42 protein-coding genes and 2 tRNA genes (1 of these 44 cut by a window edge) are annotated in these 44755 nt (G+C 61.9%); 24 read left to right on the forward strand and 20 right to left on the reverse strand.

The window, feature by feature from the left end; all coding sequences use genetic code 11:
- Nucleotides 1-3, forward strand: partial view of a LysR family transcriptional regulator gene (locus tag NKH04_RS16290; protein ID WP_353044563.1) — the 3' end only. It extends 906 nt beyond the left edge of the window; the window shows 3 of its 909 coding nt (coding positions 907-909); the start codon falls outside the window, past its left edge; the stop codon is at nucleotides 1-3.
- 87 nt (nucleotides 4-90) lie between these two features.
- On the opposite strand, the gene NKH04_RS16295 is transcribed toward NKH04_RS16290, so the two are convergent.
- From NKH04_RS16295 to NKH04_RS16310, 4 genes are all read right to left on the reverse strand, one after another.
- Nucleotides 91-621: a hypothetical protein gene (locus tag NKH04_RS16295; RefSeq protein WP_352817620.1), complete on the reverse strand. Its 531-nt coding sequence runs from the start codon at nucleotides 619-621 to the stop codon at nucleotides 91-93.
- Nucleotides 622-845: 224 nt separating this feature from the next.
- On the reverse strand, nucleotides 846-1328 hold the full coding sequence (rpsI, locus tag NKH04_RS16300) for a 30S ribosomal protein S9 (RefSeq protein WP_023674644.1): 483 nt from the start codon (nucleotides 1326-1328) through the stop codon (nucleotides 846-848).
- A 1-nt stretch (nucleotide 1329) separates the two neighbouring features.
- Nucleotides 1330-1794 (reverse strand): 50S ribosomal protein L13, encoded by a 465-nt coding sequence (gene rplM / locus NKH04_RS16305; protein WP_023674645.1) that lies wholly within the window; start codon nucleotides 1792-1794, stop codon nucleotides 1330-1332.
- 214 nt (nucleotides 1795-2008) lie between these two features.
- The gene (locus tag NKH04_RS16310) at nucleotides 2009-2473 is read right to left on the reverse strand and encodes a PaaI family thioesterase (protein ID WP_353044564.1); all 465 of its coding nucleotides are present in this window, start codon (nucleotides 2471-2473) and stop codon (nucleotides 2009-2011) included.
- A gap of 156 nt (nucleotides 2474-2629) precedes the next feature.
- Between NKH04_RS16310 and NKH04_RS16315 the strand changes: the two genes are divergently transcribed.
- The 5 genes from NKH04_RS16315 to NKH04_RS16335 all read left to right on the forward strand — a co-directional run bounded on the left by NKH04_RS16315 (nucleotide 2630) and on the right by NKH04_RS16335 (nucleotide 6284).
- Entirely contained in the window at nucleotides 2630-3451 is an 822-nt protein-coding gene (locus NKH04_RS16315) for an enoyl-CoA hydratase (RefSeq protein ID WP_353044584.1), read from the forward strand.
- A gap of 9 nt (nucleotides 3452-3460) precedes the next feature.
- The gene (locus tag NKH04_RS16320; RefSeq protein WP_353044565.1) at nucleotides 3461-3883 is read left to right on the forward strand and encodes a VOC family protein; all 423 of its coding nucleotides are present in this window, start codon (nucleotides 3461-3463) and stop codon (nucleotides 3881-3883) included.
- Nucleotides 3884-3959: 76 nt separating this feature from the next.
- Nucleotides 3960-4481: a CoA-binding protein gene (locus tag NKH04_RS16325; RefSeq protein WP_353044566.1), complete on the forward strand. Its 522-nt coding sequence runs from the start codon at nucleotides 3960-3962 to the stop codon at nucleotides 4479-4481.
- Nucleotides 4482-4647: 166 nt separating this feature from the next.
- A complete protein-coding gene (locus NKH04_RS16330; RefSeq protein WP_023674650.1) occupies nucleotides 4648-5928 on the forward strand; it encodes an O-acetylhomoserine aminocarboxypropyltransferase in 1281 nt (426 codons plus the stop codon).
- 5 nt (nucleotides 5929-5933) lie between these two features.
- Nucleotides 5934-6284, forward strand: coding sequence for a cupin domain-containing protein (locus tag NKH04_RS16335; RefSeq protein WP_352769997.1), 351 nt, complete (start codon nucleotides 5934-5936; stop codon nucleotides 6282-6284).
- A gap of 106 nt (nucleotides 6285-6390) precedes the next feature.
- Here NKH04_RS16335 and NKH04_RS16340 read toward each other — a convergent pair whose 3' ends face one another.
- Nucleotides 6391-7818, reverse strand: a complete 1428-nt coding sequence (locus NKH04_RS16340; RefSeq protein ID WP_353044567.1) for an LVIVD repeat-containing protein — start codon at nucleotides 7816-7818, stop codon at nucleotides 6391-6393.
- A gap of 139 nt (nucleotides 7819-7957) precedes the next feature.
- On the opposite strand from NKH04_RS16340, the gene NKH04_RS16345 reads away from it, so the two are divergent.
- A complete protein-coding gene (locus NKH04_RS16345; RefSeq protein WP_352682001.1) occupies nucleotides 7958-8872 on the forward strand; it encodes a LysR family transcriptional regulator in 915 nt (304 codons plus the stop codon).
- 160 nt (nucleotides 8873-9032) lie between these two features.
- Here the strand turns inward: NKH04_RS16345 and NKH04_RS16350 are convergent, their stop codons facing one another.
- A complete protein-coding gene (locus NKH04_RS16350) occupies nucleotides 9033-10280 on the reverse strand; it encodes a cytochrome P450 (protein ID WP_352614131.1) in 1248 nt (415 codons plus the stop codon).
- A gap of 97 nt (nucleotides 10281-10377) precedes the next feature.
- On the opposite strand from NKH04_RS16350, the gene NKH04_RS16355 reads away from it, so the two are divergent.
- Nucleotides 10378-11481 (forward strand): NAD(P)/FAD-dependent oxidoreductase, encoded by a 1104-nt coding sequence (locus NKH04_RS16355; RefSeq protein WP_353044568.1) that lies wholly within the window; start codon nucleotides 10378-10380, stop codon nucleotides 11479-11481.
- A 7-nt stretch (nucleotides 11482-11488) separates the two neighbouring features.
- Here NKH04_RS16355 and NKH04_RS16360 read toward each other — a convergent pair whose 3' ends face one another.
- On the reverse strand, nucleotides 11489-12079 hold the full coding sequence (locus NKH04_RS16360; protein ID WP_353044569.1) for a hypothetical protein: 591 nt from the start codon (nucleotides 12077-12079) through the stop codon (nucleotides 11489-11491).
- Nucleotides 12080-12465: 386 nt separating this feature from the next.
- On the opposite strand from NKH04_RS16360, the gene NKH04_RS16365 reads away from it, so the two are divergent.
- From NKH04_RS16365 to NKH04_RS16395, 7 genes are all read left to right on the forward strand, one after another.
- Entirely contained in the window at nucleotides 12466-13848 is a 1383-nt protein-coding gene (locus NKH04_RS16365) for a TackOD1 domain-containing metal-binding protein (RefSeq protein WP_353044570.1), read from the forward strand.
- On the forward strand, nucleotides 13845-15119 hold the full coding sequence (locus NKH04_RS16370; protein WP_353044571.1) for a glycosyltransferase family 2 protein: 1275 nt from the start codon (nucleotides 13845-13847) through the stop codon (nucleotides 15117-15119). The genes NKH04_RS16365 and NKH04_RS16370 overlap by 4 nt, the downstream gene beginning before the upstream one ends.
- A complete protein-coding gene (locus tag NKH04_RS16375; protein WP_353044572.1) occupies nucleotides 15050-16144 on the forward strand; it encodes an HlyD family secretion protein in 1095 nt (364 codons plus the stop codon). The genes NKH04_RS16370 and NKH04_RS16375 overlap by 70 nt, the downstream gene beginning before the upstream one ends.
- 345 nt (nucleotides 16145-16489) lie before the next feature.
- Complete coding sequence (locus tag NKH04_RS16380) at nucleotides 16490-17119, forward strand: ATP-dependent Clp protease proteolytic subunit (RefSeq protein WP_023674655.1); 630 nt, start codon at nucleotides 16490-16492, stop codon at nucleotides 17117-17119.
- Nucleotides 17120-17423: 304 nt separating this feature from the next.
- Nucleotides 17424-18698 carry an ATP-dependent Clp protease ATP-binding subunit ClpX gene (clpX, locus tag NKH04_RS16385; RefSeq protein ID WP_006332719.1) on the forward strand — a complete coding sequence of 425 codons (1275 nt, stop codon included), beginning with the start codon at nucleotides 17424-17426 and terminating at the stop codon, nucleotides 18696-18698.
- 280 nt (nucleotides 18699-18978) lie between these two features.
- Nucleotides 18979-21390 carry an endopeptidase La gene (lon, locus tag NKH04_RS16390; RefSeq protein ID WP_352501552.1) on the forward strand — a complete coding sequence of 804 codons (2412 nt, stop codon included), beginning with the start codon at nucleotides 18979-18981 and terminating at the stop codon, nucleotides 21388-21390.
- 196 nt (nucleotides 21391-21586) lie between these two features.
- Nucleotides 21587-21859, forward strand: a complete 273-nt coding sequence (locus tag NKH04_RS16395; RefSeq protein WP_006201846.1) for an HU family DNA-binding protein — start codon at nucleotides 21587-21589, stop codon at nucleotides 21857-21859.
- Between the two features lie 74 nt (nucleotides 21860-21933).
- Here the strand turns inward: NKH04_RS16395 and NKH04_RS16400 are convergent, their stop codons facing one another.
- Nucleotides 21934-22956, reverse strand: a complete 1023-nt coding sequence (locus NKH04_RS16400) for an aldo/keto reductase (protein ID WP_353044573.1) — start codon at nucleotides 22954-22956, stop codon at nucleotides 21934-21936.
- Nucleotides 22957-23140: 184 nt separating this feature from the next.
- Between NKH04_RS16400 and hxlB the strand changes: the two genes are divergently transcribed.
- Both hxlB and NKH04_RS16410 read left to right on the forward strand, forming a co-directional pair.
- Nucleotides 23141-23707, forward strand: coding sequence for a 6-phospho-3-hexuloisomerase (gene hxlB / locus NKH04_RS16405; protein WP_353044574.1), 567 nt, complete (start codon nucleotides 23141-23143; stop codon nucleotides 23705-23707).
- 5 nt (nucleotides 23708-23712) lie between these two features.
- Nucleotides 23713-24456: a creatininase family protein gene (locus NKH04_RS16410; RefSeq protein ID WP_353044575.1), complete on the forward strand. Its 744-nt coding sequence runs from the start codon at nucleotides 23713-23715 to the stop codon at nucleotides 24454-24456.
- A gap of 44 nt (nucleotides 24457-24500) precedes the next feature.
- Here the strand turns inward: NKH04_RS16410 and NKH04_RS16415 are convergent, their stop codons facing one another.
- The 3 genes from NKH04_RS16415 to NKH04_RS16425 form a co-directional block, all read right to left on the reverse strand.
- A complete protein-coding gene (locus NKH04_RS16415) occupies nucleotides 24501-25418 on the reverse strand; it encodes a carbohydrate ABC transporter permease (RefSeq protein WP_352575954.1) in 918 nt (305 codons plus the stop codon).
- A gap of 13 nt (nucleotides 25419-25431) precedes the next feature.
- A complete protein-coding gene (locus NKH04_RS16420) occupies nucleotides 25432-26553 on the reverse strand; it encodes a carbohydrate ABC transporter permease (RefSeq protein WP_352456633.1) in 1122 nt (373 codons plus the stop codon).
- A gap of 128 nt (nucleotides 26554-26681) precedes the next feature.
- A complete protein-coding gene (locus tag NKH04_RS16425) occupies nucleotides 26682-28346 on the reverse strand; it encodes an ABC transporter substrate-binding protein (RefSeq protein ID WP_023674663.1) in 1665 nt (554 codons plus the stop codon).
- A gap of 293 nt (nucleotides 28347-28639) precedes the next feature.
- On the opposite strand from NKH04_RS16425, the gene NKH04_RS16430 reads away from it, so the two are divergent.
- From NKH04_RS16430 to rbsK, 3 genes are read left to right on the forward strand one after another with little or no spacing between them, the layout of a single operon-like run.
- Complete coding sequence (locus tag NKH04_RS16430; RefSeq protein ID WP_352449436.1) at nucleotides 28640-29698, forward strand: ABC transporter ATP-binding protein; 1059 nt, start codon at nucleotides 28640-28642, stop codon at nucleotides 29696-29698.
- A gap of 31 nt (nucleotides 29699-29729) precedes the next feature.
- A complete protein-coding gene (locus tag NKH04_RS16435; protein WP_352471958.1) occupies nucleotides 29730-30182 on the forward strand; it encodes an RbsD/FucU family protein in 453 nt (150 codons plus the stop codon).
- A 4-nt stretch (nucleotides 30183-30186) separates the two neighbouring features.
- Complete coding sequence (gene rbsK, locus NKH04_RS16440) at nucleotides 30187-31128, forward strand: ribokinase (RefSeq protein ID WP_352501556.1); 942 nt, start codon at nucleotides 30187-30189, stop codon at nucleotides 31126-31128.
- 93 nt (nucleotides 31129-31221) lie between these two features.
- Here rbsK and NKH04_RS16445 read toward each other — a convergent pair.
- Nucleotides 31222-31298, reverse strand: a tRNA-Asp gene (locus NKH04_RS16445).
- 217 nt (nucleotides 31299-31515) lie between these two features.
- On the opposite strand from NKH04_RS16445, the gene NKH04_RS16450 reads away from it, so the two are divergent.
- A tRNA-Val gene (locus NKH04_RS16450) sits at nucleotides 31516-31591 on the forward strand.
- Between the two features lie 20 nt (nucleotides 31592-31611).
- Nucleotides 31612-32115, forward strand: coding sequence for a hypothetical protein (locus tag NKH04_RS16455; protein ID WP_353044576.1), 504 nt, complete (start codon nucleotides 31612-31614; stop codon nucleotides 32113-32115).
- Between the two features lie 201 nt (nucleotides 32116-32316).
- Here NKH04_RS16455 and NKH04_RS16460 read toward each other — a convergent pair whose 3' ends face one another.
- The 6 genes from NKH04_RS16460 to NKH04_RS16485 form a co-directional block, all read right to left on the reverse strand.
- Nucleotides 32317-32973 (reverse strand): GNAT family N-acetyltransferase, encoded by a 657-nt coding sequence (locus NKH04_RS16460; RefSeq protein WP_353044577.1) that lies wholly within the window; start codon nucleotides 32971-32973, stop codon nucleotides 32317-32319.
- On the reverse strand, nucleotides 32970-33740 hold the full coding sequence (locus tag NKH04_RS16465) for an SDR family oxidoreductase (RefSeq protein WP_352471953.1): 771 nt from the start codon (nucleotides 33738-33740) through the stop codon (nucleotides 32970-32972). The genes NKH04_RS16460 and NKH04_RS16465 overlap by 4 nt, the downstream gene beginning before the upstream one ends.
- Nucleotides 33737-34732, reverse strand: a complete 996-nt coding sequence (locus NKH04_RS16470) for an ABC transporter permease (RefSeq protein ID WP_352471952.1) — start codon at nucleotides 34730-34732, stop codon at nucleotides 33737-33739. Before NKH04_RS16470 ends, NKH04_RS16465 begins: the two co-directional genes overlap by 4 nt.
- Before the next feature lie 165 nt (nucleotides 34733-34897).
- The gene (locus NKH04_RS16475) at nucleotides 34898-35938 is read right to left on the reverse strand and encodes a sugar ABC transporter substrate-binding protein (protein WP_353044578.1); all 1041 of its coding nucleotides are present in this window, start codon (nucleotides 35936-35938) and stop codon (nucleotides 34898-34900) included.
- A 39-nt stretch (nucleotides 35939-35977) separates the two neighbouring features.
- A complete protein-coding gene (locus NKH04_RS16480; RefSeq protein WP_352471950.1) occupies nucleotides 35978-36742 on the reverse strand; it encodes an ATP-binding cassette domain-containing protein in 765 nt (254 codons plus the stop codon).
- Nucleotides 36739-37905 (reverse strand): ROK family transcriptional regulator, encoded by a 1167-nt coding sequence (locus tag NKH04_RS16485; RefSeq protein ID WP_352471948.1) that lies wholly within the window; start codon nucleotides 37903-37905, stop codon nucleotides 36739-36741. The genes NKH04_RS16480 and NKH04_RS16485 overlap by 4 nt, the downstream gene beginning before the upstream one ends.
- A 317-nt stretch (nucleotides 37906-38222) precedes the next feature.
- On the opposite strand from NKH04_RS16485, the gene NKH04_RS16490 reads away from it, so the two are divergent.
- Complete coding sequence (locus tag NKH04_RS16490) at nucleotides 38223-39014, forward strand: alpha/beta fold hydrolase (protein WP_353044579.1); 792 nt, start codon at nucleotides 38223-38225, stop codon at nucleotides 39012-39014.
- Between the two features lie 74 nt (nucleotides 39015-39088).
- Here the strand turns inward: NKH04_RS16490 and NKH04_RS16495 are convergent, their stop codons facing one another.
- On the reverse strand, nucleotides 39089-40381 hold the full coding sequence (locus NKH04_RS16495; RefSeq protein WP_353044580.1) for a M23 family metallopeptidase: 1293 nt from the start codon (nucleotides 40379-40381) through the stop codon (nucleotides 39089-39091).
- Nucleotides 40382-40519: 138 nt separating this feature from the next.
- Nucleotides 40520-40987 carry a peroxiredoxin gene (locus NKH04_RS16500; protein WP_353044581.1) on the reverse strand — a complete coding sequence of 156 codons (468 nt, stop codon included), beginning with the start codon at nucleotides 40985-40987 and terminating at the stop codon, nucleotides 40520-40522.
- A 96-nt stretch (nucleotides 40988-41083) separates the two neighbouring features.
- Here NKH04_RS16500 and NKH04_RS16505 point away from each other — a divergent pair, with 96 nt between their 5' ends.
- A complete protein-coding gene (locus tag NKH04_RS16505) occupies nucleotides 41084-44461 on the forward strand; it encodes a hypothetical protein (RefSeq protein WP_353044582.1) in 3378 nt (1125 codons plus the stop codon).
- The last annotated feature ends 294 nt before the right edge of the window (nucleotides 44462-44755 follow it).

The raw sequence follows: 44755 nt of genomic DNA on the forward strand, positions 1-44755 counted from the left end.
TGACACCCGGGAGAGCCGCGCCCGAAAATAAGCGCGGCTCCCTTCCCTCAGGTGACCCGCCACTACGCTTCGCGGCAGGTCTTGCTTGATCTATTTGACTGGAATCATCAGGTGCGCGTAGGGCGTGTCGGGGAACATGACGTATGGTTGTGTGGGGTTCGGCTCGTGGGGATACAAGGCCATCATGTCTGGTGCGTTCATGACCATCACGTGCGGACCATCATGCAGCCATTCGGCCCCCTCCGGCGGCTTGGTTGCAAAGGGGTCGGTATTGCTGGCCGCATCGCCTCCTTTTAGCATGTAGGCGAAAGCAACTTTCCCTGCAGGCGGCTCCTTCTTGGACATGATCGCGTGCATCCACGCCATCCCGTTCTCATCCGTGCACATTGGGTCGTCGGCGGGAGTGCTCGGGTCGTCCGGGATGCAAGTGAAACCGTTGGTGCCCTTCCTCAACGTTTTCATCTCCCAATTCACGACGGCGGCGTTTTTGCCGACAGCCGCCGGTGCCGCTGTAATCGCATTCTCGATCAGCTGCTCGTCGCTTTTGTCGGCCGCAGGCGCGGCGAATGCCCAAGTGGCGGCGACAGCTGCCAGAAACGCACTGCTGGAATGGATGCGCATTGCCTCCTCCTTCGCGAGCGTCGGGTTACCGGCGCGTCGCAACGTGCACAGCTCCCGCTCTGTGGAGTTGGCTGCTGCCCTGGGATCTGGAACGCGCCTGTAATTAAGATACTACTAATATTACGTTTGGTCACCTGAAGATGCGGGATTGCTATGTCGACAAAGAAAAGGGGGCTGCGAATACGCAGCCCCTCTGAAAAAATCGATAGAAAACAGGTCTCTGTTTAACGCTTCGAGAACTGGAAGGAGCGGCGGGCCTTCGCCTTGCCGTACTTCTTGCGCTCGACGACGCGGCTGTCGCGGGTCAGGAAGCCACCCTTCTTGAGCACGGCGCGCAGCGCCGGCTCGTAATAGGTCAGCGCCTTGGAGATGCCGTGGCGCACGGCACCGGCCTGGCCGGAAAGGCCGCCGCCGATGACGGTGGCAACGATGTCGTACTGGCCGGCGCGATTGGCGGCGATGATCGGCTGGTTGAGGATCATCTGCAGCACCGGACGCGCGAAATATTCGGCGAACACCTTGTCGTTGACGACGATCTTGCCGGAGCCGGGCTTCACCCAGACGCGGGCGATGGCGTTCTTGCGCTTGCCGGTGGCGTAGGCGCGGCCCGACTTATCGAGTTTCTGGACGTGGACGGGTGCGGCCGGCTGGGTGTTGGTATTGCCGGTGGCAGCTCCGAGTTCTGCGAGCGAGGAAAGCTCAGCCATCTTACGAAACCTTCTTGTTCTTGGCGTTCAGCTTGGCCACGTCGAGGACGACGGGCTGCTGGGCGACATGCGGATGTTCCGTGCCTGCATAGACGCGGAGGTTCTTCATCTGGCGACGGCCGAGCGGGCCACGCGGGATCATGCGTTCGACGGCCTTCTCGACGACACGTTCGGGAAAGCGGCCCTCGAGCAGCTGGCGCGCGGTGCGCTCCTTGACGCCGCCGGGGTGGCCGGTGTGCCAGTAATAGACCTTGTCGGTGAACTTCTTGCCGGTGAACACCACTTTGTCGGCATTGATGACGATGACGTTGTCGCCGTCGTCGACGTGCGGGGTGAAGGTGGGCTTGTGTTTGCCGCGAAGATGATTGGCGATGACAGTGGCGAGACGGCCGACGACGAGACCCTCGGCGTCGATCAGCACCCACTTCTTCACCACATCCGCAGGCTTCTGCGAAAAGGTTGCCATGGATTGTTGCTTTCGGTTAGGACCTTCAAAAGAAGGCGTTTCTTGTTGCTTGGATTGGCGAAAGGCGCTTGCCCGCCGCCAATAACAAAACGGCGGCCTTTGCGGGCCGCTGTTCCGTGAGGGCTTATAGGAGAGGACGGCGACTGCGTCAAGGCGCGTGAAATGTCGGCGAGCTATCAAAATCCAGCAAAAACAATGCCTTGGATGAAAGGTATTATTTTACCACACCGTCCATCCGCTTTGGCGGGATCGAATAGGTGCCCGTTGCGTGCGCTACCGTGTGTCCCTCCGGGCCGGCGACGATGTCGATATCGAACACCATCAGGCTCTTGCCGAGCTTGAGGATGCGGCAATGGCCGTCGATCGGCCCGGCCTCGGCCTTGCGGACGAAATTGATGTTGAGACTGGTGGTGACCGAAAGCGCATCCGGTCCGGCATGCGAGAGCACGCAGACATAGCCGCCTATGTCGGCCAGCGTGAACAGCGCCGAACCCGACACGGTGCCGCCGGGACGCAAATGGCGCTCGTCGGCGTTGAGCCGCACGACACAGCCGCCTGGAAACACCTCCAACGCCTCGTAGAAGGTGAACTGGTCGTTGAGCTGCGGGAAAATGGTCGCCATCAGCGCGTTGATTTCGGCAGCCGCCAGCACCGGCTTGAGATTGCTGTGGGCGGGCATTTCAGTCTCCCGGTTTGCGCCCTGCATGTATGAACGCGACGTGGCGTTTCTGGCAACACCCCATTCATTATGGCAGAAGCGGACGAGGGAGTTGGACGAAGCGAGGCGGCATACTAGATTAGTCCATCATCGATCCGGAATCGCAGAGGAATGATCATGGCCGAAATCGTCGCCATCAAGCCTGCCGTTGCCGAAGGGCCGGTCGTCTCCAGGCTGGACAAGGGCGTGCTGCGCCTGACGCTCGCCAATCCGCCGGCCAATGCTCTTTCGCTTGCAGTGATGGCGGCGCTGACGGCGGAACTCGACCGCGCCAAGGCCGACAAATCCGTCCGCGTCATCATCCTTGGGGCGGCCGGCAAAGTGTTCTGCGCCGGGCACGACCTCAAGGAGTTGAGCACGCACCGCGCCGATGCCGATCGCGGCAGGGCCTTCTTCGAAAAGACGTTTTCTGCCTGCGCTTCACTGATGCAGGCGATCGTTCGCCATCCTAAGCCGGTGATCGCCGAAGTCGACGGCCTGGCGACGGCGGCCGGATTGCAGCTGGTTGCCAGCTGCGATCTCGCCATCGCCTCGCATGAGGCGACCTTCTGCACGCCTGGCGTCAATATCGGACTGTTCTGCTCGACGCCGATGGTGGCGCTGTCGCGCAACGTCTCGCGCAAGCACGCCATGGAGATGCTTTTGACCGGCGAGACGATCGATGCGGCAACCGCCAAGGAATTCGGCTTGGTCAACCGCGTCGTGCCGCGCGAATATCTGAATCAGATCGTCACCAAATACGCGCAAACCATTGCGTCCAAATCCTCCCTGGTCGTCAAGATCGGCAAGGAAGCCTTCTACGAACAGGCAGAAATGGGGCTGGCCGAGGCCTATGATTACACCGGTCGCGTCATGGTCGAGAATATGCTGGCGCGCGATGCGGAAGAGGGCATTGGCGCCTTCATCGGCAAGCGCAAGCCGGAATGGCCGGAGGAATAGGAGGCGGATATGGAACCGCGCATCTCCATCATCACCATCGCCACCGACGATCTCGACCGTGCGACGCGCTTCTATGAGGCGATGGGCCTGAAGCGCCATGCCGGGATCACCGAGGGCGTTGCCTTCTTCCAGATGGGCGGCGCCATTCTTGGCTTGTTTCCGCGCCCAAGCGCCGAAGAGGATTCGGGCGTCAGCTTCTCGAAGGCGCCGTCGGCCGTCTACCTCGCCTACAACACCCGCTCTGACGCCGAGGTCGACGAAGTGCTTGCGGCGGCTGAGAAGGCCGGCGGCAAGATCGTCAAGCCGGCCGGGCGCGCCTTCTGGGGCGGCTGGTACGGCTATTTCGCCGATGCCGACGGGCATGTCTGGGAAGTCGCCCACAATCCGGCTTTTCCGATCGCGGAAGACGGATCGATTTCGCTGCCGGGCTGACGACGTTCTCCCTGGCCCATTGCAAGCCACTTGCTCGGCTGTTGGCACCTCACTCCGAAGCGCTGTATGACGAGGCATGAACCACGACGCCTACGACAACGCCTATATCGCCGGCATCCTCAATTCGGTGAAGACCATCGCCATGGTCGGCGCATCGGCCAATGACGTGCGGCCGAGCTATTTCGTGCTGAAATATCTGCTCGGCAAAGGGTTTTCGGTGTTCCCGATCAATCCCGGCCAGGCTGGCAAGGAAATCCTCGGGCGGATGACCTATGCCAGGCTGGCCGATGTTCCAAAGCCAATCGACATGGTCGACGTCTTTCGCGGCTCCGTGGCAGTGCCGGGCATCGTCGACGAGGTCTTGCGGCTCGATCCGCTGCCGAAGGTCATCTGGATGCAGCTTGGTGTGCGCAATGACGAGGCCGCCGCACGCGCCGAAGCCGCCGGCATCAAGGTGGTGATGAACCGTTGCCCCAAGATCGAATATGGCAAGCTGTCCGGCGAGATCGGCTGGACCGGCGTCAATTCAGGCGTGCTGTCGTCGAAGAAGCCGCTGATGCGGCCGGGATTCCAGAGTTTCGGCGTTCGCCAGAAGTAGGTAGTGAATAGTGAATGGTGAATAGAAAGATTTTTCTGGAAGGCGGGCAAGGCGGCATATGAGCCGCTTGCAATCAGGGTGGGGCTGGCCGACTTTGCCATTCACCATTCACCATTCACCATTCACCATTCACCATTCACCATTCACCATTGAGGGAGGTTTTTCGATGGCCCGCACGCCCGGTTTCAATACGCTCGCCGTCCATGCCGGCGCCAAGCCGGATCCGGCGACCGGCGCGCGAGCGACGCCGATCTACCAGACCACCTCCTTCGTCTTCGACGATGCCGATCATGCCGCCTCGCTGTTCGGGCTGAAGGCGTTCGGCAACATCTACACCCGCATCATGAATCCGACTCAGGCAGTGCTGGAAGAGCGCATCGCGGCACTCGAAGGCGGCACGGCAGGCCTTGCGGTCGCCTCCGGCCATGCCGCGCAGGTGCTGGTCTTCCACAATCTGATGCAGCCCGGCGACAATTTCGTTTCCGCGACAAAGCTTTACGGCGGCTCGATCAACCAATTCGGCCACGCCTTCAAGAATTTCGGTTGGCAGGTGCGCTGGGCCGACACCAATGATATCTCGACCTTCGAGAGCCAGATCGACGACAGGACCAAGGCAATCTTCATCGAGAGCCTGGCCAATCCCGGCGGCGTCTTCGTCGACATCGAGAAGATCGGCGACATCGCCCGCAAGCACGGCCTGCCGCTGATCGTCGACAACACGCTGGCCTCGCCCTATCTGCTGCGGCCGATCGAGCATGGCGCCGACATCGTCGTGCATTCGCTGACCAAGTTCATCGGCGGTCACGGCAATTCGATCGGCGGCGCCATTGTCGACGGCGGCACGTTCGATTGGTCGAAGTCGGGCAAGTATCCGATGCTGTCGGAGCCGCGCCCCGAATATGGCGGCCTCGTCCTGCACGAGACCTTCGGCAATTTCGCCTTCGCCATCGCTGCTCGCGTGCTCGGCCTGCGCGACATCGGCGCGGCGATTTCGCCGTTCAACGCATTCCTTATCCTGACCGGTCTGGAAACCTTGCCGCTCAGGATGCAGCGCCACTGCGACAATGCGGCGGCGGTCGCCGGATGGCTTTCCAACCATCCCAAGGTCGCCTGGGTTTCCTATCCCGGCCTGCCCAGCGACAAGAACAACGCGTTGCAGAAGAAGTACTCGCCGCTTGGCGCCGGCGCGGTGTTCACATTCGGGCTGAAGGGCGGCTATGCGGCGGGCATCAAGTTCGTCGAGGCGCTCGAACTGTTCTCGCATCTGGCCAATGTCGGCGACACCAAGTCGCTGGTCATCCACCCGGCATCGACCACGCATCGCCAGCTTTCCGACGAGCAGAAGATCAACGCCGGGGCAGGGCCTGACACGGTCAGGCTTTCGGTCGGCATCGAGGACGTCAACGACATCGTCGCCGATCTGGAACAGGCTCTCGCCAAGGTTTGATCGCCATGGCCACACCGAAATTTCTTTCCGTCGGCGTCGACGCCGTCGAACCGGAACTTGGCGCACCAGCGCCGGATCGCCTGATGTCGGGCGATCCGAAATTCCGCACCTGGAATGTCGAGGAACAGCACGGCGGCCTCTATGCCGGCGTCTGGGAAGCGACGCCAGGCAAATGGCGCATCGAATATGATGAGTGGGAGTTCTGCCACATCCTGTCAGGGGTTTCGGTGATCGCCGAAGACGGCGGCGACGCGCGCACCGTCAGGGCAGGCGACAGTTTCGTGCTGAGGCCGGGCTTTAGAGGAAGCTGGGAAGTGCTTGAAACGACGCGCAAGGAGTATGTAATCAAGCTTTGATCTCGCATCGCGCCGGATTTTACAAAAGCGATCGATTTCCGTGTCGGGAAATCCGTATCGGCTGATCATGTCGCGGTGCCATGAAACGTCAGGGTGAATGTGACCGTCACGTTCGATCCGTTTCCGGCCGCGGGCCGGTGTAGCGGAGAATCCAGAGCCCCTGGTTCTTGTCAGTTATGTAAATGAAGCCGCGCCGGTCCACGACCACGTCCTCGGTCTGAACAACCAGCTTGTCTTCCGGCATAGGGCCGTAGCGTCGGACTGGCTCCGGCGGGATGAAGTAGCCGACCTCGCGCGGAAGCCGAGTATTCGAGACGTCATAGACCCTGAGCCCAGCGTTGAAGTGCGCGATATAGAACAGATCACCTTGTTTCTGGACATCGGGATGATGCTGGTGGTGGTTGATGTTGTGCGGTCCGCGCCAGCCGCCACGAGTTGTGAAATCCGAATAGGGAGCGCCTTCGGGTGGCACTGGTTCGGGCAACAACGACAGCAGAAAGGGTTCACTGGAATCGGAAATATCGACGATCGAAGCGTGATGCATCGGACCAAGTCCATAGGTGACGTTCTCCGAATTGGCGAAGACAATGCCGCGCTCTGGAATCGGCAGCACGCTATGCACACCGAAGCGCGAGTGAAACGGAGGGCTGAAGCTCAGGCCGCCGACCTGCCTCGGCTGGGAGACGTCGCTAATATCGAGCACAACGATTCCCGCCGCACCATAAGGCAAATAGACAAGATCGCCAGTGACATAAGGCGGGCCGTGCAGCGAGACATCCTCGCCCGTGCTGGCGCAGAAGGCGCCGCACATGCATTGCGGCTTCAGTCGCAACCGGTAGCGATCGGCAGTCTCCTGGTCGGCGGCGGGCTTCGCAGCCGCAAAGCTCTCGCCGCCGGCCTCGTGCTGGCCCGGCACCCACCAGCGTCCGGCTTCGCGCGGATTCGAGCGATCCGAAATATCGAGGATGACGTAGATGTTGCCCCTGTAACCCGGCATGCCGGCGGCAAGGTGGACATAACGTCCACCGGGATAGAGGTTGCGATGCGTGCCGTTTCCGCCGGTGCGGTAGTGACTGAGTTGTTTCGGATTGATGGGGTCCGCGATATCCCAGATCAGAACGCCTTCGCCGAACGGTGCGTCGGGGTCACCGCCGAAATTAGCAAAGGGCTTTTCGAGGGCGGTCACCATCGTGTCGCCGGACAAATCTATTTGTAGAGTCCAAGTATTCGTGCCGAGATAGGGCACGAACTTGACCGTCTCGGGCTTGGCCGGGTCGGTCACGTCCACGATGCTCCAGCCGGAGTGCCAGAAGTGCCCAGTGTAGAGATACCAACGTTCGCCAACCTGCCTGATCGCCATTTTGAAGGCTGGGCGATGATCGAGATCGGTATAGCCCACAGCTTCGACATTGTGGGCGAAAGCGCCAGGGGGCGCTGGCGACGAAGCTGGAACGGGTTGGGCAAGGGCCTCGCAGACAAGACCGGATTGAGATGTCGCGGCGATCGTCGCGCCGATGAGCGGCACTTTCAGCATCTGGCGGCGTGAAATCTCGGAATTTTTCAAAGCGCGTCTCCCGGATTTTGCAGCTTTCCGGATTTTGCAGATTCCGATACTTTCCGTCCAATATCGTTTGAGCCATGGGTAATTCTATTTGGGAAATTAAAGGCTGAAGATGAACCACAAGCTGATGCAGTCCTTCATGGCCGTCGCCGAAGAGCTGCATTTCGGGCGCGCGGCAGCGCGCTTGCATATCTCACAGCCGCCCCTGACAAAGCAGATCCAGCAACTGGAACAGGCGATGGGTGTGCGCTTGCTGGAGCGCACCAAGCGCAAGGTCGAACTGACTGCGGCGGGGCGTGTGTTCCTTGATGAGGTTAGGGCCGTGCTTCAGCAGACAGAGCAGGCGGTGGAGCTTGCTCGCAAAGCCGATCGTGGCGAAACCGGCCATCTTGCTGTCGGATTCATCGACGCGGCTATCTACAGCGTGGTGCCTTCTGTCGTCCAACGCTTCACCAAGCGCTATCCCGAGGTCGAGTTGAGCCTGACCGACCTGCGCATTCCCAATCAAGTCAGGGCTGTGGCCGAACGCCAGCTCGATATCGGTTTTGTTCATCCTCCCGTCGTTCACAACGCATTGAAGGTCGAAAGCATACTGGTCGAACCCCTGATCGTGGCCTTGCCGGAAACGCATCGGCTGGCCTCGGAAGCAGAGGTCGCGCTAGCCGACTTGGCCTCCGAAGCGTTGATTCAGTTCCCGCGCAGCATCAATCCATCCCTCTATGACGAGATCGTCGGGTTGTGCCGTTCATCCGGGTTCAGCCCGAGGATCGTTCGAGAAGCAACGCCGAAGCAGACAATCATCGGACTTGTATCCGTCGGGCTGGGCGTCTCGCTGCTGCCCGCCTGTCTGCAAAATTTGCGCCGGAGCGGCGTCGTTTATCGCCCTATCCAGGGACGAACCTTGTCTATCGACACTTCAATCATCTACCGGCATGAACAACCCTCGCCGGTGCTGAAGGCCTTCCTCGACATCGTCCGCGAGACGACGCAAAAAGATTCAAATCCCGTCTCTCTTCAAGCTTCATGACCGAATTTCTATAGGCATCCGGGATTGTTAGTGTGAGGTCCTGCTTCCGGTAGCTTCATCGTTCGATCAGCGATTATTTGGCACTCGCGGCCTTGAGATGTTACCTATTTGACCGGAATTCGCCGGAGCCGGCTTCGAAGCCTGTCGTCGGAAGCCGTCCTCAGATTCTGACGGCAAGCGTTTCCAACCCGTGGAAATGATACGTGTCACGGAAGCGCGGCTGTTCGGCCATTTGGAGCCGCGGCAGGCGTTCGAACAAGGTTTTCAGCGACACCTGCAGTTCGAGCCGGGCGAGCGGCGCGCCGATGCAGAAATGGATGCCGGCGCCGAACGACACGTTCTTCTGGTCGGCACGGTCCGGCCTGAAGGCGAGGGGCTCGGCAAACGCAGTAGGGTCGCGATTAGCCATGCCGAGCAGCAGACCGATCGTCTCGCCCGGCTGGACGATGATCCCCGGCCCGGCCTCGGCCTCCTGATAGGCGTAGCGCGTGAACATGTGTAGCGGCGCGTCGAAGCGCAGGCACTCTTCGACCGTCGCGGCTGTTGCTTCCGGTGAGGCGAAGAAGCGGCGCGGGTCGCCGCCTTGCGCAAGGATCGAGCGCACCGCATTGCCGGTCTGGTGGACAGTTGCTTCATGGCCGGCATTGAGCAAAAGGATGGCCGAGGATACCAGCTCGTTCTCCGACAGTTTCTGGCCGTCCTCCTGTGCCGCAATCAGCAGCGACAGAAGATCCTCGCCCGGCCTCTTTCGCCGCTCGGCGACGTAGCCGCGCAGAAAATCGGAAAAGTCGCGCGCGGCGCGATTGGCCGTGTCCTCCGTCTCGCGGGTGCGGCCATGCATGTACATGGCGACCATCCGATGCGACCAGTCGAGCAGCTGCGGCCCCATGTCGACCGGCACGCCGAGCATTTCCGCAATGATGGTGATCGGCAAGGGAGCTGCGAATGCCGGCAGCAGGTCGACTCCTCCTGGTTCGAAACGGTCGATCAGTTCGTTGGCCAGCGCCTCGACACGTGGCCTGAGCCGCTCGACCTGGCGCGAGACGAAGGCGCGGTTGACCAGCGTTCTGAGCCGTGTGTGGACAGGCGGCTCCAGCTCCAGCATCGAATTGGCCTCGATGCCGTCGAACGCGCTGAGGTGCGTGCGGTCCTGACCGATGCCTCGGCTGTCCGGAATGCCCGCCGGGTTCTGCCGGCCGAAGCGGCGATCGCGCAGCAGCCGGTTGACGTCGTCGAAGCCGCCAAAGCACCAGAAACCAAACTCCTCCCAGAAGAAGGCGTTCGATGCGCCATGCAGGAAGGCGTAGGCTTCGTAAGGGTTCTGGAAAAAAGCCGGCTCGTGCGGATCGAGCCGCAGGCGACGCGTGGCTGGATCAAAAGCAAGGTAGGGCGGCTTCAATTCGGTCATGCCAGATCATTAGCGCGGCTTGCCAGTCTGGTGCCAGACCGTATGTTGGCCCTCCAGTGAGGTGAGCCGCCGAAGCGGTTGCGGAAGGACGGTTTTCATGAATGTGATCGTGGTCGGTGCAGGCATTGCCGGGCTATCCACGGCGTGGTCACTGGTCAGGGCCGGGCACCTCGTCTCGATCGTCGAGCAGGGACCGATCCCCAATCCGCTTGCCGCGTCGGGCGACCATCATCGCATCATCCGCCGCGCCTACCGGGCCGGAACGGGCTACGGCCGGCTGATCACCGAAGCCTATGAAGCCTGGGATGAGATGTGGGCCGATCTCGGCGAAAGCCATCTCGATCCGCGCGGCTTCATCTGCATTTCGCGCCAGCCGGGAGATGAGGCCGAGGAATACCGAGAAGGCATGGAAGCCGGGAACTACCCGTTCGAATTGTTCGAGCCGGATGCCGCGGTCGAACGCTGGCCGTTCCTGCAGCCTGGTTCATTCCGCTATGCGTATTTTTCGCCGGACGGCGGCGCGCTGCACTGCCGCAAGATCGCCGCCGGCCTCGCCAGGTGGCTGCGCGCGAACGGCGCCAATGTCTACGAGAACAGCAAGGTGGTCGAGATCGACGCCGAGGCCGGGCATATCGTGCTGGCAGGCGGCGAAACGATGCAGGCCGACCGGATCGTCGTCGCTGCCGGCGCCTGGGTGCTGAAACTGTTCCCGGAGCTGGACGGCGAGCTGAAAACCTGGCGCACCGCGCTCGCCTATGTCGAACCGCCGGCGGATCTGCAGGCAGCCTGGCAGGCAGCGCCGGTTGTCCTCGACATTGGCGGCACTGTCGACGGCTACGCAATCCCGCCGACAGGCGGCGCCGGCATGAAATTCGGCTCGGGCCTGCACAGGGTGCCGACCAGCGATGCCGACTGGAACCGTCAGCCGGTACCGGGCGAGGGTGAGGCGATCCGCAACCTGTTTTCGCCGCCGATCGCTCGTATCGAGGAGTACAAGGTCACCGAAGTGGTCACCTGCGCCTACACATTCACCGCCGACGAGAAGTTCCTGGCCCACCGGAAAGGCAGATGCCTGATCGTCTCGGCCTGCTCCGGCCACGGCTACAAGTTCGGCGCGGCGGTCGGCAGAAGGGTTGCGGCCTGCGTCGGCAATGGCGATGTCGACGGCCTGAAGAAATGGCTCAGGGCAGAGGTGGCCTGAGCGGCTGCTAGTACCGGCAGTGGCGTGGGATGTGCACGCGCCGCCAGCTGGATGAGCCCTCCCTGACCACCACGCGGCGAGCCACTGTCTGATAAGACGCCGGAATGTCGACGATGCGCCGTTGCTCCGGCCGCACGAGAACCTCTTCGGCGACGCTCTCGTATTCGGCGGGCAGGACAACGCGCCGCCGGCGTTCCGGCTCAATCACGACGATCTCGGCCACGCGTTCATAGCGCGCCTTGTGCCTGACCTTGCACAGCACCTTGCGGCCATTGATGATGCGCCATTCCCAGGAATAGCCGTCGTCATCGACCCTCACGGACCGGTAGATGGTGCGGGTGATGGCGGGCACGATCTCGTAGCTGACGCGCGCCGGCGCGATCTGCACCACGCGCTCGCGCGTCCCGTAGATCGGCGCTTCATACTGCACCTGCTGGCCGGCTGGGCTGACGAGCACATCCTCGTAGACGGTGTCGTAGACGGCCGGCCGATTGACCTGCTCGTAGCATTCGACCGCGCGTCCGCCGGCCGCCGTTTCCGACATTGTGCCGAGCATGGTCAGGCCGGCAATGGCGAAGGAAGAAGCTTTCCTGGTCATGGAACTCCCCCTGTTTGAACCGCATGAAGCGGGTTCAACGGTGAACTGTAGGGAAAGCCATGTCGTGGAAAAGGCCATTCATCAAACTTCGTTAATTCGACTACCTGAGTCCGACAGACAAATTCTTGCTGTCGGTTAAGCATCCGCTAACAATCAACGAATAACATTTGACGTATTCGAGTTGATTGACTTGGTCGCTGGTCAGGAACGTCGTGGGGGGACGTAGCTGGCCATCCGGTGTCGCATGCGATCCCGCGTTTTCCGCATATCTCGTCCTGCAATAATCCTTTCAGTAAATGTGACGTTGCCCTTGGATCCTCCACCCAGGCTGCAAGTCGTACCTGTGGCGGCGTTCCTTTGCGAGCGCCGGGCAAATGGAGGCCGACATGCCCGCAGAACTTGTTGCGAAATCCGTTGTGCAACTGCCGGCACCGACGGCTTCCACCGCAAGCCATGAACTCACCGACCTTTGCCTGGCACTCTGGGCCAGAATGGGATTGTCCTGGAAGCCTGCCGTCGAATGGTTCCCACGCGTGGTCGTTCTGCATTCGGCGATCTACCGCACGATGTTCGACTCCTCGTCGGAAGGGGACATCGATGCCGTTCTTCTGGCCGATGAGCGGCGTAACTCGCCGCTGGACAACCTGCGTGACCACATTCCGCTGGCGATGGTGCCTGTCATCGATCTGGGCGGCCGTGCCGGCCGGTTCGCGGATGTACATTTCGATCTGATGCAGCAAACGACTTGGGCGGAGACGGCAAAATGCATACTCGATTTTCGCCGCCGCCGCGAACAGCTTGCCGCGCACATCCGTTCTACAAATACGCCCGAAACGCGCTTTCTTGCGCATGCCTTCGTCGCCGGCAGAAGCATCGAAGCCAAGCGCTATCCGATGACGTCGGCCTCCATAAGCTATCCGGGCTTTCCGTCGGCGGCCAAGACGATCCCGATCGCCGAAGATCTCTCCCATCGCGGACTTCTGCTTAAGACCTTCTTCGACCGCGTGCATGAGTGCGGCGCCTGCGGGTCGCGGCGGCTTACCGTTCGCGAGGAATGTCCCTCCTGCCGTTCGGCCGATATGTTCGAGGCCGAGCTTATTCATCATTATCGTTGCGCGGCTCTTCGTCCTGAAGGCGATTTTCGGCAGGGAAGCGCACTGGTCTGCCCCAAATGCAGCCAGCAATTGCGTCACTATGGAAAGGACTATGACAGGCCCGGCCACTCGCAAATCTGCAGGAGGTGCAAGGATTCGACATCGGAGCCGGCTGTTGGATTCGTCTGCCAGGATTGTGATGCGCGGGCTGATGGCGACAGCGTTAAACGTATCGACCTTTTTTCCTACGCACTCACGGATCAGGCGCTGTCTCTGCTCACCAGTCCGGAGAAAAAGCTGCCAACGTCCTTGTTGGGGTTGCCGCCGTCCCTGGTTCAGGAACTCGACCGCGCACGCATGACCGGAGCGAAGGGCCCGCCGTTGGCGGTCACGGAATTGCGTTACGGAGCACGAGAGTCGCTCATAAAATCAAAGGGCCAGGACGTCTTTGAGAAACTGCGCCGTCTCTTCATCGAAAACCTGAGCAATTACCTTGCGGAGACAGGATCGGTGCACAAAGGCGCCGCCGCCGACTATTTCATCATGACGGCGAAGGGCGACGAAACATTGTCGGAGCAGATATCGGCAATGCTTTCAATCTGCGAGGCGTCTTTGGGCGAAAAGCTTGATCCTCGCCCTCGGGTGGCGACCAAAACGGGGCAAGCCTCGCGTTGAATGATCTCGAACTCGGATTTGCATTCCTGCTAGCTCAATCGACGGCGAGCCTGGCCTCCATCTTCTGGTACACGCTGGTCTTTGAGTTCCCCCGTTACATCATTCCGTTCGTCGCGGCCGCTGTGACCATGCGTTCGCGTGATGCCGCGGGTTCGATTGAGCATGAGCGACCATTACGGCCCAATGTAAGCATCATTCTGGTTGGCCATAATGAGGCTGAGTCCATCGAAACCTGCGTCCGCTCGTTGCGGGAACAGTCTTTCAATGACTTCGAAGTTGTCATTGTCAGTGATGGTTCGACCGATCGGATGAGCAGGGTCTCGCAAGCTCTGGTCAAGAAAGGTTATGCCTCGCGCATCATTTCGACGGATCTGAGGGGCGGCAAGGCGAGCGGGATCAATCTGGCGTGCCGCGTAGCCAAAGGCGCCATACTGATCAATGTCGATTGCGACTGTTCGTTTGATCGGTACGCGATCGAAAATATTCTCGGCCCCTTTTCGGATCCAGCGGTTGGAGCGGCATGCGGCGATATTGCACCGCGCAACGGCCACGCGAGTATCGTCGCCCAGTTTCAGGAGATCGAATATTTGCAGTCGATTTCGGTCGGAAAGCGTATTGCTGGAGCTCTCGATCAGGTCGTTTGCATTTCGGGAGCGTTCAGCGCCTTCAGGCGCAAAGCCCTTTTGGGGGTTGGGGGGTTCGACGTAGGCGGTGGCGAGGATCTGGATGTCACGCTGAGATTGCGACGGGCGGGCTGGCGCATGGCCTATGTACCGGATGCGATCTGCTATACGGACGTCCCGATAACCGCATACCAATATATCCGCCAGCGATTGCGCTGGGAACGCGATGCCATTTGGCTACGCTTTCGCAAACACTACCGCCTGTTTCGTGTCTCGGACTCGGGTTTCCGGCTTCCGGAGGCCCTACACCAATGGGATTTCCTCCTTTTCAACGTCGTTGGTGCCGCGATATTCCCGCTCTATCTCGTCTGGCTTGCCCTCCAGTACGGCTCTTTCACCCCCGCGATCCTCATCGGCATGCAGTGCGGCCTCCTGGTTCTCGACGTGTTTGTGCTGGCGCTGGCCAGTTGGACCACCGAGCGGCAGGGGTTCTGGCGAAGCATATGGTTCCTGCCCGGCTACTCCCTGTTCATGACCTATGTGATGAGACCCGTTCGATTGATCGCCTATATCGATGAATGGGTGTTCTCAGGTTCACATCGCGACAACTACACGCCGATCAAAGTTCGGCTAGAGCGGCCCTGGTAGAGAACGAGCTTCAGATGAAATACATTCGAAAACACGTCCGAGTGGACAATCTGGGAAAACAGCAGCGCGCGAGTGTGGGAAGTTGGGGTCGCATGGTTTACCTCGCTCTCCTCGGTTTGTTTTCCTCTTCGATCGTCTACTACCTCATTGGTGATGCGGTCGTCTTGTCAGCGGACGGTATTGTCCTGAAGGATCGGTATGCCGTCGATGCCGCCTATCCGGCCAAGGTAACGCATGTCTTTGTCAAGGCGGGAGACCAGGTCGAGCCCGGTACATTGCTCGTCGAGCTTGAATCGTTCGACATGGTCAAGGAGATCGCCGAGCTGCTGTTGCGACAGGGTGAACTCGCCGTTCGCGAGGGCCAGCTCCACAGCCGACACGAAGCGATCCAGTCCGTGATGCCGCTGGCCGAGCGGACAGCGCGTGAAACCAGGACGACACTTGCGAGAATCGACACCATCGTCACGGCAGGCATCGTCTCGACTTCGACGAAGGACGAAGCCGTTCGTGGCAGCTTCCAGGCCGCCGAACATCTGGCTGATCTGACCGGTCAATTGCAAGCGACCAAATCCGAACTCGCCCTGGTGGCGCAATTCCGTGCGAGATCGGGCGAGGCTATGGATGAGGTAAAGGCCATATATGACGGCGGAAACATCCGCTCGGTCACGGAGGGGGTCGTTGGCGCCAAGGTGCCGGTCCCTGGCCAGGTGCTGCGGTTCGGCGATCCGCTTCTACAGATCGACGGCGGCAAGTCCTACGTCCTCGCCTATCTGCCGAACAACTATCTGTTTTCGCTGCGCGAAGGAATGGCGATCGACGTGGGTAACGGAACCGAGCGTGCAAGAGGAACAGTCGAAAAGATTCTGTCGGTCGCCGACGCGTTGCCGGACGAGTTTCAGAACATGTTCCGGCCCCGCGACAGGTCAAGGCTGATCCGTATCGCACTCGATGAGTCGAATTCCTTCGCGGTCTCGCAAAAAGTATCAGTGAGTGGTTGCGCGTTCGGCTTCTGTTGGGCCAGGTAATGCCTGCTTAATCCTGCGGAGGCAGCTACTTAGCCGTCCTGGGAACGCAATCAATCTTCCTGGCCCGATACGACGTTCCAGGCCCTTCGCGTTGTGAGCGACGCCAGTGCCACCATGGCCGCGCGAAACCGTGGGATCAAAGGGGTGAAGTCAATCCACCAGGATCCGTGCCGCGTCCTCCGGGCACCGTCCGGCAAGCTTGATTCGTTTTAACCAAGTGGCTAGGAGAGGCGGCCTTGCGCTAGGGTGAGCCGGCATCCTATTTACACAATAACGATCCAGAACCGATTCTGCCCGATTGCAAATCTCCGGCGCCGGAATCCCATCCTCAAAAAGGGATAGTCCATGAAGAACCCCGTCGAAACCTACATGAACCTCGTTCCGATGGTGGTCGAACAGACCAATCGCGGCGAGCGGGCCTACGACATTTTCTCGCGGCTCCTCAAGGAGCGCATCATTTTCATCACCGGCCCGGTCGAGGATGGCATGGCGACGCTGGTCTGCGCGCAGCTGCTGTTCCTCGAGGCGGAGAATCCGAAGAAAGAAATCAACCTCTATATCAACTCGCCCGGCGGCGTCGTCACCTCCGGCATGGCGATCTACGACACCATGCAGTTCATCAAGCCTGCGGTGTCGACGCTCTGCATCGGTCAGGCCGCCTCGATGGGCTCGCTGCTCTTGACGGCGGGCCACAAGGATATGCGCTTTGCCACGCCGAACGCCCGCATCATGGTCCACCAGCCTTCCGGCGGTTTCCAGGGCCAGGCTTCCGACATCGAGCGCCATGCCCAGGACATCATCAAGCTGAAGCGCCGCCTCAACGAGGTTTACGTCAAGCACACCGGCAAGAGTTATGATGAGATTGAAAAAACGCTCGACCGTGACCATTTCATGACTGCCGACGAGGCCAGGGATTTCGGCCTCATCGACAAGGTCATTTCGTCACGTGAGCCGGTCGAAGGTATTGCCTTATAGGCCCGCGGTGGCCCCGCGGTGGCAATGAGTGGCGGGATCACGCGCTTTTGGCGCAGCTTGCGGCATTTCGGCCACAATTGGCTGTTCCCTCGACGGGTGCAATTGCCTACGTTAAGGCTATGTTGATTTTCGACGGCTTAGCTTTGCGTGGGGTTGTTCGAATCATTGCCCCGTTTTCCGATTTGTGTTTCGTACGGAATGCGTTGCGGGAGCCGGGGCACTGGCGGCGGCGGATTCCCGCGATAGATTGAATATGCGCCCTTTCAACCAGACCATCGGCGGGCGGCCATGAAAGGACATGAAAATGAGCAAGGTCGGCAACAACAGCGGTGATTCCAAGAACACGCTTTATTGCTCGTTTTGCGGCAAAAGCCAGCACGAAGTGCGCAAGCTGATCGCCGGGCCGACGGTGTTCATCTGCGACGAATGCGTCGAGCTGTGCATGGACATCATCCGCGAGGAGAACAAGACCTCGATGGTGAAGTCGCGCGAGGGCGTGCCGACCCCGCAGGAAATCCTCAAGGTTCTCGACGACTACGTCATCGGCCAGCCTTACGCCAAGCGCGTGCTGTCGGTGGCCGTCCACAACCACTACAAGCGCCTCGCCCATGCCGGCAAGAACAACGACGTCGAGCTGGCGAAGTCGAACATCCTGCTGATCGGCCCGACCGGCTGCGGCAAGACGTTGCTGGCGCAGACTCTGGCCCGCATCATCGACGTCCCCTTCACCATGGCCGACGCGACGACGTTGACCGAGGCCGGCTATGTTGGCGAGGATGTCGAGAACATCATCCTGAAGCTGTTGCAGTCGGCCGACTACAATGTCGAGCGCGCCCAGCGCGGCATCGTCTATATCGACGAGATCGACAAGATCTCGCGCAAGTCGGACAATCCCTCGATTACCCGCGACGTCTCGGGCGAGGGCGTGCAGCAGGCACTTTTGAAGATTATGGAAGGCACCGTCGCCTCCGTGCCGCCGCAGGGCGGCAGGAAGCATCCGCAGCAGGAATTCCTGCAGGTCGATACCGCCAACATCCTGTTCATCTGCGGCGGCGCTTTCGCCGGCCTGGACAAGATCATCTCCGATCGCGGCAGGAAGACCTCGATCGGATTCGGCGCCATCGTCGCTTCGCCCGAGGATCGCCGCACCGGCGATGTTTTCCGCCTGGTCGAGCCTGAGGATCTGTTGAAGTTCGGCCTCATTCCCGAGTTCGTCGGCCGTCTGCCTGTCCTGGCGACGCTGGAGGATCTCGACGAGCCGGCGCTGATCCAGATCCTGACCGAGCCGAAGAACGCGCTGGTCAAGCAGTATCAGCGGCTGTTCGAGATGGAGAATGTCGACCTGACCTTCCATGAGAACGCGCTGTCGGCGATCGCCAAGCGCGCCATCGAGCGCAAGACCGGCGCACGCGGCCTGCGTTCGATCATGGAAGCGATCCTGCTCGACACCATGTTCGAGCTGCCGGCACTGGAAGGCGTGCGCGAAGTGGTTATTTCGGAAGAGGTGGTGTCAGGCAACGCCAGGCCGCTCTACATCTATTCCGAGCAGAAGGAAAAGAAGGGCAACGTCAGCGCCTGACGTGAGCCGGCAATGGATTTTTCTGAAACGGCGCCGCAGGGCGCCGTTTTGCTTTCGCACACCGCGTACGGCGCCGCGTAGTGGCTGCGGATTGGAGGGACGGACCGTGTTGACCCTTGATCTTTACCCCCTGTGCCTCCAACTAAAGGCGGAAGGCCGTGGTGCCGAATTCTGTGCTGTAAAACTCCCGTCACAAACGGTGGTAGGCGGAACGATCCCCGGTCGTTAATATGAGATTCGCGGTTGGCCGATTGGCGGCCGCGACATGAAAGGTTGGACAATGGCCAAATTATCCAAGGCTCCCAGCGACGGCGTCTTCGCAGTCCTCCCACTGCGCGACATCGTGGTGTTCCCGCACATGATCGTTCCGCTCTTCGTCGGGCGTGAAAAGTCGATCAAGGCGCTGGAAGAAGTGATGGGTCAGGAAAAGCAGATCCTGCTCGCGACCCAGATGAATGCCGCCGACGACGATCCGGAGCCCGATGCCATCTTTGACATCGGCACGCTCGCCAATGTGCTGCAATTGCTGAAACTGCCGGACGGCACCGTGAAGGTGCTGGTCGAAGGTGCCTCGCGCGCGAAAATCGTCGCGTTCACCGACCGTCCCGACTTCCATGAGGCCCGTGCTGCGGCGCTGGTCGAACCGGAGGAGGAAGAGGTCGAGGTCGAGGCGCTGGCACGTTCCGTGGTCACCGACTTCGAGAACTACGTCAAGCTGAACAAGAAGATCTCGCCCGAAGTGGTGGGTGCTGCCAGCCAGATCGACGACTATTCCAAGCTCGCCGACACGGTCGCCTCGCATCTTGCCATCAAGATCCCCGAGAAGCAGGAGATGCTCGCCACGCTGTCCGTCAAGGAACGGCTGGAAAAGGCGATGGGCTTCATGGAAGCCGAAATCTCGGTGCTCCAGGTGGAGAAGCGCATCCGCTCGCGCGTCAAGCGCCAGATGGAGAAGACGCAGCGCGAATACTACCTCAACGAGCAGATGAAGGCGATCCAGAAGGAGCTCGGCGAGGGCGAGGACGGCCGCGACGAGGCCGCCGAGATCGAGGCGCGGATCAAGAAGACCAAGCTCTCCAAGGAGGCCCGCGAAAAGGCGGAAGCCGAGCTGAAGAAGCTGCGGACGATGTCTCCGATGTCGGCTGAATCGACCGTCGTGCGCAACTATCTCGACTGGCTGCTGTCGATCCCGTGGGGCAGGAACTCCAAGGTCAAGCAGGACCTGGCCTTTGCCCAGAATGTGCTCGATACCGATCATTTCGGCCTCGACAAGGTCAAGGACCGCATCGTCGAATACCTCGCTGTGCAGAGCCGCCAGAAGAAGCTGAAGGGGCCGATCCTGTGCCTCGTCGGACCTCCCGGCGTGGGCAAGACCTCGCTCGGCAAGTCGATCGCCAAGGCGACCGGCCGTGAGTTCATCCGCATGGCGCTGGGCGGCGTGCGTGACGAGGCCGAGATCCGTGGTCACCGGCGCACCTACATCGGCTCGATGCCTGGCAAGGTCATTCAGTCGATGAAGAAGGCGAAGAAATCCAACCCGCTCTTCCTGCTCGACGAGATCGACAAGATGGGCCAGGATTTCCGCGGCGATCCGTCATCGGCTTTGCTCGAGGTGCTCGATCCCGAGCAGAACTCGACGTTCATGGACCATTACCTCGAGGTCGAATACGACCTGTCGAGCGTGATGTTCGTGACGACGGCGAACACGCTGAACATCCCTGCGCCCTTGATGGACCGTATGGAGATCATCCGTATCGCCGGCTACACCGAGGACGAGAAGATCGAGATCGCCAAGCGTCACCTGATGCCCAAGGTGATCCGCGACCACGCGTTGCAGCCGAAGGAGTTCTCCGTCGGCGAGGACGCGATCCGCGGCATCATCCAGACCTACACCCGTGAAGCGGGCGTCAGGAGCCTGGAGCGCGAGCTGATGAAGCTCGGGCGCAAGGCGGTGACCGAGATCCTGAAGACGAAGAAGAAGACGATCAACATCACGGCGGACAATCTTGCCGATTACCTTGGTGTTCCGCGCTTCCGCTTCGGCCAGGTCGAGAGCGACGATCAGGTCGGCGTGGTCACCGGGCTCGCCTGGACGGAAGTCGGCGGCGAGCTGTTGACGGTGGAAGGCGTCATGATGCCCGGCAAAGGCCGCATGACCGTGACCGGCAATCTGCGCGATGTGATGAAGGAATCGATCTCTGCGGCGGCCTCTTACGTCCGCTCGCGGGCCATCGATTTCGGCGTCGAGCCGCCACTGTTCGACAAGCGCGATATCCACGTCCACGTGCCAGAGGGTGCAACCCCGAAGGACGGACCGTCGGCTGGCGTGGCGATGGCGACGGCGATCGTCTCGGTGCTGACCGGTATCCCGGTCAGGGCCGATGTGGCGATGACCGGCGAGATCACGCTGCGCGGCAGGGTGCTGCCGATCGGCGGCCTTAAGGAAAAGCTGCTTGCCGCACTTCGCGGCGGCATCAAGAAGGTGCTGATCCCGGAAGAGAACGCCAAGGATCTGGCGGAGATTCCGGAGAACGTGAAGAGCGGCATGGAGATCATTCCGGTCTCACGGGTTGGCGAAGTGTTGCGCCATGCGCTGGTGCGCATGCCGGAACCGATCCAGTGGGTCGAACCCGTCAATGCGCCGGCCGTGGTCGATGTCGGAGACGAGGCTGGTAAATCGCTGGCGCATTAGTGCTTGCTAAAGTTGCAATGCACAAAGAGAGAGCCGGGCCTTGAGCCCGGCTTTTTCATGTGAAGAACCGCGGATTTCCGGGCTTTTTTCGACTTTCCTGGCGCTTTTCGACTTGGTTGCCGGAGCGCTTCTTTCTAAAGTCCGTTTCCTGCCGGATGAGTCGAGTGTTCCGGTTTTCTCATGGAAGGGAATTTTTATGAACAAGAACGAACTGGTGTCCGCTGTCGCCGATGCCGCGAGTATTTCGAAGGGTGACGCGCAGTCGGCGGTTGATGCGGTGTTTTCCGTGATCACCGGCGAACTGAAAAAGGGCGGCGATGTCCGGCTTGTCGGCTTCGGAAATTTCACCGTGTCAAAACGCGCCGCGTCGACCGGCCGCAATCCGCAGACCGGTGCGGAAGTGAAGATCCCGGCGCGCACCGTGCCGAAGTTCTCGGCCGGCAAGGGCCTCAAGGACGCGGTCAACTAGGCGCCTCCTTAAGTCTTTCAGAGAAAAGAAAAGCCGGCATATCCGGTTTTTCTTTTCTGTTGGAAAAGGCGGCGCTATGCCGTAGGCGCGTCCGTGCGCATCAAGCCTTCTTTCTTGAGATCGGTCCACAGCGCCGATGGCAGCTTTGCGTCGAGCAGGGAGCGATTGCTTTCGACTTCGCCCGGCCGCTGGCCGCCGGGGATTACCGAGACGACGGAAGGATGCAGCAGCGGGAACTGCAGCGCCGCCTCGATCAGGCGCACGCCGTGGCGTTTGCAGACGGCCTCGATGCGGGTGACGCGGTCGATGATGTCCTGCGGCGCCTCCGAATAATTGTAGTAGGCGCCGGGCTTCGGCCCGGTTGCCAGGATGCCGGAATTGTAAGGCCCGCCGAGAACGATGCCGATGCCGCGTTGCTGGCATAGCGGCAGGAAAGACTGCAGCGCTTCCTGCTCCAGCAGCGTGTAACGCCCGGCAAGCAGGAACAGATCGAAATCGCCGCGCTCGGCCAGCGTCTGGGCAACCTGCCACTCGTTGATGCCGCCGCCGAATGCCTTGATCACGCCCTGGTCGCGCAATGCCAGCAATCCGTAGTAGCCGGAGCTCATGAATTCCTGGATGCGCTGGTCCGAGGCTTCCTTGCTGCCATGAGTGAAGATGTCGACATCGTGCACGAAGAGGATGTCGATGCGGTCGACGCCGAGCCGTTCCAGCGAGGCTTCGAAGGAGCGCATAACGCCGTCATAGCTGTAATCGTAGACCTCGCGGCGCGACGGCGTGTCGAAGAACTTGCCGATGCCGGTGCGCTGCTCCGGCGGGCAGGCGCGCATTATGCGCCCGACTTTGCTGGACAGCACGTAGTCGTCGCGCTTCTTCGAACGCAGGAACGGATTGAGCCGCGTTTCGGCTAGGCCTAGCCCATAAAGCGGCGCGGTGTCGAAGTAGCGGCAGCCGACCCGCCATGCCGCCTCCAGCGTAGCATTGGCATCCTCGTCGGAGACGGCGCGGTAAAGATTGCCGAGCGGTGCGGTGCCGAAGCCGACCTCGGTGAAGGTGATGCCGCCATTGCCGATGCGGTCGAAATGCCGTGTCTTCATATGTCTTCGTTTCCTCATTCACGATTTGCCGTGACACTATCACGGCTGTAGCGCATCAAAAGCACTGCGTGTCGTTGGACACCGATTTTCGCGGTGATAGCATGAATGAAAACAAGCTGTTCGGGGCAGATGTGACTAAGATATTCAAATGGTTCTCCGGCACCGGCAGGCTGGTGCAAATGTCATGACGGACGCCGGCGAAAACCTGTTTGGGATTGCGCTGAACGAGCTTGGCACCGTGCTGGAGCGTATCGACGCAAGCCGCATCGACGCCGCTTGCGCCATCTTGGCCGGTGCGAAAAAGATCGTCACCTATGGCTGCGGCCGCGAGGCGCTGCAGGTCAAGGGTTTTGCCATGCGGCTCTATCATCTCGGTCTGCCGGTGTCGGTCGTCGGCGACATGACCACGCCGCCGCTGGGCGAGGGCGATGTCTTCCTCGCCAGTTCCGGCCCGGGTGAGGCGTCGACGGTGCTGACCTTGATGCAGGTCGCGCGCGAGGTCGGTGCCACAGTCCTGCTGCTCACCGCGCAAGCCGACAGCACTGCCGCGAAGCTGGCCGACCTCACACTGCTTATCCCGGCTCAGACCATGGCCGACGACCAGGGCCATGAAAAGACATCCGTCCTGCCGATGGGCTCGGTCTTCGAAGGCGCGCTGTTCGTCCTCTTCGAAATGATGGTGTTGAAGCTCAGGGATCTGACCGGCGTCTCGGCGGAAGCGATGCGCGCCCGCCACACCAATATGGAGTAGGTGTCATGCGCTACGAATTGATGCTGCCGCACCAGATCCGCAAGGCGATCGCCGAGAACCGGCCGGTAGTGTTGCCGCTCGGTGTGCTCGAATATCACGGCGAGCACATGGCCGTCGGAATGGACACGCTGGCGGTGGTCAAGAGCCTGGAACTGTTCGAAAAAGAAGCCGAGATCGTCATTCTGCCGCCCTTCTATTACGGCGCGGCGAGCTATGCTGTTGCAGCACCGGAGAGCAGTGGTTCGCTGCAGGTCGGCGGCAATGTGCTGGCGCCATTCGCGGAAGAACTGTTCTATAGCCTGCTGCGCATCGGCTTCCGCAACATCCACGCCATCATTCACCACCAGACCGAAAATTTTGCCGCCGGCATGCCAACCGATCTCGCCTTCAAGGCCGCCGGCCGGCAGGCGATCTTCCGCTTCCTGGAGAAAGAACGTGGCGAAGGCTGGTGGGGCTCTCCGGCGATGGCCGACTATTATGCCGAGCACGCCGAGGGCAGCAATTTCTTCAACTGGGTGCAGGTGCATCCGCTGATGCCGGCTTCAATGCACAGCCGGTACCCGTTCGACCATGCCGGCACCGGCGAGACGTCGCTGATGCTGGCGCTGTGCCCGGAGGCGGTCGATGCCGGCCGCTTCGCCGACAACACCGGCTGGTACACGGCAAGTGCGCCCGAAGCCTCGGCGGAATTGGGGCAAAAAGGGGTTGCCATGATCCTCGAGCATTTGCGGGCAACGCTTTCGGGTTAGCGCGCTTTTCCCTTCTCCCACAACAAGGGGAGAAGCCGGCGCAGTTATTTCACCGCGCCCGCTGTCATGCCCATGATCAGGTAACGCTCGAGCGCGATGCCGATGACGGCGAGCGGTGTGATGGCGGCGGTGGCAAGCGCCGCCATCGACCACCAGTTGATGCCTTGTGAGCCGGTCTGGCTGGCCACCATGACAGGAATGGTCTTTGCGTCGGTCGAGGTCAAAAGCGCGGCGAAGAAATACTCGTTCCAGCACAGCACCATCGCCAGGATGAAGGCGGCGACCATGCCCGGCAGCGCGATCGGCATGACGATGCGCAAGAAGGCGCCCCAGATCGACAGGCCATCGACGAGTGCTGCCTCCTCCAGCTCCACCGGGATGGAGTTGAACTGGTCGCGCATGATCCAGATGACGATCGGCAGCACCATCAGCGTATAGAGCAGGATCAGCCCGACGCGTGTGTCGAGCAGGCCGACCTCCCGGTAAAGCACGAGGAAGGGCAAGGCCAAAACCACCGGCGGCAGGATCAGCTGAGACAGGAAGAAGAAGGAAATATCCTCGTTCCTGAACCAGGCAAACTTGTAACGATAGCGGGTCAGCCCGTAGGCGGCGAGGCTGCCGATGACGATGGCGAGGGTCGACGCACCGACCGAAGTGATGACCGAATTCATGAAACGCTTGATGAATTCGTCGCGCACCGTCGACGTCCGAAAGATCGAGTCCGGCGACAGGCCGAGCGAACGCCAGCCCTTCCAGTCGGGCCGGAAGTCGACGAACGGGATCAGATGGCCCTGGGTGACGTCGACCGCGGTCTTGAACGAAGTGGTTATTGTCCAATAGATCGGGAACAGGCAGATGAAGGCCCAGAAGATGAGCGCGCCGTAGATGAAGACGCGGTTGGCGACGAAGCTCGCCGGCGAGCGAATTTCGGAAGCGGCATAGTCGGTGGTCTGAACGCTCATCTTGCCGGCCCGATCAGTTGACGTTGCGCACGAAGCGGCTGGCGAACTTCAGCAGCCAGGTCACGAACACGATGATGATGATCAAATAGGCCATCGCCAGCATCGTGCCGTAGCCGACGTTCGAACGGTCGCGATATTCGCGGTAGATGAAACTGGACACCGAATCGGTCGCGCCGCCCGGCCCGCCGGAGGTGACGGTGATGATGATATCGGCGAGCTTCAGCTTGAAGATGATGCGCAGGATGACCGCTGTCACCGACACCGGCAGCATCAGCGGGAAGGTGACCTGCCAGAAGGTCTGCCAGGCGGTGGCGCCATCGACACGCGCTGCCTCGAGCACCTCGCGCGACATTGCCTGCAGGCCGGCGAGCAGCATGATCATCATGAACGGGATGAACGTCCACGCGTCGAGCACCATGATCGAGATGCGGGCGGTGATCGGGTTGGAGAAGAAGGCCGGGTTTTCCCAGCCGAGATGCCGCGCCAGCGTCGCGGCGGGCCCGAAGCGGTATTCCATCAGCGACTTGCCGATCATCCACGACACCGCCACCGGCGACAGCATCAGCGGCATGAGAAACACGACGCGGAAGAATTTTCGTGCCCTAATCTGCGCGTTGAGCAGCAGCGCCAGGCCGAAGGCGATGACATATTCGACGAACACCGCCAGCACGTAGAGCACCATGTTGAACAGCGCGTTGCGATAATAGGCGTCGTTCAGCATCTGCCAGAAATTGTCGAGCCCGTTGAACTGCCGTCCGCTGAAGGAACTGAGGTTCCAGTCGGTCAGCGCGATGTAGAAGCCGAACAGCGTCGGGAAGATCACCATGGCAATGGTAAACAGCAGCGCCGGCAGCAGGAACAGCGCGCGCTGGCCGTCCTCGCCGCGCGTCAGCACCTGGCCGATGCCGAGCGCGACACCCCACAGCACGTAGGCGTAGACCACCGGCCGCCAGGTGTCGAAGCCGATGGTGTCGACCTCGCTCTTGTAGAGGATTTGCAGCGCGATCACCGCCAGAAGGCCGAGCGTCGCAGCAGCCATCAGCGCCCAGCCAAGCCGTTTGCGGCTCCGCGGAATCAGGTCGGATGGCACGGCGCCTGCCGGCCATTCACTTGTCGACAAAGTCTGGTCAGCCAGGGTCCGGTCAGCCACGCGTCTTGCCTGTTCACAGGAGGCTCGATGACCGGCCGAGCCGATCGAGGCCGGGCCGGTAAAGCGGATGTCCGGCGGCTGTGCGCCGCCGGACCAGGTTTAACGATCTCAGCCTACATGCCGAGCGATGCCTTGTAGAGCTTGACCTGTTTGTCGCGGCCGATCTGGTCGGTCAGCTTCTCCCAGGCGGCTGCGATGGCGTCGGCGCCTTCCTGCGCCTTCATCTTGCCGGCAAAGGTGTTGGCCAAAATGTCCTCGGCGGCGCTGTAGTACTGGAAGATGCCGGGGATGCGCGGCTCGATCGCCGCGTTTGGATGGTTGTAGCTGTCGGCTTCCGACTTCAGATACGAGGTGATGAACGCCTCGTCGTAGCCCGCCGCCACCCATTCCGGAATGTTGAAATGCGAGTTGCGATAGGGCTGGAAACCCGACGGATAGGCCGCGCACCAGAGCGACAGGTCCTTGCCGCCGAGGTGGGCAGCGGCAGACCATGCCGCCTTCTTCTTCTTTTCGTCGCTGTCGACGCGGGCCATGACGTAAACGCCCCAGCCGAGATAGGCGCAGTTCGGCGCATGGTTCGGGCCGCTGGCGAGCTTGTCCCACTGGCCGGTCTTGGAGTTGTAGACATCGTCCGAGCCCGGCAGGATCGAGAAGCCGGTGATGTCGCCGACGACCGAGGAATCGTTGGTCTTGACGTTCGAACCGACGTCGCCCCACCAGGTAACCATCGAACCGGTGCCTGCCAGGAATTGCTGGAAGGCGGTGGTGTTCGGGTCGGCGTTGATCTGGTCGGCAGGTTCGGAGGGCAGGGCATCGATGACGTCCTGGATCGCCCGCACCCATGCCGGATTGTTAACGCGCGGCTTCATCGTGTCGGCATCAAACAGCCAGGCCTTGTCATCGGGATGCTTGGCGTAGGCGCTGGCGCGGCTGCCGAGGAAATAAAAGCCGAAACCGCCCCAGGGCTTGGGCGCATCGAGATAGCCAAAGACGTCCTGGCCTTTCACCTGCTTGCCCTTGAGGAACTTCGTCACCGCCTGCACCTGCTGCCAGGTCTTCGGCACGCCCCATTCGCCTTCTCCGCCGCCGTCCTTCCAGGCCTTGGCGAGGTCGGCATCGGCAAACACGTCGGTGCGGTAGTTGAAATTATGTGCGTCGCCGTCAACGGTCACGCGATATTGCTTGCCGTCCCATGTGCCCACCGGCGGCTGCAGATAGGCCACGACATCCTTCATGTCGATCTGGTCCTTGACCCAGTCCGGCATCTCGGAGGTGAGACCCTTGCCGCAGACGTCGCCTTCGAACGGTGCCCCCATTTCGATGATGTCAAAATCGACGGTGCCGGTCGCGATCGACTGCTGCAGGCGGGCGTTGTAGTCAGCCTGCGCCAGGTCGATCCAGTTGATCTTGGCGCCGGTATAGGTCTCCCACGGCTTCAGGAAGCCGCGAAACAGCACATTGTGCAGGTTCTGGTTGTTGAGGCCCATGAAGGTGAGTTCGACACCGGCGAATTCGCCTTCCTTGACATTGGCCTTGGTGGCGCCAAGGCAAAGCTCGCCGACCTGCTGGAAGTCGGCATCGGTCGGCTGACCCTTGCCGACACCCGGAATCTGCAGGATCTGCGCACGCAGGTCGTCGGCGGCCGCAGCCGTGCGCGTCAGCGCACCAAGCCCGGCGCTTGAGGCCGCCGCGAGGGCGGCCATGCTGGCCGCTCCCTTCAGCACGTCGCGGCGGGTGGCCCCGGCGCGGACAAGTTGGTTATAAAGGCTGACTTTCATTTCGTTCCTCCCAGAAGGTCAATTGTGAATTGGTTCAGATGGTGGAGCGCCGATTATGTTCCCCAACGACAGCGACTCCGGTAAATAGCGGCCCGAATTCTCCCTCCCGCGACGCTTGGCATTCAGTGCCGGACAAGCGTACCGGTGCGCCCGGAACAGGGTCATAAGCCGGACACTGTCACTATTCGCACAACGAAGTGCGGTGTCAACGTGAATGGGTTTTTTATCTATAAGAGACTGACTTGCCCTCGCCGTTTGCGTTGTTTAGCTTCACGGCAACTGAAGGGGGAATGATGGCTCAAGTCGCGATCCGCAATGTGGCCAAGGCGTTCGGAACCGTCAAGGTTCTGCACGATGTCAGCGTCGACATCGCCGACGGGCAGTTCGTGGTGCTGGTCGGGCCTTCCGGCTGCGGCAAGTCCACGCTGCTGAGGATGGTGGCCGGGCTGGAGACGGTCTCCGGCGGCACCATCGCCATCGGCGAGCGCATCGTCAACCATCTGCCGCCGGCCAAGCGCGACATCGCCATGGTGTTCCAGAACTACGCGCTCTATCCGCACAAGACGGTCGAGCAGAACATGGCCTTTGCTCTCAAGCTGCGCAAAACCGACCCGGCGGTGGTCACTGAGCGGGTCAAGCGCGCCGCCGACATCCTCGACCTCAATCCCTACCTCAAGCGCTATCCGCGCCAGCTCTCTGGCGGCCAGCGCCAGCGCGTCGCCATGGGCCGCGCCATCGTGCGCAACCCGCAGGTGTTCCTCTTCGACGAGCCGCTCTCCAATCTCGACGCCAAGCTGCGTGTCCAGATGCGCACCGAGATCAAGGAACTGCACCAGCGGCTGAAGACCACCACCATCTACGTCACCCACGACCAGATCGAGGCGATGACCATGGCCGACAAGATCGTGGTGATGCGCGACGGTCGCATCGAACAGGTCGGCGCGCCGCTGGAATTATTCGACCGGCCGGCCAACCTGTTTGTCGCCGGCTTCATCGGCTCACCCTCGATGAACCTGCTCAAGGGCGTCGTGCGCAAGGGCGACAAGCCTGTCGTCGAGATCGCCGGGACGCCGTTCCCGATTGCGGCGACCAGTGCCGTCGAGGATGGCCGTAATGTCGTCTACGGCGTGCGGCCCGAGCATCTCGAAATCCATCCCGATGGTGTTCCGGCGAAGATTTCGGTGGTCGAGCCGACCGGTTCCGAGACTTTGGTGTTCCTGCGCTTCGGCGAGGGCGAGATGGTGGCGCTGTTCCGTGAGCGCCACGACTTCAAGCCGGGCGACACACTGCACCTGAAACCGCGGCTCGACCAGGTGCATCTCTTCGACGCAGAGACCGGCAAGCGTCTCTGATTTCGCCCCAGCAAACTTCGCGAGGAATACCATGCTCAAAGGAATCAATCCGCTGCTCAATGCCGATGTGCTGCAGGCGCTGCGGGCGATGGGCCACGGTGACGATCTGATTATCGCCGACACCAATTTCCCGTCCGATTCGGTGGCGCGCCAGACCGTGCTTGGCCGGCTGCTGCGCATCGATGCGTCGGCGGCCGACGTGGTCAAGGCGGTACTGTCGCTCTATCCGCTGGACACCTTCGTCGACGATGCCGCCGCGCGCATGGAGATCGTCGGCAAGCCGGACGACATTCCCGCCGTGCAGAAGGAAGTGCAAAAAGAGATCGATGCCGCCGAGGGCAAGGCCTGGCCGATGATCTCGGTCGAGCGCTACGCCTTCTACGAACGCGCCAAGAAGGCCTATTGCGTCATCCAGACCGGCGAGCGCCGCTTCTATGGCTGTTTTGCGTTCCGCAAGGGCGTCGTGCCACCGGATGCGGAGTAGCGGGATGCCGGCGAATCCGATCGTCATGAAGCCGGTTGTCATATTGGGCGTCTTCGTCGCCGATACGGCCTACCGCGCCGCCCGCCAGCCGCGCATGGGCGAGACGATCCTGGGCACGTCCTTCACGCTCGGCCCCGGCGGCAAGGGCTCGAACCAGGCGGTGGCGGCCGGCCGGCTCGGCGCCGACGTCACCTTCCTTACCCGCCTCGGCGTCGACCCCTTTGCCGATATGGCGAGACAGACCTGGTCGCACGCCGGCGTGAAGAGCGCCGTCATCGACACACCGGAAAGCTACACCGGTGCCGCCTATATCTTCATCGAGGAGACGAGCGGCAACAACGCGATCATCGTCAGTCCGGGTGCGGCGATGCTGATCTCGCCCGCCGATATCGAGGCAAATGCCGGCCTGATCCGCGCGGCCGGCGTTTTCGTCACCCAGCTCGAACAGCCGATCGAGGCGGCGCTGCGGGCGCTGGAGATCGCGCGCGGGGCAGGGGTGACCACCATCCTCAACCCGGCGCCCGCGGCCAGGCTTCCGGACCGCATCTACACGCTTTGCGACTATGTCACGCCGAACGAAACCGAGGCCGAGGAACTGACCGGCATCAAGGTGTCCTCGATCGACGACGCCCGCCGTGCCGCCGACAGCCTGCTTGAGAAGGGCGTTGGGGCAGTCATCGTGACGCTTGGCGAAAACGGTGCGCTGCTGCACACGGCCGACCGTTCCGAGCATGTCGCAGCGGTCGCCGCCGGCCCGGTGGTCGAGACCACAGGCGCGGGCGACGCCTTCAACGGCGGCCTGGCTGCCGCGCTGTCGAGGGGGATCGAACCTCTGGAAGCGGTGCGCTTCGCCTGCGCCGTCGCCGGCATCTCGGTGACGCGCCCAGGCACCGCGCCGTCCATGCCGACGCTGCAGGAAGTCGAGGCGCTGCTCGCCAAGAGGTGAGACCGTATGGATTACATCATGAACGACGACGGTTTTTGACAAATCAACGTCGACATTTCTCCGACACCAGGGGACGTGACCCCAAAGGAGAAATGGCGCGAGTGACGGGGCTCGAACCCGCGACCTCCGGCGTGACAGGCCGGCACTCTAACCAACTGAGCTACACCCGCGCATGGACGAGCACGTGTCAGCCGTGTTCGTCGTTGGGGCGGTGGATAAGGGGTAAGCCACCGGGTGTCAAGCGGACCCGGACAGCATAACAGCAAACAGCAGAAGGTTTTTTGACAAGCCGAACTTTGTTGCCGAAACCGGCTCCCGGCCAAGCCACTGGCCGCTCATTTGGCCTTGCGAAGCCGGTCCTAACTGCTTAAAGGTCCGGCCCGGAGCGGGCGATTAGCTCAGTTGGTAGAGCGCTTCGTTTACACCGAAGATGTCGGCGGTTCGAGCCCGTCATCGCCCACCATTTTCCTCGATGTGTTCAGTTTGGGCTACACCGCTCAAGCTGATCGCCAGGTGAGACGCATCCGACCACTGTGCTACTCGGACTTTGGTCTGATTCAAACTGTCTTTCCGCAGGGACTTAAGTCTGATCTGCTTGCCTCTCATGAGGGAAACGATTGCCGAAAGCTACAACTTGCAGTATCTCAATTGCGTATGGGCATGGGCGGGAGCGAAAATATTCCTGGATGGCTTGCGAGTCATCTTCCGGACGATCCCGTGATCGCAGGAGATCTCGCGGATAAGATATCGAAGGAAGCTGAAAAAAACCGGCTTCCAGGCGATCGGGTTGTGAAGACAACCCGTAACGAAGAAGACACCTTCAAGAAAGAACAAGTCGAAGCTTATCCCGACGCCGCGGTTGCAGGAGTCTTTGCCAGCGGTTCATTCCTCGCCCTGTTGGTATTAGCCATTTATCTGCTTTATGTGCTCTCGATTGTGGCCGGGGGAACGGTCGCGGATGTTCCCCTGCCGCCCGTACTGCACTAGTAGACGCTCCGCCAACACTCGAATTAGCCCCGCACCGTGTTGATGCTGGTGACTTTCGTGTTTGCGGTGGAGCACGCGACGAAGGTTTCGTTCCCGCGGCAAAGATGTTCACGCGGGGCAACTGGCTGCTGCAGAACGGCAGCATTGTACTTCCATAGGCCTCCCGGTTCTTTGCAACTTGGGCGATTGGCTTGTCGCAGATCAGTCTGCAATCGCCGGAGCGTGAGCAATCCGTTTCGCCACATAAACACAACACTTCGATGAATCAGGGTCCTGCACCACCTCAAATCCAATCGCCTTGTAGAACCTTAGCGCACCATCGTTCTCCGGCATGACTTCGAGGTGGATGCCGGTCGAGCCGCTCGCGGCAAGGCGCTGCTCGAGGAAGGCCATCGCGCGCCTGCCGATGCCTTTCCCGCGCGCTTGCGGCAACAGGTCGATATGGCCATGCGACGGGTAGGCCGCCAGCGCAGGCGGAACAGCGAAATCGGGGTGGTGGATCCGGTACCGCGCCCAGTCGCTGCCGCGCCAGCGCGAGTTGTCGGGTCCCGGGTCTACCACGCGCCGCTGCAGGTCCGGATACCAGTCTGATGCCAGGCTGGCATTGAAAGCGCCCGTATCGGCTGCGCCAAGCAGATAGCCGGCCGCACCTGTGGGGCTATCGATAATAAAGGCCAGATCGGGTTCGAGCACCTGGTAGGGAATAGTGTAGAGGAGGCCGAGCAGGTCCGGGTCGTCCTCGCGGCCGCTGGCATCCTTGCCGGCATCGCCGGTCTTGAGACAGATCATCGCAAGCGCTGCATGATCGGCGGTGGTCGCCCGGCGCAGGAAGAAACCGCCGCCGAAATCGAGGATCATGGCGGCAGCAGCCGGAAATCCTTGCCCTCGGGCAAAAGCTGCCCGCCGTCGACGATGATGGTCGTGCCCGTGATGTAGCTGGCGTCGTCCGAGGCCAGAAACAGGAAGGCGTTGGCCACGTCGCGCGGGCTGCCGAGCCGGCCGAGCGGAATGGCGTCTTCCATGTTCTTGATGAAGGCCGCACCGCGATGCTGCTCTATGCCTTCGGTGAGGATGTTGCCGGGCTCGACGCCGTTGACCGTAATGCCGTAGCCCGAGAATTCGAGCGCAGCCGAACGGATCAGCCCATTGATGCCGGCCTTGGTCGCTGAATAATGGCCGTGGCCGGGGCTGGTGACATGCGGGCCGGTGATCGAGGAGGTGAACAGCATGCGGCCAAAATGCTGTGCCTTCATTGGCACCAGTGAGGCGCGAGCAGCGATGAAGCTGCCGCGCAAGTTCACCGCCATGACCCGGTCCCAGTCGTCGGGACTGGTGTTTTCCAGCAATTGCCAGGGATAGATGCCGGCATTCTGCACCATGATGTCGAGTCGGCCGTGACGGTCGAGGGCCAGCGCCACGGCGGCTTGCGCATCGGCCATCTGCGAGATGTCGGTGCGGATGAAGGCGGCGCCGAGTTCGTTCGCGGTCGCTTGCCCCGCCTCGGCCTCGGTGTCGGCCAGGACCAGCTTCGCGCCCTCTTCGGCAAAACGCTGCGCGATGCCCTTGCCGATGCCACGTGCGCTGCCGACGATCAGCGCGACTTTGTCTTCCAGACGGCCGGTCATGCCAGCCTCTGGCGTATCGTCTGCTTGAACGCATCGAGCAGCACGGCGGCAAGCACCAGCAGGCCATGGATCACCTGGGTGAAGTTGGCCGGCAGGCCCATCAAATTGATCGCCGTGTTGATGGCCGAGAGCAGCAGCACGCCGGCATAGACGCCGGGCAAGGTGCCGACGCCGCCCTTCAGACTGACGCCGCCGATGACGACCGCGGCGAAGGCATTGAACAACAGGCCGACGCCGAGATTAGCTGTCGCGCCGGAGGTACGGATCGCCAGCAGCCAACCGGCAAGGCCGGCGATGGCGCCGGCGAGAACGAAGGCTATGACCAGGTTGCGGTTGACGCGGATGCCGGCGCGAAAGGTCGCCGTCTCGTTGCCGCCGATCATGACCAGGTGCCGGCCAAAGGGCGTCTTGGCCATGATCAGCGAGAACACCACGAAGCACGCAATGGCGATCCAGGCAGTCAGCGGCAGGCCACCCAGGCGCTGGATGGCGAACCAGCGGATTGCCGGCGCCAGGTCCTGTGCCGAGCGGCCACCGGAAATAACCAGCACCAGGCCGCGCACCCAGATGTAGGACGCCAGCGTGATGATGAAGGCGCTCATCTTCACCTTGACCACGAGGACGCCGTTGAAGGCTCCGATGAGGCCGCCGACGGCAAGCGCGATGAGCAGCGAAACCGGAACCATCAGCCATTGCGGCTGCAACTGGATGCCAAGGCCGATGCCCGACGAGCAGAACAGGATGCCGACCGCCATGGCGCTGAGCGCCGCGACCGATTCGACCGACAGGTCCATATGGCCGGCGATGATGACCAGCGCCAGGCCGATCGACATTACGCCGAGCACGCTCGACGCCTCGATGATGTTGGCGAAGATGCCGAGCTGAAAATAGTTCGGGATAAGGATGGAAAAGACCACCAGCACGAAGACCAGCATGAACCAGACAAGATTGTCGAGGATGAACTCGAGGGTTTGGCGCGTGCGGGGGTTCATCTGCGGATCCGGTTGGCGCGTCAGCCCAAAAAACCACTCGGTTCTTCGGAAAGATTAGGCGCGGTTGAAAATTGCTGCAGCATACCCGCGCGCGTCCGTTCGAACGCACTGGGGCTGCAGGGCTGGGCTCCGGGCCGGCATGGCCCGGAGCTTCTGGCGAGTTCGCTATTCGACCGGCTTTATGGTTTCGGTCGGCGGCTTCATGTTGCCCCAGAACGCCGGGTTATCGACATTTTCCTTGGTGATCGCAGCGCCGGGGATCTTGATGTTCGGTCCCCACGCTTCCTTGGTCAGGGTTGATTTCAGGCCAAGCACATCATATTCGCCGGGCTTGATGTCCTGCTTGTTGACTACCTTGTCCATAAACATCGCGACCGCCGCGGCCTGGGCGTAGAGCGGCTGCTCGACTTCGACGTTGAGCCAGCCCTTGCGGATCAGGTCGAGGCCGACGGGAGCGCCGTTCGAGCTCATCAGCATGACGTCGCCCGGCTTCTTGCCGGCGGCCTCGAGCGAGGCGACGGCAGCGACCGAAAGATGCGCGGCATGGCTGAAGATCAGGTCGATGTCAGGGTTGGCGAGCAGCTGGTCGTTCACGATGGTCCCGGCTGCATCCGCAGCCCATTGCATGGCCGGCAGCGAGATGATCTTAACGTCCGGGAACGCCTTCATTTTCTCCTCGAAACCCTTCTGGATGTCGAGCGTGTAGGGGTCGCCCGGATCGCCGAGCACCTGCAGGATCTTGCCCTTCACCGAGCCGTTCTTCGCGGTCAGGAGCTTTTGTGCCTGGTCGGCGGCGACGTAGCCGATCTCGACGGTTCCGGCCACCGAGGTGAAGTCGGACGGGGTCGAGATGATCTGGCGGTCGAACTCGACGACCGGGATGCCGGCGGCACGGGCCGCCTCGATCGACGGTTTCAGCGCATTGAAATCGACGGCGGCAAGGATGATCGCCGCCGGCTTCAGCGCGATGACGTCGTTCATCTGCGATTGCTGAGCGTCGGTCTTGTTGTCGGCGTTCAACGTCTTCATCTCGTAGCCGACCTGCTTCAGGAACAGTTCCAGCGCGCTCACCGAGCCGGTCTGGAACTCATCGAGCAATGTCGGCACCATGTAGTAGATGGTGCCCTTGGACTGGGCGAATGCCGGCGTGAGCGTGGCAAAGGCCAGTGCCAGGATACCGAAGACGGAAAGAAGTATTTTCTTCATGTCGTTCGCTCCTCTTGCGCCGGACCCCTCATTTGTCCCTCAGTTCGCCGGTCCGGCACCGGCGAGCGTCTCTCCGGTGATCATGTTGATCACCGCGTCGGGACTTGTTTTGTTGCGTGCGACATCGCCCGCCACGACGCCTTGCCGGATCACCACGATCCGGTCGGCGACCTGGAAGGCCTGTTGCATGATATGGGTGATGATGACGACGCCGATGCCCTGGCTCGCCACCTGGCGGATCATGTCGAGGCCGCGCCGCGTCTGCTCGACACCGAGCGCCGCGAACGGCTCGTCGAGAAGCACTAGCTTGCCGCCAAAATGCACGAACCGGTTGAGCTCGATGGCCTGCCGCTGGCCGCCGGAAAGATGCTCGACATTGGTGCGAAGCGAGGGAATGCGGGTGCCGGCGCTGGCCAGCGCCTTTTGCACCACCTGCTCCATGGCGCGCTCGTCGAGCACCGGAATGCCGAGAACCTTCCTGGTGATCTCGCGGCCCATGAAGAAATTGGCGACCACGTCGACATTGGTGCAAAGCGACAGGTCCTGGTAGACCGTCTCGATCCCCGCGGCCTTGGCCTCGGCGGGAGATTTGGCCAGGAATTCCTTGCCTTCGAACAGCATGCGGCCGGAGGTCGGCTCGAGGCCGCCGGCAATGATCTTGACCAGCGTCGATTTGCCGGCGCCGTTGTCGCCCAGAAGCGCCACCACTTCGCCCTTGTCGATCGAAAAGCTGATGCCTTTCAGCGCTTCGATGGCGCCGTAATTCTTGGCTACGTTGTCGAGCACCAGCAGCGGTTCGCTCATGCCGCGATCCCCTTGTTATGCAAGAGATCTCGCCCGCGTTCGCGCTCGGCGGTGAAGATCTGGCCGAAGCGCGGCGAAAGCACCCCGGAAACGGCAAGCGCGGCGGCGCCGCGCAACACCGCATGCTGGCCGCCGCGCGCGACGCTGACGCGGGGCGTCGTGCGATCGCTTCGCGCCGAGACCGAATTGGGCAGGTGCGCGGCCGCGCCGGCAAGCCTTTCGAGCAGCTCGGTGGACGCCAGCCCGCCGAGGATGATGGTTTCGGGATCGAACAGGTTTTCGATGATGGTGACGGCGTTGCGGAAGATCGGCGCAATCTCGCTCACCCACTCGGCGTCGGCGATGTTGCGGCGCCGCAGCGCCTCGAGCGAGAGATACCGTTCGAGGCAGCCGCGATTGCCGCACGGGCAGGGCTCCCCGCCCGGCACTGCGGGAATGTGGCCGATTTCACCGGCGTTTCCCCAGGCGCCGCGCAATGCCGCCCCGTCATGCACCATGACGCCGCCGAGACCGACGCCGAAATAAAGATAGTAATACTCGGAATACGCCGTTCCGAGGCCGTAGAGGCGCTCGCCGATAGCAGCCGCCGCCATATCGGTTTCGAAAAAGGCCGGCAGTCCGGTCGAGGCGGCCAGCCGCTCGCGCAGCGCCACATCCTTCCAGCCGGTCATGGTGGTCGGCCCGACAAAGCTCATGGACTCCACGCCGAACGGTCCGGGCAGCGCCATGCCAATGCCGAGAACGCGGCCCCCGGGCCGCAATGCCGTCAATTCGAGCACCATGGCGCCGATCAGCTCGAAAGCGTGGTCGGGCGTTGCATTTGGGGCTTCGCGGTAGGTGCTCTCGATAACATCGCCGCTTAGGTTGATCAGGGCGGCATTGATGCCCAGCGGGGTGACGTGGATGCCGACGGCATAGCCGCCTTCCGGATTGATGCGCAGCGTTGCCGGTGGCAGGCCGCGCCCCTTGGGCTCTTCGCGCAACGACAGCACGTAACCGTGCTCTTCCAACTCGCGAACGATGGTTGACACCGTCTGCACGGTGAGTCCGACCCGCCTGGCAATATCGCCGCGAGCGATTGGCCCGTGAAGGCGGATGGATTCGAGCACGATGCGCCGGTTATACGGCCGCCCGAACTCCTGATTGGTCCCGCGCAATGCCATGTCTGGCGCCCTCTCGAGAGAGCAGAGGTTCGCACCGAATATTTATTCAGTCAAATGGAATTCAAAAATAATTCGCCTGCGGCCAAGGCCTTCTAACGCCGGCGAATTCGCGCCCGCCGACGGATGGGCCAACCCTGGCAATTTTCCAGTATGAAGCGCCACCGGCTGGACGGGACGCCAGGCATGACCTTGACCGGCATTCCGATCAGCGCCCTGAAGCCCATTTCGGAACCGGTTGTGAGCCGGCCAAGAATCGGAGTTCGTTGCGCCTTTCCGTTGCAGGGAGCATACTTCCTCTCGCCGGTCGGCGGGAGGAGATGCCGAAGCTGACCCTTGACGGGATTGATCTCGGCTATGAGGTGCGGGGCGACGGGCCGCCGGTGCTGTTCGTCCACGGCAGCGTCACGAACGGCATGATGACATGGTCCGCCCAGCTACCGCTTGCGGAGCGCTGGAAGCTGGTTGTGGTCGACCGGCCCGGATTCGGATCAAGTTCCCCTGCCGAACGCGAGGATTTCGCCGTCGACGCCGGACTGGTTGCCGGATTCCTCGATCGGACGCATGACCTCTGGGACGAAAACCGCGTCCATCTGGTCGGGCATTCCTATGGCGGCGTCATCTCTCTTCTTGCAGCAGCGATGCGCCCGCGAGCAATCCGTTCGCTCACGGTGATCGAGCCGCCGGCCTTTGACCTTGCGCGCGGGGATGTTGCCGTCAATGAACTCGTGACGCGCCTGAAGGCCCACTGGCAAAGCGGACCGCGCGACGATCCCGCGCTTTTCTTGCGCCAGTTCCTCCATCTGGTCGGCTCGGCGATACAATTGCCAGACCCGCTGCCGCCCCCGCTCGCGCAAGGCGCGGCCATGCTCGTCGTCGAACGCGGGCCATGGGAGGCCGAAATTCCGCTTCGGCAACTTGCCGATGCGCCGTTCCCGAAACTGGTGGTATCCGGCGGGCACAGCGCAGCATTCGACGCCGTCTGCGACGTGCTCGAAAACGTGCTTGGTGCCGATCGTGCCGTGATCGCCGGCGCGGGGCACAGCGTTCAGCAGACCGGTGAGCCGTTCAACCGGCGGCTCGGCGCGTTCATGGCCGCTGCTGAGGGCTGAAGGCGATCTATCTTTGATATTGCCTGGCGGGCGGTTGGCCGCGCGCCGGCTTCACGCCGAATCAATCGCCGGCTCTACAGATACCGCTCGACCTTCTTGCCGACGGTCAAAAACCGTAGCGGATCGATCGCCTCGCCATTGTGGCGGACCTCGTAGTGCAGGTGCGGGCCGGTCGAGCGGCCGCTGTTGCCGGTCTTGCCGATGACGTCTCCGGCATCGAGCTTCTGGCCGACGGCGACGTCGATTTCGCTGAGATGCCCGTAACGCGTTACAAAACCGTTGCCGTGGTCGACCTCGATCATGCGGCCGTAGCCGCCGTTCCAGCCGGCCTTGACCACGACACCGCCTGCCGTGACCTTGGCCGGCATACCGACCGGCGCCCTGAAATCCATGCCGGAATGCAAGGCGGCCGTGCCGAGGATGGGGTCGGTGCGCACGCCGAACGGGCTGGTAACGCTGCGGCCGGGGGCGGGGTTGGCGAGCGGCAGCCGGCGCGCTTCCTTTTTAAGATGATCCAGCGCGTCAAGAGCCTCGTCCAACTCCTTGACCTTGCTGTCGAAGACCAACGAGCTGTCGAGTGGTATCAGCGGGCCACCAACGTCGCTCTTTTCGAATTCGCTATCAACGGGCAGGCCGGCGGCCTCGAGCGCCTGCGAGATCGCGTCGGCGCTTTTGTAGGCATTGTCGGCAAGTGTGGCGATGCGGGTGAGCTGCTGGCTCTCGATGGCCTTCAGCGAGTTGTTGATCGAAACGAAGAGCTTGTCTGCCCGGTCGGCCGCGCTTTCGCTCGGCAGCGGATCGGCGCGGGTCGACCACAGCGAGAACGGCCTGGTGTCGTCAACGCCCACAGGAGCGGCAAGGGGGGCGGCAAGGCTGGCGACGGAATAGGCCGTCGGCTGGATGCTGCCGGTCGCGTCGGCATGTTCGTCCGGCTTTGCCGCCGGCACGGGCGGCGTTGCGACCTCGTTTTCGGCTCGTTCGAGGATCGGGCCGAGACGGCCGTGACGCAGGCTGAGCTGGCTCTGCCGTTCCAGCAGCTCGCTGACCTTGGTTTCCATCAGCTGCTGATCGAGTAGCTGGCGGCTGGTGATGCGGTCGACCTGGCTGCGCAGTGCCGAGATACGGTCTTCGTAGGCCTGCTGCATGCGCGCCTGCCGCGCCGTCGTGGCGCCGATCAGATCGTCGCGCAGCACCAGATAGGAGGTCGCCAGCAGGTAGCCGATGACGATCGCCGCCAGCGCCGAGCCGCAAAATGCCGCAAGCCACGGGCGTATGGTGAAATGCCTTATCTGGTCGCCCCGGGCGATGATGACCGTGTGGGGCTCTCTGCGTCTGCCGAAGACCGCTGACTGACTGGCTACGTTCACGGGACCAAGCTTTCGTTACGACACCAACGACGAGCCTGATTACACATTATTAGGGTTAACAAAGTTTTGCCGGATCGAAGGACAGGCAAAGGTCTTCGCGCAAAACGGGTATCGAATTGCAGCGGCCTGGCGCAGCTCTCAAAGGGCGCGGGCCGCCTCCAGCACTTCTTCGGCGTGCCCCTTGACGCGGACGTTGCGCCAGATCCTGGCGATGCGTCCGTCCCGGCCAATCAGGAACGTCGCCCGCTCGACGCCCATATAGGTGCGACCGTAGAGCTTCTTTTCCACCCACAAACGGTAAGCTTCGATCACTTTGCGCTCTTCGTCGGCGACAAGGTCGACGCTCAGATCGTATTTCGCCTTGAATTTGTCGTGTTTCTTGACGCTGTCCGGCGAGAGCCCGATGACGACGGCGCCGGCCTTTTCGAACTCCGGCTTCAACTGCGAAAAGCCGATCGCCTCGTTGGTGCAGCTTGTGGTGTCGTCCTGTGGGTAGAAATAGAGTACGATGGGTTTTCCCAGCAATGCGGCGAGGCTGAGTGAACCGCCGCCGTCGCGCGGAAGTTCGAACTGCGGCGGAACATCGCCCACGTCGAGGTCAGCCATACCGATGCCCTTGTTTGAGGTTACGCGCCAGGCTGCATCGATATAATGTCGAGCGGGGATTCGTCCACGATCGAATTCGTTTCAACGGAAGATTGCGTGGATCAGGAGCTACCGCAGCACGAGAAGATCAGGTTCAGGCGTGACGAGATCACCGACCTGGGAACCTTTCCGTCCGCGTGCCGCGTCCCGCCGCTCGGCCAGGCGTCGATCGGTCGCGGCGTCCGTTTGATGGCGCGGCTGTTTGCCGGCCTTGTCGCCCTTGTGCTGCTGGCTGGCGCCGGCGTCTACGCGATCGGCGTGTCCGGCTTCGGCTCGGAGCGGCTTCGCGCGGAAGCCGAAACGGCAATCGAGAGATTGGCCGGCTTCGATGTCGACGTTGCCGTCGGGCCGGCCCGGCTGACGCTTGACGGGTCGAGCTTCATTGCGCTGCAGGTCAGCGACGTCAGCCTCAAGACCGCCGACGGAAAACCAATGGCCGATGCCGGCCGGGTCCGCTTCGGCATCCGGCTGATCCCGCTGCTTTCGGGCGAGGTACGGCTGACCAGCGCCCGGATTTCCGACGCGCACATCGTCATGGCGGCAATGCCGTCCGGCGGCGACTGGACGGCCGGGCTGCGCAACCAGGATGGCCTCATCGATCCGGAAAAACTTTCCGCCGCCGTCTTCGCCAACGTCAACCGCGCGCTCGATGCGGTGCGCGAGGATTCAATGCGCCAGATCGATCTGCGCAACGTCGAGCTGGCACTGCCCGAGACCGGATCGGTCAAATCGGTCACCATCGCCGACGCCTCCGTGTCGCAGACGGGACCGGGAAGCATGGAGTTTTCATCCGATGCGGATGTCGAAGGCAGGGGACTTACCATCGCCGCTTCCGCCACCCGCGATCCGGCGACGCGACGCATCACCACGCTGGACGCTAGCATCCAGGCGGCGGATGCCGAAGCTGCGGCAGCAGGCGGCAAATTGGGCGCGATCGCCTTGAAGCTGGCGGGGTCGGAAGGGACCGGCGACAACAGTTCGCGGCTGACCGCTGCCCTGTCACTGACCGGGTCGGTGCTCAATCTCGGTTCGCGCGGCCTGCTTCCGGCCGACATCGATCTCGATGCGACGCTCGTCGCCGGGTCGAACAAGATCCAGGTCGACAGTTTGCTGGTGAAAACCGGCCGCTCGACCTTCGATTTCGCCGGTTCGATCGGGCCGAAGCCGGCTACCGGCGCAGCCGGCGAGGAGCCATCCTATCGCTACGACCTGACCAGCGACGGTTCGACCCTGGCGCCTTCGGATTCGCCGGAGCCGGCACTCAGCTTCATTGCCCGTATCGCCGGCGTCTACCAGCCGACGAGCCAAAAGCTGGTCGCCGAGCAGATCGGCGTCCGGTCCGGACCGGGCAGCGAAGTGCTGGGCACGGCTTCGGTTTCATTCGTCGCCAACCAGGCGCCGGGCATATCGGTGGCGCTCAATCTCCACGACATGCCGGTCTCGCACGTCAAGCAATTATGGCCCTGGTTTTCGGCGCGCAATGCCAGGCTGTGGGTGCTTAAGAACCTGTTCGGCGGCCGCGTGGTCGATGGCAGCCTGCAGTTCCAGGTCGTGCCCGGACGGCTCGGCAACGGCGTGCCGCTTTCCGCCGATGAAGTGTTCGGCCGATTCCAGGTCGAAGGATCGCGCTTCGACACGGCCGGCCGCATTCCGCCGATCCGCGATGCCGTCGGCGTCGTCGGCTTCCACGGCAATGACGTCGACGTCGCGCTGTCGTCGGGCAGCGTCTATATGCCGAGCGGCCGCACGGTGGCGGCGAGCAACGGCACGCTCACCGTCAAGGCGGCGAACCATCCGCCGGTGATCGGCGCGCTCGACATCGATGTCGCCGGCGAGGCGCCGGCAATCGCCGAGCTGGCATCCTTTGACCCGATCAATGCCATGCGCCATGTCGGCCTGCTGCCGGACGACCTGTCCGGCACGGTGACCGGCCACGTCAAGGCCGATATTCCGCTGCAGTCCGGTGTCGACTCTTCCAAACTCGATTGGCTGGTGGCGCTCGACTACAAGGACCTGTCGCTGGGCAAGCCGTTCGAGGGCCAGACGGTCAGCCATGCCGACGGCTCGATCACGGTCGCGCCCGACCGGGCGGTGATCTCGGCGAAGGCGCTGCTCAACGGCATTCCGGCCGAGCTCGACCTGATCGAGCCGCTCAGGGATGGCGGCCCGCCGCGCAGTCGTAAAGTGGCGCTGGTGCTCGACGACAAGACGCGCGCCACCGCCATGCCTGGCCTGTCGACGCTGCTTTCCGGAACGATCAAGGTGGCGATCGACAAGAGTGGCACCGGCAACCAGAACGTGTCGGCCGACCTGACCAATGCCAAGCTGGACATCCCCTGGGCCGGCTGGAGCAAGGGGCCTGGCATTCCCGCCAAGGTCGTCTTCGCCATGGCGAAGACCGGCGACACCACGACGCTCTCCAATTTCGAACTCGATGGCAAGACCTTTTCCATCGACGGCAGCGCGGTGCTGGTCAACGGCGCCTTGTCCTCGGCCCGGTTCAGCAAGGTCACGTTGAACAGGGGCGACGACGTCGCCGTCTCGGTGAAGCGGTCGGGCAAAGCCTATGCGGTCGAGGTCAGCGGCAGCGCGCTGGACGCACGCTCGCTGATCAAGCAATTCACGTCCGATGTCGATACCGCCACCAAGACCACCGGCGTCGATGCGATCTCGGTCAGCGCCGACGTCAGCTCCCTGACCGGCTTCCACGACGAGGTGCTGTCGAATCTGAAACTCGACTACAGCGCCGCAGGGTCCCGGGTGAACGGGCTCAAGGTGAGCGCCACGGCAAGTTCGGGAGCCGCCATCACCATCAGCAACACGACCGGCGGCGGCCTGCGCACGCTCAACATGAAGTCGGCCGACGCCGGCGCCATACTGCGCTTCCTCAACATCTACGAGCATATGGAAGGCGGCTCGATCACGCTGGCGCTCACCGGGGCCGGCGACGGTCCGATGAAAGGCCAGGTCGACGCCAAGAACTTCTTTGTCGTCAACGAGCCGAAGCTCGCCTCGATCGTGTCGACGACGCCGGCCGGCGACAACCGCAGCCTCAACGAGGCGGTCAAAGGCAATCTCGACACGTCGAGGGTGAAGTTCGAGCGCGGTTTCAGCGAGATCGATAAGGGCAGCGGCTATCTCAAGCTGCGCAACGGCGTACTGCGCGGCTCGCGCATCGGCACCACCTTCCAGGGCACGCTCTACGACCAGAACAACAATATGGACATGACCGGCACGTTCATGCCGGCCTACGGCGTAAACCGCATCTTCGGCGAACTGCCGCTGATCGGCGCACTGCTCGGCAACGGCCGCGACCGCGGCCTGATCGGCGTCACCTACAGGCTCAAGGGCAACGCCAACAAGCCGAACCTGGAGGTCAATCCGCTATCGGTGATAGCGCCCGGGATTTTCAGGTCGATCTTCGAGTATCGCTGAGGTCAAAACCCAATTACCTCGAGCGACCGAGTTTTGATCTTAAGCGGCCGCTCGTCCGCCCCGCGAATTCACGCCCATGATCCAAAGGCGACTGACGTCCGCCCGGGCCTAAATGGCCGCTTTGCGCCTAATGCACGAACCCGCTTCGCGGGAGGGGCGCCTCGTTCTGAGATGGCGCGACTGCCATTTTGACTTGAGCGGGTAGAGGGGTCGATCTGACCATGGAGTTCCCTTCAACGAGAGGAACTCGCCATGGCTACCCTGTCGACCGATGCACCAATCTCTCCGCTTCGC

Origin of the sequence: Mesorhizobium sp. M1365 (genome assembly GCF_040317865.1) — a bacterium.
GTDB lineage: Bacteria > Pseudomonadota > Alphaproteobacteria > Rhizobiales > Rhizobiaceae > Mesorhizobium.

What these genes read in the sequence shown, in the direction of transcription:
- NKH04_RS16295 (WP_352817620.1), bottom strand. Translation starts at nt 621, where the DNA reads ATGCGCATCCATTCCAGCAGTGCGTTTCTGGCAGCTGTCGCCGCCACT.
- rpsI (WP_023674644.1), bottom strand. Translation starts at nt 1,328, where the DNA reads ATGGCTGAGCTTTCCTCGCTCGCAGAACTCGGAGCTGCCACCGGCAAT.
- rplM (WP_023674645.1), bottom strand. Translation starts at nt 1,794, where the DNA reads ATGGCAACCTTTTCGCAGAAGCCTGCGGATGTGGTGAAGAAGTGGGTG.
- NKH04_RS16310 (WP_353044564.1), bottom strand. Translation starts at nt 2,473, where the DNA reads ATGCCCGCCCACAGCAATCTCAAGCCGGTGCTGGCGGCTGCCGAAATC.
- NKH04_RS16315 (WP_353044584.1), top strand. Translation starts at nt 2,630, where the DNA reads ATGGCCGAAATCGTCGCCATCAAGCCTGCCGTTGCCGAAGGGCCGGTC.
- NKH04_RS16320 (WP_353044565.1), top strand. Translation starts at nt 3,461, where the DNA reads ATGGAACCGCGCATCTCCATCATCACCATCGCCACCGACGATCTCGAC.
- NKH04_RS16325 (WP_353044566.1), top strand. Translation starts at nt 3,960, where the DNA reads ATGAACCACGACGCCTACGACAACGCCTATATCGCCGGCATCCTCAAT.
- NKH04_RS16330 (WP_023674650.1), top strand. Translation starts at nt 4,648, where the DNA reads ATGGCCCGCACGCCCGGTTTCAATACGCTCGCCGTCCATGCCGGCGCC.
- NKH04_RS16335 (WP_352769997.1), top strand. Translation starts at nt 5,934, where the DNA reads ATGGCCACACCGAAATTTCTTTCCGTCGGCGTCGACGCCGTCGAACCG.
- NKH04_RS16340 (WP_353044567.1), bottom strand. Translation starts at nt 7,818, where the DNA reads ATGCTGAAAGTGCCGCTCATCGGCGCGACGATCGCCGCGACATCTCAA.
- NKH04_RS16345 (WP_352682001.1), top strand. Translation starts at nt 7,958, where the DNA reads ATGAACCACAAGCTGATGCAGTCCTTCATGGCCGTCGCCGAAGAGCTG.
- NKH04_RS16350 (WP_352614131.1), bottom strand. Translation starts at nt 10,280, where the DNA reads ATGACCGAATTGAAGCCGCCCTACCTTGCTTTTGATCCAGCCACGCGT.
- NKH04_RS16355 (WP_353044568.1), top strand. Translation starts at nt 10,378, where the DNA reads ATGAATGTGATCGTGGTCGGTGCAGGCATTGCCGGGCTATCCACGGCG.
- NKH04_RS16360 (WP_353044569.1), bottom strand. Translation starts at nt 12,079, where the DNA reads ATGACCAGGAAAGCTTCTTCCTTCGCCATTGCCGGCCTGACCATGCTC.
- NKH04_RS16365 (WP_353044570.1), top strand. Translation starts at nt 12,466, where the DNA reads ATGCCCGCAGAACTTGTTGCGAAATCCGTTGTGCAACTGCCGGCACCG.
- NKH04_RS16375 (WP_353044572.1), top strand. Translation starts at nt 15,050, where the DNA reads ATGGGTGTTCTCAGGTTCACATCGCGACAACTACACGCCGATCAAAGT.
- NKH04_RS16380 (WP_023674655.1), top strand. Translation starts at nt 16,490, where the DNA reads ATGAAGAACCCCGTCGAAACCTACATGAACCTCGTTCCGATGGTGGTC.
- clpX (WP_006332719.1), top strand. Translation starts at nt 17,424, where the DNA reads ATGAGCAAGGTCGGCAACAACAGCGGTGATTCCAAGAACACGCTTTAT.
- lon (WP_352501552.1), top strand. Translation starts at nt 18,979, where the DNA reads ATGGCCAAATTATCCAAGGCTCCCAGCGACGGCGTCTTCGCAGTCCTC.
- NKH04_RS16395 (WP_006201846.1), top strand. Translation starts at nt 21,587, where the DNA reads ATGAACAAGAACGAACTGGTGTCCGCTGTCGCCGATGCCGCGAGTATT.
- NKH04_RS16400 (WP_353044573.1), bottom strand. Translation starts at nt 22,956, where the DNA reads ATGAAGACACGGCATTTCGACCGCATCGGCAATGGCGGCATCACCTTC.
- hxlB (WP_353044574.1), top strand. Translation starts at nt 23,141, where the DNA reads ATGACGGACGCCGGCGAAAACCTGTTTGGGATTGCGCTGAACGAGCTT.
- NKH04_RS16410 (WP_353044575.1), top strand. Translation starts at nt 23,713, where the DNA reads ATGCGCTACGAATTGATGCTGCCGCACCAGATCCGCAAGGCGATCGCC.
- NKH04_RS16415 (WP_352575954.1), bottom strand. Translation starts at nt 25,418, where the DNA reads ATGAGCGTTCAGACCACCGACTATGCCGCTTCCGAAATTCGCTCGCCG.
- NKH04_RS16425 (WP_023674663.1), bottom strand. Translation starts at nt 28,346, where the DNA reads ATGAAAGTCAGCCTTTATAACCAACTTGTCCGCGCCGGGGCCACCCGC.
- NKH04_RS16430 (WP_352449436.1), top strand. Translation starts at nt 28,640, where the DNA reads ATGGCTCAAGTCGCGATCCGCAATGTGGCCAAGGCGTTCGGAACCGTC.
- NKH04_RS16435 (WP_352471958.1), top strand. Translation starts at nt 29,730, where the DNA reads ATGCTCAAAGGAATCAATCCGCTGCTCAATGCCGATGTGCTGCAGGCG.
- rbsK (WP_352501556.1), top strand. Translation starts at nt 30,187, where the DNA reads ATGCCGGCGAATCCGATCGTCATGAAGCCGGTTGTCATATTGGGCGTC.
- NKH04_RS16460 (WP_353044577.1), bottom strand. Translation starts at nt 32,973, where the DNA reads ATGATCCTCGATTTCGGCGGCGGTTTCTTCCTGCGCCGGGCGACCACC.
- NKH04_RS16465 (WP_352471953.1), bottom strand. Translation starts at nt 33,740, where the DNA reads ATGACCGGCCGTCTGGAAGACAAAGTCGCGCTGATCGTCGGCAGCGCA.
- NKH04_RS16470 (WP_352471952.1), bottom strand. Translation starts at nt 34,732, where the DNA reads ATGAACCCCCGCACGCGCCAAACCCTCGAGTTCATCCTCGACAATCTT.
- NKH04_RS16475 (WP_353044578.1), bottom strand. Translation starts at nt 35,938, where the DNA reads ATGAAGAAAATACTTCTTTCCGTCTTCGGTATCCTGGCACTGGCCTTT.
- NKH04_RS16480 (WP_352471950.1), bottom strand. Translation starts at nt 36,742, where the DNA reads ATGAGCGAACCGCTGCTGGTGCTCGACAACGTAGCCAAGAATTACGGC.
- NKH04_RS16485 (WP_352471948.1), bottom strand. Translation starts at nt 37,905, where the DNA reads ATGGCATTGCGCGGGACCAATCAGGAGTTCGGGCGGCCGTATAACCGG.
- NKH04_RS16490 (WP_353044579.1), top strand. Translation starts at nt 38,223, where the DNA reads ATGCCGAAGCTGACCCTTGACGGGATTGATCTCGGCTATGAGGTGCGG.
- NKH04_RS16500 (WP_353044581.1), bottom strand. Translation starts at nt 40,987, where the DNA reads ATGGCTGACCTCGACGTGGGCGATGTTCCGCCGCAGTTCGAACTTCCG.